A 57,671-nucleotide genomic window follows, 5' to 3' on the forward strand; every position below is an offset into this window, starting at 1 on the left:
ATATATCCATAGTATAATTACTAATCAATGAATAAAATATTGATATATTGCGGGTTAAGCTTGACATCTGGTAGGAATTTCACACCTGACAGCGAATTTCCTCCACCCCCGCAGAACCTAGGGTTTCAATAGTATTTTGGTTATGTGGGGTTGGTGGGTTTGTTCTCGATTGTGGTGGTTTGATATGGATTTATTAGGACCTCAAATGCGAGTCTTCCACTAAGGTCCTTCGTCGCTAAGTGGAATTTCATATCTGACAGCGAATTTCCTCCACCCCCGCAGAACCTAGCGTTTCAACAGTATTTTGGTTATGTGGGGTTGGTGGGTTTGTTTTCGATTATCGTAGGTTTGATGTGCGTAATTGGGATATTAAGTACTAGACTATCACTAAATGTTTTGAAATGAATTTGCAGATTTTTTTACGGAAATGTTGAAACTAGATTTTTACTTGTATTTAAATAGGCCAAGACATTGTTTTTTTGCAACTTCAATGTCTTGGCCTTTTTTATTTTTAATTTAGGATATTGTTGTTTCTGTTTTGGGTTGATTTTGTGGGGCGTTTGATTCGAAGATGGCGGAATTTCCTGCTAGGGCTAAGCCTATTGCTGTGGCTATTAAGATTGCTAGTAGGGCTCTTTGGTATAAGGGCAGTTTGTCTCTATTTTTTTTGAAATCGTCTTTGTTGAATTTTTTCATGCTTATCGCTCTCCCAATTAAAGCTCGATTTATCTCGATTATATACAGAAACTGGGACAAGTAAATAAATATGCACTAATATCGGTCAATTATTAATGGTTATGCCATGATATATTGAAAAAATATAAATATATAACTATATTGAAGTTGGATTTAAATATTTTTATGGAATTATTAAGTTAAAAGTAAAATCCATGATATATACTTGATTTTTTTGTATTCTTACATTTGGGGAAGAACGGAGGATATTATTTTGAAAAAGAGGCTACCACTTTTAGCAATATTTTTTGCCTTAGCATTATTCGTAGTTGCAGGGTGTTCTAAATCTAGTTCGGAGCAGAGTTCCAACAGTTCAAAGTTGCTTTCCACTGCCCAGATCAAGAAAAATATTGGTTCCAAATTGGTGACTACTCGTGAGAAATCACAGCAGAGTGCCACGGAGAAATATCAAGAAATTGTTGAGGAAGGTAATTATTCACTGGAAGATCCTTATGTGAAGCTTAATCCATATAAGACTACTCCATTAAGTGCCTTGGTGATTTTTTCTACCGACCAAAATGCTACAGTTTCTTACACTGTGAAAGGTAAGACTGACGATGCTGATATTACTAATAAGGTAAACGGTGATTCGTCGATCACGCACCAAGTTCCAATTGTTGGTCTTTATGCAAACAAAACTAATGAAGTGACGATCAATGTCACATACGATGATGGAACGACTGATTCCAAGACTATTAAGATCAAAACTGGGGATCTACCTAAGTATGTCAAAGGGGCTAAGGTTACTGTTTCAAAAGATGACAAGTCGAAGATGGATATCGGTGATAATAAATTAACTTTGATCAACCGGACGACTAAAGAGCCATTCGCAATCGATGCTAATGGTGATGTTCGGTGGTACATGACTGATTATTCGCAACATACTTTCGAACAAATTTCCAATGGCCACGTTTTAGTTTTGAGTAAACGTAATGTCGATTCGCCAGTTTATAACGACTTAGTTGAAATGGACTATTTAGGCCGCGTTTACAAAGAATACAATTTTAAGAATAAAACCAAGTCTTCTGACAGTGCCAACAATGCCAAAAATAACGAAACTACGGTTATTCATCACGATTTAGCTGAATTACCAAATGGCGATCTTTTAGCAACTGTTAGTGATGGTTCAGAGTACAAAGAAGATATCATGGTTCAGATCTCGCATAAAACTGGGAAGATCGTTAAGGTCATCGATCTGAAGAAGATCTTACCAAGTAAGATGTATACCAGCTTTAAGAAAGGTGCCGATGGCAAGGTCGATTGGTTCCACCAAAATTCTGTTGAATATGATCCAACCGATAAGTCGATTTTGATTTCCGGTCGTAATCAAGATATGATCATGAAATTGGATTATAAGACTACTAATATCAAGTGGATCTACAGTGGTAAGAAGAAATCATCTTGGCCTAAGAAATATCAAGATAAGATTTTAACACCTACTAAGGGAACTTCGATCACCGGTGGTCAACATGCTTTGAGACTCTTGGAAGATGTCAATGGTGACCCAGACGTTCAAAATATCTTACTTTACGATAACAACATCGATGTTACTAACGGTGATAAGAAAACTTCAGGTAAGTACTCACAGGCCGTTCAATATCATGTTGATGCAAACAAGATGACTATCGATCAGACATGGGCTTATGGTAAAGATCTAGGTAAAAAGAACTTTACTAACATCATTGGTAATGCTCAACGTCTTGAAAACGGGAATACATTGATCGACTTTGGTTTCAAGAATAGCGGAAAAGAAAGTAATATTATCGAAGTTGATCCTGATGGCAATCAAGTCTTTAATGTAACGATCGCTAATTCCGCTTCGAAAGCTTATGCTTATCGAGCTTATCGTTTAAGTTTTTATGATACAGATTATACATTCGACGTTCTAGAAGATTAGCCTTATAATTATCATTGGTACGCACCAATTTTTTAATTAGTATTTACTAATTAGTTTACTGATGTTAGAATATTTAGCGCAAACGATTTCAAAAAGGATGGAATATTATGAAAAAGACTAGAGTTATTAATTCTGACATTTCTCGTGTGATCTCAACAATGGGACACTTCGACACTATTGGTATTGGAGACGCTGGAATGCCTGTTCCTGCAGGAACAGAAAAAATCGATTTGGCTCTTGAAGCTGGAATCCCTTCATTTATGCAAGTTTTAGAAAATGTTTTGAGCGAATTACAAGTTCAAAAAGTTTATCTTGCTGAAGAAATGAAAGTTCAAAATCCAGAACAATTAGCTGCTGTTAAGAAAGTTATTGGTGACACACCAATTGAATTCATCCCTCATGAAGACATGAAGAAAGATCTTAACGATACAAAGGCATTTATCCGTACCGGAGAAGAAACACCATATTCAAACATCTTGCTTGAAAGCGGAGTTGTATTCTAAAAAATAGTTAGTTAATTGGAAGGTATAGTTTTATGAACAAGATTGTCGTATTAGGATCAACTAACGTTGATACCATTTTAAGTATTTCACATTTGCCAAAGCCTGGCGAAACCATGCATATGCAAGCCCGTTCAACTGCCGGTGGTGGAAAGGGTGCTAACCAAGCACTCGCTGCTGTGCGTGCAGGTGCCGACACCGCATTTATTTCAAAAATCGGTGACGATCACGCAGCGGACTTTATGATGGATACATTTAAAGAAGATGGCTTAAATTTAGACCACGTTACAGTTTCTGAAACTGAAGGAACTGGTAAAGCTTACATCTTACTTCAAGATGGCGGACAAAATAGTATTTTAGTTTATGGTGGTGCTAACGCTGATGTAACACCAGCAGATGTTGATGCTGCTAAAGATACTATTGCAAATGCAGACTGCATTATTGCCCAATTTGAGGTTCCGATCCCAGCAATTGTCGAAGCTTTCAAAATTGCCAAAGAAAACAACGTTTTGACATTCCTAAATCCTGCTCCAGCACCATCAAGAAGAGATATTCCTGATGAATTGTTGAATTTGACTGACATCATCGCTCCTAATGAAACAGAAGCCGAGATCATCACTGGCGTTCATGTTGAAGATGATGCATCAATGCAAAAAGCAGCCAAAGAAATGCACAAAATGGGGATCGGTACTGTCTTGATCACCGTTGGTTCTAAGGGCTCATTCTACTCATTTGAATCTGGTAAAACTGGATTTGTCAATGCCTTCAAAGTAAACGCAGTTGATACAACCGCAGCTGGTGATACCTTTGTTGGTGCTTTGATGGCTAAATTAGATCATGATATGGCAAATATCGAAGAAGCAATGACTTATGCTAATAAATCATCTTCTTTGACTGTTCAAACACAAGGTGCTCAAAATTCGATCCCTTATGCAAAGGACGTTAAATAATTAAAAAACAGCTTATTATTCTTAAAATTATTAGTGTAATTTTTGGATAATAAGCTTTTTTGATACTATATCTAATGACATATAGAAAACGTTTTATTTAGATTAATCATTAAGTGTAATTTGATAAATCAAGTAGTGTCAATGCTTTGTAATGTAAGTGCTTTATTTCACAACTAAAATAATTAAATTTATATGATAAAACAGGATAAAAGTTTAATTTTATCCTGTTTTTCGATTGTAATAATTTTGTAAGAATGTTAATATAATAGTTGTATTTTTGAATGGGCAATGGGTCGAATGGTTTTAGAAGACTATCTTCCAAACGTACCACGAGATAATGCACACAATATTAGTTATCAGGAGGAATAGTCTGATGGAACAAGGAACAGTAAAATGGTTTAACGCCGAAAAAGGCTATGGTTTTATTACACGCGAAGATGGAAGCGACGTATTCGTTCACTTCTCAGCAATCCAAGGTGAAGGTTACAAGACTTTGGAAGAAGGTCAATCTGTTACATTCGATATTGAAGACAGCGACCGTGGACCACAAGCTTCAAACGTTGTTAAAAACTAATTAAATAACAAACCAAAGTCAGTCTACCGATTCGGTAGGCTGGCTTTTTTATTACACTTTTTTCAAATATTAAACTTTAACTACAATCGTTTGGAAACTCAAAAAATAAACGCGACTAGGTTATAATAAGTACTAAATAGTAAAAGGACCTTAAATATTTGCCTCAAAAAAGAAAACCTCAACGTCGTCGTCGCCGGCGGAAGAAGAATAAGAATTTAAACATTTACATTATTATTGGCGTGATCGCAATTTTGCTGATCGGCTTTTTTGGAGTTCAGCGTTATCGCCAAAATCAACAGACTGATGCAACTAATTTGGTGGCCGAAGAGCACAATGCTTTCATCAAGAAGATTGCTCCGGAGGCTATCAAATTAGGACACCAGTATGGCGTTTTGCCTAGTATCACTATCGGGCAGGCGATTTTAGAAAGCGATTGGGGCAATAGTACTTTAGCTAGTAAATATAATAATTATTTTGGCGTGAAGGGTACTGACCCGAATAATACCGTCGTTCTGCAAACTAAGGAATATACTGATGGCCAGTGGGTGACCATCAATGGCCGCTTTCGAGCCTATACCGATTTCCGCGAATCGATGAAAGATCATGCGTTGTTGCTAGTAAATGGGACTACCTGGAATTCAGCCCAATATCAACAAGTAATCAGTTCTAAAGACTACATTGAAGCAGCTGTTTCTTTACAGACCGATGGTTATGCAACTGATCCAGGTTACACGACAAAGATAATCCACGTGATCCAAAAGTACGATTTAATGAAATATGACCGTGGAATCAAGTAACAAGTAGGTTATATGTGATAAAATCTATAGTAAAAATGACGGGAGAGTAATTTTGAAGGAATTAGAAGAAAGAATTAACAAAGATGGCCGGGTACTTGGCAAAGATGTTTTGAAAGTTGACAGCTTTTTAAATCATCAGATCGATCCAGTCTTGATGGAAAAAATGGGCGAAGAATTTTACAACCATTTCAAGGATGCTAACGTTACGAAGATTTTAACCGTTGAATCTTCAGGTATTGCTCCTGCAGTTATGACCGGATTACAGTTCCAAGTACCAGTTGTTTTTGCTAGAAAGCACAAGTCAGTAACACTTAAAGATGATCTTTACACTTCGGAAGTTTATTCTTTTACTAAGAAGACTTCTAACCACATTAGTATTTCTAAGAAATATCTTTCTTCAGATGACAATGTATTGATCATCGATGACTTTTTAGCTAATGGTCAAGCTGTGAACGGTTTGAACGAAATTGTTGACGCTGCCGGTGCTAATATTGCCGGTATCGGTATTGTAATTGAGAAATCGTTCCAAAAAGGTAGACAATTGATCGATAAAGAAAAGATCCCAGTTTATTCACTTGCACGGATCAAAGCTTTTGAAGATGGACACGTCGTTTTCGGTAAAGAGGACGAGTAACATTAGGAAGGTGGATTCATGACTTTTATTGCACCTGGGAAAACTATTGGAATTATTGGTGGAGGTTCAGAAACTTATCTTTGTGAACTTGAAGCAAAGAGAATGGGATTTCGGACTATCCTGCTGACGAATCAAGCTGACGACATCGCCACGCAGGCTGCTGATAATTTTTTAGTTGGTGAATTACAAAATCTTGATAACTTGAATGAAATAGGCCAACATTCGGATATACTTTTATACATGGATGACAATTTTGATAGTCATTTACTTGAGGACCTTAGCAAACAGTACAATGTGACCCAAGGCTCGAATTTATTAGGGATCGCACAAGATCGTTATATCGAAAGAACGTTCTTGAACGACCTCAATATTAATGTGCCACCATTTTTTTCTATCGTAACAGTTGACGACATTAATAAAGCAGTCAAGGAGATCGGTTTTCCTTGCATGATCAAGCCGATCCAAAAGAACCAAGACTTATTGAAGCGTCATATTATGTACAATCAAGATGATGTCAAGAAGATGCAAGAGCTTTTGAAGAGTGGGACTTACATTTTGGAAGCTTGGATCGACACTAAGGCGGAATACTCGATCATGGTCAGCAAGAGTAAGAATGGTAAAATCCATACTTTCCCGATGGTCCACGAGATATACGATGGAACTCATTTGATGAGTGCCTACATTTTTAAGAAGAACGACCCCGCAGTTGAAGCAGAAATGCAAAGAGTAGCTTTACAAGTTGCTCAAAATATTGACTATGTAGGAATTTTTGGTATAGGATTTATTTTGTCCCAAACTGATGTCCTCTATGTCAAAAGTATTTTCCCTGGAATCAACTATGCGGCCAATGTTTATCAAGAAGCCACTGGTATATCGCAATTTGAGCTCCACATTCGAGCAATTTGCGATTGGCCAATACCAGAGATCTATCCATTAGTTGATACCGCGATATTGAAAATTGTTGAGGGAATACTGCCACAAAGTTTGGATCTTTTACAAGAAAAAGCACAATGGAAATTTAACTACTACACTGGTTTCAAAGCAAAGAATGAACCTGCAAGGGATGTCGGATATATCTCTTTGGTCGGAGATAGCCCCGAAAGTCTCAAGCAAGACATTCAATCAACTAAAATTTGGAGAGTAGAGTAAGTATATGATTGACAGATATGTGCCCCCTAAGATGAAGCCCATTTGGACTGATCAAAACAAATTTCAAGCTTGGTTAGAAGTAGAAATAGCTTCCTGTGAAGCTTGGAGCAAGTTAGGCGAGATTCCAGCAGAAGACGTTAAAAAGATAGCTGAGAACGCAAAATTTGACGTTGCAGAAATAGCTGAGATCGAAAAGGATACTAAGCACGACGTAGTAGCCTTCACCAGAGACGTATCACGCTCCCTAGGCGAAGAAAAGAAGTGGGTCCACTTCGGATTAACATCAACAGACGTAGTTGACACAGCCTATGGTTACTTGATGAAACAAGCCAATGACATTATTCGTAAAGATTTAGATGATTTCCTAGAAGTAGTAAAGAACAAAGCTCTCGAGTATAAAGACACCGTAATGATCGGACGTACGCACGGTGTACACGCTGAACCAACAACATTTGGTCTAGTATTAGCTAACTGGTATTCAGAAATAAAACGAGACATCGAAAGATTCGATCACGCAGCAAAAGGCGTAGAAGCCGGCAAAATCAGTGGTGCAGTAGGAAGCTTTGCTAACGTACCACCAGAAGTAGAAGCCTTCGTCTGCAACAAATTAGGCATCAGAGCTCAAGAAGTATCGACCCAAGTCTTACCACGTGACTTGCATGCAGAATACATCACAGCCATGGCAATTATTGCTACATCAGTAGAAAGATTCGCCCTAGAAGTAAGACATATGCAAAGAACTGAAGTAAGAGAAGCCGAAGAATACTTCGCAGCAGGTCAAAAAGGCTCATCAGCCATGCCGCACAAACGAAACCCGATCGGTTCCGAAAACGTAACAGGATTAGCCAGAGTAATCAGAGGACATGCCCTAACAGCCATGGAAGACATACCACTATGGCACGAAAGAGACATCTCCCACAGTTCCGCCGAAAGAATCATCATCCCGGACACAACAGAATTACTAGACTACATCCTAACCAGATTCACCAAAATCACCAAAGAACTAACAGTCTTCCCAGAGAAGATGAAAGAAAACATGAACATAACACACGGCTTGATCTACTCACAAAGAGTATTACTCAAGTTAGTAGAATCAGGACTAAGCCGTGAAGCAGCCTACGACATAGTACAACCACTAACAGCCAAAGTATGGGACGAAGGAAAAGACTTCAGAACACTACTAGAAGCTGACAAGCGAGTAACCGACAACTTAACAGAAGAACAATTAAACGATGCCTTCGATTATCACTGGCATTTAAAACACGTAGACGACATCTTCAAGCGAGTAGGCTTGGAATAATGTAGAGAAGCAGTGCAGGGACAAAATGAAACCCAGCGCTGCTTTTTTTGTATCCATTCGATCAATAAATAAGCAAAAAAACGATTTGCGAATGCGATTTTTCAAGCGACAAAGGAGCGAAGAAAAGAGCAAGAAAAAGATCAAAATAAAATCGAACCGATGATATCCAGGACAATAAATCAAACAGATAGAAACCGGAGAAAAATAAGTAAGAACAACAATATTCAAGAACGACCACTAAAAAGCCAAAACAACATAGCAGGAACAAAATAAGTACCGTATCCCACCAGAAAAAGAGTCTACTGCAAACTTAGGTTATGCGAGGGTGGAGGGGATTCGCCGTCAGCCATGAAATGATGGAACGTAAGTGCTTTAGCACTTGCGCTACCGTTTTGATGGTGGCCATGCCACCAACATTAAGGTTGCCACGGCGCAATCCCCGGAACCCTCGCATAACCGGCAATGAACCACCAACAAAAATGAAACCGTCTACAATAAAAACAGCCGTTCGCTTTAGTATTATTAGAAACAATAATTTGCTACAATATAGAATAGATGTTTTAAGAAAAAACGTTGATTTAATAAGGATTTGGGAGAGTTATTAATGTCAGACGATAAATTACTAAAAGGATTAAATCCCGAGCAACAAGATGCAGTCAAAGCCACAGAAGGTCCATTGCTCATCATGGCTGGGGCGGGAAGTGGTAAAACCAGAGTATTAACTCACCGCGTTGCCTATTTGATCCAAGAAAAGAATGTCATGCCATGGCACGTCTTAGCCATCACTTTTACGAACAAGGCTGCCAAAGAAATGAAAGAACGTATCGGGAATCTTTTGGGAGAAGAAGGTCAAGATGTTTGGGTCTCGACTTTCCATTCTCTTTGTGTACGGATCTTACGTCGTGATATTGATAAATTAGGCTATTCAAGATCATTTACCATTTCTGACCCTGCTGAACAACGTACTTTGATGAAACAAATTTTGAAACGCTTGAATTTGGATCCAAAGAAAAACGACCCTCGAGCTATTTTGGGGGCCATTAGTAATGCCAAGAATGATCTACAGGATCCAGCAACTTATTCGCAAAATGCTAAATCGCCCTTTGAACAAACTGTTGCAACTTGTTACGATCGTTATGCCAAGGAAATGGAACGTAACCAGGCGTTAGATTTTGATGATTTGATCATGCAGACGAATGTGTTATTCGAACAAAATCCTGAAGTTTTAGAGAATTATCAAGATCGTTTCCAATATATTCACGTTGATGAATATCAAGACACTAACGAAGCTCAGTACAAGTTAGTTAAATTCTTAGGTGCTAAATATCGCAACGTTTGTGTTGTTGGTGATGCCGACCAAAGTATTTATGGCTGGCGTGGTGCCAACATGAAAAATATCATGGACTTCGAAGATGATTATCCTGAAGCAACTTCGATCAAGTTGGAACAAAACTATCGCTCTACGCAAACGATTTTGAGTGCTGCTAATCAAGTTATCAGTAACAACATTAACCGTAAGCCAAAGGAACTTTGGACTGACAACAAAAAGGGTGATCCAATCGATTTTTATCGGGCTCAAAATGAGTCTGATGAAGCATTGTTCGTTATCGAGCAGATCAAGAATTTATTGTTAAAGGGATTCAATTATGGCGACTATGCGATCCTTTATCGGACCAACGCTCAATCACGTATTTTTGAAGAGAAGCTCGTCCAGTCAAATATTCCATACAAGATCGTTGGTGGTCACAAGTTCTACGATCGTAAAGAAATCAAAGATATTTTGGCCTATTTACGCTTGATCGCTAATCCGGATGATTCAATGAGTTTTCAACGGATCATTAATTCTCCTAAACGTGGTATTGGACCAGGTACAATCGAGAAATTGCAAACTTTCGCTAATGAACACGATTGGTCATTGCTAGAAGCTGCTGAAAATATTGATCTTTCGCCGATCGGTGGCAAACAAAATGGAACACTGGGCAAATTTGCTCGTACGATCAAGAAATTAGCGATTCAAAGTCAGGATTCATCCATGACAGAATTAATGACTAGTTTGCTTGATGATTCTGGATACTTAGATGATCTGCACAAGCAAAAGAATCTTGAGTCTGATGCTAGGATCGAGAATATCCAAGAATTACAAACAGTAACAACGCAATTTGATCAAGGATATGAGCCTAGTGAAGAGGCCGATGAAACACGTCTGTCAGCATTTTTAACGGATCTATCACTTACTTCAGATCAAGATGAATTAGAAGAAGATCAAAAAGAAGTTACTTTGATGACGCTACACGCTGCTAAAGGTCTAGAATTTCCAGTTGTCTTCTTAGTTGGAATGGAAGAAGGGATCTTCCCTTCATCTCGTTCAATGATGAAAGAAAGCGATATGGAAGAAGAACGTCGCTTGGCTTACGTAGGTATTACGCGTGCTGAAAAGAAGCTTTTCATCACTAATGCTTATAGCAGAATGCTTTATGGTCGGATCCAGAGCAACCAAATGTCTCGTTTTGTTAACGAGATCGGCGACGAGAATTTGAACTTGGTCAATCCAACTGCTGGATCGATGACTTCACCAAGATTAAAAGAAAAAGAATTACCATTTTCCAAACGTCGGCGTGAAGCAGCTTTAAAACCTAGTTACCAAGTTAAGACCGCTAACAAACCTAGCGGTGCTCAAGGTGCTGAAAATGTCAGTTGGAATATCGGCGATAAAGTTAACCACAAGAAGTGGGGACAAGGTACGGTAGTTAAAGTTACTGGTGACGGCAAGAATGCTGAACTCGATGTGGCCTTCCAAGATGAAGGAATCAAGCGATTATTAGCTGAATTTGCACCGATCACTAAAGTGACTGAATAAGGAGGAAAAGATATGGCAGAGCAAAATGTTACGAAACAAGCGGCTAATGAAGAATTATCCGAATTACGCGACACTTTGAATAAATATCGTGAAGCATACTATACAAAAGATGCTCCTCTAGTAGAAGATAGCGAATACGATAAGCAGTACAATCGTTTGCTAGCTTTAGAGCAACAATATCCGGATTTAGTTACACCAGATTCACCTTCGCAATTAGTTGGTGATGTCGTTGATCCTGAATTTAATAAGGTCAACCACGAGATCCCTATGTTATCAATGGGGGATGTCTTTTCCGAAGAAGAGCTTGCCGAATGGAATGACCGCATTGAGAAAAATGTCGGCCAAGAAGTTGATTATAATGTCGAATTGAAGATCGATGGATTAGCAATTTCCTTAGTTTACGAGAACGGCCTTTTAGTTCAAGGTTCAACTCGTGGCGATGGTACGACTGGTGAAAATGTTACTGAGAATTTGAAGACCATCAAATCGATCCCACAAAAATTATCTAAACCACTTAGTTTTGAAGTCCGTGGAGAATGTTTTATGGACAAAAATGAATTTTTACGTTTGAATAACAATCGTGAAGCTAATGGTGAACAAGTTTTTGCTAATCCGCGAAACGCGGCAGCGGGAAGTTTACGTCAATTAAATCCTCAAATCACGGCTGATCGTAAATTGGATACTTTTATGTATACGATCGTAACCTTTGATGATTTGAATGTGACGACCCAACATCAAGCACTGCAAACGCTGGAAGAATTAGGATTTCATGTTAATCCCACAGCAAAAGTAACTACTGGTTTGAGTGGCGTCAAAGAATATATTGAACACTATGGCGAATTGCGTGATGGTTTAGACTACGGCATCGATGGCGTAGTTTTGAAAGTCGACGATTTAGCCACACAACGTCGTTTAGGAAATACTGTCAAAGTTCCTCGTTGGGAAATTGCGTACAAGTTCCCACCGGAACAAGCAGAGACAGTAGTTAATGATATCGAGTGGACTATCGGTCGGACTGGTGTGTTAACACCAACTGCCGTAATGGATCCAGTCAGTCTAGCTGGTACAACAGTTTCGCGAGCAACCTTGCACAATATCGATATGATCAAATCTAAAGACATTCGCATCGGTGATACAGTCTTACTACATAAAGCTGGCGATATCATTCCTGAAGTTTCTCAAGTTGTTTTGAGTAAGCGACCCGAAGATTCGCAACCGGCAGAGATCCCAACACATTGTCCTTACTGTGATTCGGAATTGATCCGCTTAGAAGATGAAGTGGCATTACGTTGTATTAATCCTAAGTGTCCTGCTCAAGTAAAAGAGCAATTAACTCATTTTGCTTCAAGAAATGCGATGAATATTGATGGACTTGGTCCAAAAATCATCGAACAGTTGTATACTAAACATTTGATCGAAGATGTGGCCGATTTATATACTTTAACAGCCGATGATCTAGCTACGTTAGATGGTTTTAAAGAGAAGTCGATCAATAACTTGTTAACAGCGATCGATAATTCCAAGAGTAATTCAGTTGAGCGTTTATTATTTGGTCTAGGCATTCGTCATGTCGGAGCAAAAGCTGCTCGGATCTTGAGTGAGAATTTTGGTGACCTTGATGGATTAATGAACGCCTCAAAAGAAGCAATATTATCCGTTAATACGATGGGTGAGATTATCGCTGATAGCATAATTACTTATTTTGATAATAATGATGTTCAAAAGCTTATTAATGAACTAAAATCAGTAGGAGTTAATACAAAATTTATCGGTAGTTCGAATAATAATGAAACAAATGAACATTTTACTGATAAAATAATTGTTATAACTGGAACTTTAACGAAGTATAAACGTTCAGAATTAACTAGCCTACTTGAAGATATGGGTGCCAAAGTTACGGGATCCGTAACGAAGAAGACCGATATTTTAATTGCTGGCGAAAAAGCCGGAAGTAAACTGACTAAAGCACAGCAATTAGGGACTCAAATTATTGATGAATCGACTTTATCTGATTACCTCAATGATACAGAGGATTAAGTATGGCATACCTTTGATACGAGTGAGTTTTTCCTTGCTCAATGAACGATCAATAAAGGAGATAACTTTTGAAAAAATTCATAAAGACCACCGCTCTATTGATGGCATCAATGGTGCTTTTGTCGGCGTGTGGGAATTTACAAAATTCTAGTCTATCTTCTGGTGGAGGTGACACCAACACTTCTGTCCAGACTACTAAATCTACTGACTCCAGTAGTTACGATGTTTTACTGGATAATGGTAAGTATAAGACTAGCCCAATTAGTGGTTTAACTGCAGCAAACAATACGAATGAATTTAATACTCGTAGTTTTGAGAGTGGCTTAATGAAACTCTCGAAGGACCAATTTTCAACTAATGATTACGTCTTCCAAGAAGGACAAGTCCTGACGGCAGGAACGGTCAATAAATGGTTGGCACGTAAATCTAAGAAGAACCCAACTGGTTTGAATCCCAAGTCAAATGGTTCGACTAAGGCTGACAAACGTGAGCCAATGTATTTTCAACAAATGATTGAAGAGGATTATTTAACTAAGCAAGATGGTAAATACAAATTGGCGGGGATGTCGATCGGTATTGCCTTAAACGAAGTCGATTATTATCAAAAGAAGCAATACGGTGCAACTTATCAGACTAAGATCTCAACTGAAGAACAGAAGAAACACGGTCAAGAGATTGCTGCACAAGTAGTCAAAAGACTGCGTCAAGAGAAGCAAGTCGGCAATGATATGCCAATCGTAGTCGGACTTTATTCAGTTGCGCCAGAAGATACTATTGTTGGTGGAAATTACATTTCTTATTCCGTCAGCAAGTCTGGTGAATTAGGTTCATGGAAGGATCTGTCTTATAAGAGTCAAATGCTACCAACTGTTAATAATGAAAAAGCTATCAGCAGTAGTGATGCTGATGCCTTTTCAAACTTTAAATCGCACATTCAAGATTATTTCCCTAATTTGTCTGGTGTAACAGCCCAGGCTCATTACGATGGTGATAATTTGAAGTCGCTAGACGTTACGATCAATACCCAATTTGATGGTCTAGCTCAAGTAACTAGCTTTACACAATTCGTTCAGGATAGTGCCGGCAAGTACTTACCTTCAGGTGCTGATTTAGATATCTCGATCCAAACTGTTGATCGACAACAATCATTCATTACTAGAACTGGCGGCAAATTTAGTTCGCACGTTTTTAATGCAGATTAGTAAAGGAGAAGTTATGATTTCAAAAGAAGAAGTTTTACACGTTGCTGAATTAGCAAATTTAAAATTCAAAGACGATGAAGTAGACGGATTTGTTTCACAATTAGACGACATCGTTACGATGGCTAGTCAACTATCAACCGTTGATACAGAGGGCGTTGAACCAACTTATCACATGAGTGACACTACAACGGTATTCCGTGCAGATGAAGGTAAACATACCCAAACACGTGAAGAATTGCTCGAAAATGTACCAGAAGTTCAAGATAACTTGATCAAGGTACCATCAATCGTTGATAAGGAGGATGGCGAATAGTGGATTACTTTAACGAAACAATCGATTCGTTGCACAAGAAATTAGCTGATAAAGAAATTACTGCTCAAGATCTTACAAAAGATACTTTGCAACGTATCAAGGACAAAGAAGAGAAGCTAAATGCCTATGTGACAGTCAATGATGATGCCACAGAAGATGCAAAACAGATCGATAACGACGGGATCAAGGGGAGATTATCTGGTATTCCGATCGCTATTAAAGACAATATTTTGACTAAAGGTGTTTTAACAACTGCTTCAAGTAAAATCTTGTCTAATTTCATGCCAATTTATGATGCCACAGTTACTGAAAAGCTAAAGAACGCTGGAGCTATCAATGTTGGTAAGACTAACTTAGATGAATTTGCTATGGGTTCATCAACCGAAACTTCTTATTACGGTACTTCTCATAATGCTTGGGACTACACTAAAGTTCCTGGTGGGTCATCTGGTGGTTCAGCTGCAGCTGTTGCCAGTGGTGACGTTATTGCTGCCTTAGGTACTGATACAGGTGGCTCGATCAGACAGCCAGCATCATTTAACGGTATTTTTGGTATCAAACCAACTTACGGACGTGTTTCTCGTTGGGGCGTTATTGCCTTTGCATCTAGCTTGGATCAAGTTGGTGTCATGTCAAAACGGGTCGAAGACTCAGCTGAAGTCTTAACAACCATTGCTGGACATGATGTTCAAGATTCAACTAGTTCGGAAAAAGAAGTTCCGGATTACCGTGCTAATTTAAATAAGGACATGCATGGAATTAAGATCGCTGTTCCGAAGGAATTTTGGCATGAAGGTACTGATCCAGAAGTTTTGAAGACAGTTGATGAAGCTATCGAAACATACAAGAAACTCGGTGCCACTGTTGAAGAAGTTAGTTTACCAACTTTGAAACATGCGGTTGAAGTTTACTATGTTATTGCTTCTTCTGAAGCATCATCAAACCTTCAAAGATACGATGGTGTCCGTTACGGATTCCGCGCTAAAGACGTGAAGAATATCAAAGAATTATTCGTTAATTCACGTTCAGAGGGATTCGGTGACGAAGTTAAACGTCGTATCATGTTAGGAACATTCGCTCTTTCTGCAGGTGCATATGATGCGTACTTCAAGAAAGCTGCTGAAGTAAGAACGATTTTTATCAACGAATTGAAGTCTATTTTAGACAAATATGATTTGATCGCTGGACCTGTTACAACTACACCAGCTTTTGGGATCGGTGAGAAGATCGATGACCCATTGGCTATGTATATGAATGATATTTTGACGATTCCAGCAAACTTAGCTGGATTGCCTGCTGCTTCAGTTCCTGCTGGGACTGTCAATGGCTTACCAGTTGGTTTGCAATTGATGGCTAAGTCATTTGATGAACAATCAATTTTCAATGCTGCTTATGCATTGCAAGAAGAAAATAAATTTTATGAACAGATCCCAACTGCTTTAAAGGAGGAAGACTAATGAATTTTGAAACAACGATCGGTCTAGAAGTCCACGTTGAACTTAAGACTAATTCAAAGATGTTTAGTCCTTCACCAGTAGCTTATGGTGCTGAACCTAACACAAATACAAACATTATCGACTTTGGTTTTCCTGGGGTCCTTCCTTCAGTTAATAAGGGTGGCTATCGTCTAGGTGTCATGGTTGCTCTTGCATTGAATGCAGAGATCGAAAAGCATACTCATTTTGATCGTAAGAACTATTTCTACCCAGATAACCCTAAGGCTTATCAATTAACGCAACACGAAAAGCCACTAGGGCATGATGGATGGCTAGAAGTTGAAGTCAATGGTGAAAAGAAGAAGATCGGTATTGAAGAACTTCACGTTGAAGAAGATGCTGGTAAGAATACTCACCATGGTAATAGCTCTTACGTTGACTTGAACCGTCAAGGTACACCACTTGTCGAAATCGTTTCAAAGGCTGATATGCATACACCGGATGAAGCTTATGCATACCTTGAAAAGCTTCGTCAGATCGTACAATTTACTGGTGCATCTGATGTTAAGATGGAAGAAGGTTCGATGCGTGTTGATACTAATATTTCTATCACACCGATCGGATCAGATAAATTAGGTACGAAGGTCGAATTGAAGAACTTAAACTCATTCAACTATGTCAGAATGGGCTTAGCTTATGAACAAAAACGTCAAGCTGCCATTTTGAAAAATGGTGGAACGATTGGTCAAGAAACACGTCGTTTCGATGAAAAAACTGGTGAGACAGTCTTGATGCGTGTTAAATCTGGTGCTGATGACTATCGCTATTTCCCAGAACCAGATTTACCAGCTTTCAATATTGATCCTGCTTGGATCAAAGAGATCAAAGATTCATTGCCTGAACCAGCTGAAAATCGTCGTTACCGTTACATCAATGAGTTAGGGATCCCCGAATACGATGCTGGTGTTTTGACAGATACTAAAGAAATGTCAGACTTCTTTGATGAAACAGTGTCATACAAGGCTAATCCGAAACTAGTTTCTAACTGGTTGATGGGTGAAGTTAATGGATACTTGAATGAAAAGAAAGTCGGCTTGTTAGATACAAAATTAACGCCTGAACACTTGGCTAAAATGATCAATTTGATCTCAGATGGAACTATTTCATCGAAGATCGCTAAGAAAGTTTTCCAAGAAACAATTAGTAACGGTACAGAACCTGAAGGTTGGGTCAAAGAAAAAGGCATGGTCCAAGAATCAGATCCTGCAGTCTTGAAGCCAATGATCGTTGATGTTTTGGACAATAATCAACAATCGATCGATGACTTTAAGAATGGTAAAGATCGTGCTGTTGGCTTCTTGATCGGTCAGATCATGAAGAAAACACGTGGCCAAGCCAATCCAAAAGTTGTTAACAAGATACTGATGGAAGAATTAAATAGCCGTTAGCGAGGAGTATTTTATGCGTGCTAGATTGATTTATAATCCTACGTCTGGACATGAAACACTGCCACACAGTGTAGGTGACATTTTAAATGTCTTGGAAGAGGCCGGCTATGAAGCCAGTGCCTATCGAACAACTGCTAAGAAAAAGTCAGCACTTAAAGAAGCTAGAAGAGTAGCACAAGAGGGGTTTGATTTAGTAGTTGCTGCTGGAGGAGATGGAACTATCAATGAGGTTATCAATGGGATAGCTGATTTAGATAAACGACCAGAAATGGCCATTATTCCGGCAGGGACTACCAATGATTATGCTCGAGCTTTGAAGATTACACGTGATGACGTTGTCGAAGCAGCCAAGGTAGTTCTAAAGAAACAAAAGCTTGACGTTGATATTGGCCAAGCCGGCGAACATTATTTTATTAACATTGCCGGTGGTGGTTCAATGACGGAACTGACTTATGAAGTTCCCTCTGCGTACAAGTCCATTTTGGGTTACCTTGCATACTTAGTTAAAGGTGCTGAACTGTTACCACGGATCAGTCCCATTGATATGCACATTGAATATGATGATGGTGTTTTTGATGGCAAAGCTACGATGTTTTTGATAGGATTAACTAATTCAATCGGTGGCATGGAACAAATTGCTCCAAATTCCGTTATCGGTGATGGAACTTTCTCACTGATCATCGTCAAAGAGACGAATTTGCGTGATCTCGTCCATTTGATTACTTTAGTATTGAATGGCGGACGCCATGTCGATAATCCTAAAGTTATTTATACTAAGACTAAAGAGATCTCTGTCAAAGCCAATGATGATAATCGTATCATGATCAATCTAGATGGTGAATATGGTGGAGATGCGCCAATGAAGTTTAAGAATCTACACAATCATGTTAGAATGTATGCAAATGTAGATTCGATCCCGTTGAAAGCTCTTGACACTCGTTCGGATGTGGAAAAAGACGTCGGTGAGAAAATAATAGAAGAAGAAAAACACTTAGATTAACAGTCCCTCGGGCTGTTTTTTCTATGTAAGGAGAAATATGGACAAACCTAATATTAATAAAAATGACAAACTCGAATTGTCGATCGATGATTTATCGTATGAAGGTAAAGGTGTAGCCAAGGTCAATGACTTCACCTTGTTTGTTGACAATGCGTTGCCTGGAGAAAAGGTCAATGCCGTGATCACAAAAGTGGGTAAGAGTTATGGCTTTGCCAAAGCTTTAGAGATCTTAAAGAAGTCGCCTGATCGTGTTGACAACGTAGATAACGTCTATGTTAGAACTGGTATCGCACCTTTGAGCCATTTGGCCTATCCAGAGCAATTGAAGTTTAAACAACATCAAATTGAAGTTAACTATCAGAAGAATCATTTGGATATCCCAGTAAATGAAACTTTAGGAATGGAAGATCCTTTCCACTATCGGAATAAAGCTCAAGTACCTGTTCGCGAGATCGACCACCAATTAACGACTGGATTTTATCGTCGTCATTCACACGAATTGATCCCAATGAAAGATTTCTTGATCCAAGATCCGAAGATCGATGCTGAAATTTTGCGTGTCCGTGATATTTTACGGAAGTATAAAGTTCGTGGTTTCGATGAAGAGAACCACAAAGGCCAAATCAGAACGATCATGGTCCGTCGTGCTTATTACACAGGTGAAATGATGGTCGTATTAGTATCTCGTGTCCGCGATATTTCACACTACAAAGATATTACAAATGAAATCATGGCCAACGAAGACGTGAAATCTCTTTACTTAAACATCAACGAAAAGAAGACGAATGTTATTTTAGGTAATGAGATGAAGTTACTGGCTGGTTCAGCTTACATTGATGATCAATTACTTGGTCATACATACCGTATCTCGCCACGTTCTTTCTACCAAGTTAACCCGACACAAACACAAAAGCTTTACCAATTAGCTATTGAAAAAGCTGATCTAAAGGGCAATGAAAATGTTGTCGATGCCTATTCCGGGATCGGTACTATCGGACTGTCATTAGCAGATAAAGCTAAACAAGTTACCGGTATCGAAGTAGTTGAGGATGCTGTAAAAGATGCTCAACAAAACGCTGATATCAACGGTATCAAGAACGCTGACTTTATCGTTGGTAAGACAGAGGACGTATTAAATGATTGGGCTAAAAATAAAGTTGCAGTCGACGTCTTAATGGTCGATCCTCCACGTAAAGGTTTGGCTTCATCACTGATCGACAGTATCGTCAATATTAAGCCTAAGAAGATCGTTTACGTCAGTTGCAATCCAGCAACACTAGCACGTGATATCAAGGCTCTAAGCGACGTATATCAAGCAGATTCAACTACCCCAGTTGATATGTTCCCAATGACCAATCATATTGAATCAGTTACTAGTTTGAAATTGAAATAATAACCTTAAAAGATCAAATCCCTGAAAATAATGGAGATTTGATCTTTGTTTATTCGTACAGGAAAAATGTTTGTCTAAATAGATTGACTTGAGTACTAGTATTATGTGATACTTCTTGTCGGTACCAAACCTTAGTAAGTGGAATCCGGTCGGCGCTGTTGCGTTTGGAAGATCGGTGCAACTTACAACGAAAAGAGTCCTGCAAAATTTTGCAGGACTCTTTTTTGTATGAAACGAGTTCCAGACGAAAGCAGCCTCCGGTCAACAAACTATCAGCGAGCACTGCTTTGCAGCACTCTGGTGCTGATAGTCCGTTGATCCTCAGCAGCTGACCGATCGCCTTGCACTCTCTTTTTTTTAGTATTTAGTTTTTAAATGAGTGAATTGGACTAGGGATATGTCCACCGCGATGGATGAAATCAGCGGGGCTATTTGTATTGACTGGCATTACTGGAGCTTGTCCGAAGAGACCGCCGAATTCAACAGTGTCTCCGACTTTCTTGCCAGTTGCAGGGATGATCCTTACCGCAGTGGTCTTATTATTGATAACACCAATAGCTGATTCATCAGCAATCATTCCACTGATCGTCTCAGCTGTGGTATCGCCAGGAATAGCGATCATATCGAGACCGACAGAACAAACGGCAGTCATTGCTTCGAGTTTTTCAATGTTGAGATTGCCCTTAGTTACGGCACGGATCATTTCCGCATCTTCAGATACGGGAATGAAAGCACCCGATAATCCACCGACGTGTTCACAAGCCATGACCCCACCTTTTTTAACAGCATCATTTAATAATGCTAAGGCTGCCGTCGTACCTGGAGCACCAACGCTTTCGAGACCGATTTCTTCGAGGATCTCGGCAACGGAGTCACCCTCATTTGGCGTTGGGGCAAGTGATAGGTCAACAATGCCAAAAGGAACGTTTAAAGCTTTAGAAGCAACGTTGCCGACAAATTGTCCCATGCGAGTAACTTTGAAAGCTGTCTTTTTGATGGTTTCAGAAACTTTGTCGATCGGTTGTCCCTTAACTTGTTCTAGAGCACGTTTAACGACTCCAGGACCACTAATACCAACATTGATCACGCAGTCGGCTTCACCAACTCCGTGGAAAGCTCCTGCCATAAAGGGATTATCTTCCACAGCATTAGCGAAGACTACTAAACTCATACAGTTTACCGGATCTTCTTTAGCGAGATCTTTAATGACGTGCCCCATTTGTTTGACCGCATCCAAGTTGATACCTGATCTAGTTGATCCGACGTTGACCGAACCACAGACACGTTGGGTCTCAGTTAATGCTTGCGGTATGGATTGGATCAGAGTTTCATCACCAGATTGATAGCCTTTTTGAACTAAGGCAGAGAATCCACCGATCAAGTCGACGCCGAGTTCTTTAGCCGCCTGATCCATAGTCTTGGCATAAGCGACATAGTCTTTGTCATCAGAGGCTGCAGCAATAATGGAGATCGGCGTTACTGATATCCGCTTGTTGACGATGGGGATACCGTATTCTGATTGGATCTCATTAGCTACTTTGACTAAGTCTTTGGCCTTGGTCGTCAACTTATCGTAAATTTTTTGACGCGCTTTTTTTCCATCGCTGTCGATACAGTCGATGAGCGAGATACCCATTGTGATCGTCCGGATATCGAGTTTTTCTTCGGAGATCATTTGAATTGTTTCTAAAATTGAATTAGTTTCCATGTCGACCTCCTAAAGTTTTTGCGTAGCATCGAAAATTTCTTGACGTTGAATATGGATCTCTAAAGCATTATCTTTGCCAAGTGATTCAAAGTCATTTTTAACCGTATCAAAGTCAGATGTATCAGGTACTTCGACCATCATCATCATCGTAAAGCTTCCGTGCATCAAAGTTTGCGAGATATCAATGATATTAATATCAAGTTTGGATAATTCATTGGAAACTTTTGCCACGATTCCAGTGTGGTCTTTTCCAAATACAGTGAGAATTGCTTTCATGGTGGGCCTTCTTCCTTGAAAATTGTTTAAGTCAATGATAAACGATTTAATTTATCTTAACAACAAAGATTATAGAGAAATATCGAATAGGCTATTTAGAAACTGAACGTCGGTCGGTATTATTTGGCGACGTTGCATTTTTGTCATCAATAATATATTGATGGAACAGGGAAATAAATTGTGGATTATCGATCATATCTGAATGCTGAGCGTTTTTACCAGTCAAAGTGATCAAAGTGTAGTGGTTGATCTGACCTTCAAAAATGTATTTCCCTGCTTCAACGCTACCGATTGGGACGATACCATCATCGGTATAAACTTTAGTACCGGCGATCGAGTAGTAGGTTAAATCGTTAGGCAATTTATTTTTCCGGTTGATAAAATCGGTTAGCATTTGCGTTCTTTTAGCTTGATCACGCTCTTCAAAATTGTAAGGAGTACCAACAGTCATCATCCGATTCATGTTGATGCCATCGTCTTCATAATAGTGCTCCAAGAAGTAAGTCCAGATGAGTCCGCCGTTAGAGTGCCCGAAACCGTCAAAGTTATTGAATTTATAGCGTGATTTTAGCGCATCAAAAGCGATAGAAAACCATCGAGCTTGCTGTTTGATATTGGAATAGCCATCTTTGTTATTTTCAAAACCAACAACAATGAAAGGACGAGTATCGTTATTTTTGATCGAACCTTTATAAGTGATCGAGTCATCTTTATGGACTGTCAATTCCAATAGACTGTGATGTTCATCAAATTTCTTATTGATAGTGCTAACGAGATCTTCAAAACGAGTCGCAGATGCGCTGGAACCGGGGATCATGATAATTGGTGAAAGTGGGGAGTTATAACGCCCAGCCAAAGTCTTGATGTCGTTTTTGGTGGTGAAATAAGAAGGGATGGCTACTAAAAGCAAAATGATAAACAGCCAGATGATAGCTCTAAATCCTTTTTTGGATGCAGGATATTTTCTGAAGTTATTTTTCATCATCAGCGCCTCCTTGATCGATCGAGATGTCATCTTGTAATTTCACTTGTTCGGCAATTTTGACGAAGGGAATGTAGATCAATGTTGAAATGAAGAGTGAGAATACTGTGAATACTAGTGCTTGCCAACTACCATTGGTTCCCAAAAAAGCAACTAACGGTCCTGGAGTTCCCACTGGGACCGAATAGACTGCTGGTGGCATAAGATGGAACTGCAGCGCAATTGTCGCTAGGATCATGTTGACAATTGGCGCCAAGACAAAGGGGATGAAGAAAATTACGTTGAAGAAGACCGGAATACCAGACATTAAAGCACTATTGACGTTAAAAATACTAGGGATCAATGACCAACGTGACACATTGATAAAATCATGATCACGAGAGACCCACAATATAGCAATGATCAATGCTAAAGTTGCGCCTTGGCCACCATAAGTGGCAAAAGTGTGATACAAAGTACTACTGTTGAACAGATCAGGAGCACCCCAGGCAGTGTGATGGTTTAAGGCATAGTCTAAATTTAATGCTGAAGAAGTGTCCGTTAAGTTGACTCCAGTTGAATAAGGACCAGACCAACCAAGAAAGGACATGATGATCGAATATAATCCTAGACCAAAAGTCCGCAGTAAACTAAGGAACGGCTGAGTACTAGGATTAGTACTGGATACCGCAGTAATGATAGTTTGTGGCAAATTTGAGTAAAACGTAACATTGACTAGATCACTTACGATGACTGAGATAATGATCGTGATCAAAATTGGTCGGATCGAGATCTCGGTCCTTTTTAACATATTGGTCGACATAGCAAACGAGTCAGGCTCGGTAGCTTTATGGCTAGTCCACTTGAACAAATAACCAATAAAGACACCTAATAAAATGGCAAACAGTAAGCCACGAATCCCGAGAACGGCGCTGTGGAAAGACATGGGAGTTTTTCTTGAATAAGTATATGCAACGATCAGAAGAGAAAGCGAGGCAGTTAAGCCTGCTAATTGATCATCACGCTTTAAATGTTTCGCGGTATATTTAGCAGCAGAAAAAGCCGCAATGACCGATATCCATCCTAAAGTCATTGTGGAAATAGCTGAAAAGATATCATCAATTTGGTAAAACAAATTATCACTCAAAAAGTCGGTCCAATTACTGAAAAGACCATTTTTACCCAAAAAAACTAACTGGATGGTCTTGGAAAAACTTCCTATTAAGGCAAAGGGGAAGATAGTTAAGACTGTTTTTTGAAGGACTCGATATAAGAAAATTTTTTGGATTCTTAAGTTTAGATCGATCAATTTCTTTTCGAGTGGATGAGTGAATTGTTGTTCCAAGATAATAACACCTTCTTATATGATTAATAATTTTTCTTTTCACCTTTGAGTATAGACTAAAAAAATAAAGTAGCCAGAAAAGGCTACTTTATTTTGAATAAATTGCTTGAAGTCTGTTATTCACGGAGAAATTGAGTCAGGTGGGATATTACTATGAAAAGGCAGTTGCTTAATCAGTTTTTCTTTTATGATATTCATGGATGTAATAGAGTGGTAATCCAATTAACGTGATCAGGATTCCTAGGATGGCGAGGATCGGTTGAAAAATTATCGTATTGATCACGATGTAACTACCACCGATGATGGCTATGATTGGTGGTAGTGGGTAAAGGCTGATCTTGTAGGGTCTTTCAAGCTTCGGCTCACGCTTTCTTAATATAAATACGCCAACAAACATCATGATCGAAAAAATCCACATGATGAAAACTAACATGTCGGTCAAATAGTCGAATGTTCCTAAAAAGATCATGATAATAGCGATGATCGTTTGAACTATCCCAGCGTTTAGGGGAACTTTAGTCTGGCGGTCAATTTAGCAAAGAATTTGGCAAAGACGATATTATTTTCTGAGCCTAAGGCATAACTGACTCTTGTTCCGGTCATAGTATAACCGTTGATCGAACCGAAAACAGAGATCAGGATCCCAATAGTCACGATTTTGCCACCAATTGCGCCAAAGATATTGACAGCAGCTTCAGAGGCGGCATTTTCATTGCCAGGAATGACATTGAAGGGCAATTCTTTAATGAAAATAAAACTGATCAACACGTAGACGACGGTGATCAAGAATAGACCAATGATAATTGATTTTGCGAGGTCTTTAGCAGGATTCTTCATTTCACCAGCCATGTTGCCGACATTCATCCAACCATCAAAAGCAAACATCGTTGCAACAAATCCAGTCCCTAAAGAAGTCCAAAAATCGGGATGGGCACCTGATGTAATAGGAAACAGTGAGACTTGATGAGTGGAAGGTACAAAGAGACCAACGACGATGATCAAGATTATTGGCACTAATTTCCCGATAAAAGCTGCCGACTGAATGGAGCCACCAACTTTGGCTCCGAAAAGATTGGCAACAAATAAGAAGACAGCTAAAGCAATGGCAATCGGTATTTGCGTAGAATTAGGGATGCCAAGCAAATTGATCACTTGGGTAGCGAAAACGATCGAAAGTGCTGCGATCGCCGCCGGATAATAGACGATCGATTGGGCCCAGGCTAGTAAAAATCCTGGCATTTTTCCATAAATGTATTCAATGTGTTTGTAGATCCCTCCAGCTACTGGCAGGGCCGCCGCTAGTTCAGCTATCGTCAAACCAGCATTAATCGTAATAAAACCAGCTAAGATCCAGACGAAGATAGTTAAACTTGCCGAACCGGTAGCAGCGGTGACGCTTGAAATCTTGAAAAAGACTCCACCACCGATCACTAAACCCATGACGGTCGACAACGCTGGGAAAAATCCAAGCTCGCGCTTTAATTCAGATTTTTCATTCATGAATGACCTCCGATAAATATTTTTTTAGAGCCTAATTATAATACATCGTTGACTAGTCAAGGAAGTATTTGAGTGGTAATTTATCTATGTAATCAGTAAAATTAAGGTTGAGGTGATTTTTATGTTGAAACTTGGAATAATTGGTACTAATTGGATCACGCAACAATTTGTTTCTGCTGCAGAAGAAACGAAGTCATTTGCTTTGACCGAAGTTTATTCACGGACTGAGTCAAAAGCAAAGGATTTCGCTGATAAATTTCAAGCTGATGATGTTAAGCTAACGACTAATTTGGACGATTTTTTTACTATCGACAAATTTGATGCCGTTTACATCGCTTCACCAAATAGTTTGCACTTTGCCCAAGCTAAACAAGCATTAGAGCAGGGTAAGAACGTCATCGTGGAAAAGCCAAGCACATCAAATATTCATGAATTAACAGTTTTGCAAGAAACTGCCAAGGCCAATGGTAAATTCTTGATCGAAGCTGCAAGACACATTCATGAACCTATTTTTCAACAAATTCAGTCTTACGTTGCTGACAATCGACAAGACTTGAGTGGCGCCACTTTGTCGTATATGAAGTATTCTAGCCGCTATGACGACTATCTGGCTGGGAAAAACCCAAATGTTTTCACTACTAAATTTTCTGGTGGGGCTTTGTATGACTTGGGAGTATATGCGGTTTACGATGCAGTTGTCCTCTTCGGTGAGCCCAAGACCGTCAACTACCAAGCTGAGGTCCTTGCTTCAGGAGTTGATGGAAGCGGTAGTTTAACTCTTAAATATCCTTATTTTGATGTGAACATTATAATAGGAAAAACAAAGAATTCCTTTATGCCATCAGAGATTTATTTCGGCAAGAAAACATTATTAATGGACAGTGCTGGCGATATTACTAAGTTAGAAGAAAGTTCAGCGGACAAGAATATTGCTCCGATCAAAACTACTAAGAGCGATAACCCCATGGATTCCGAAGCAGTTGAATTTGCTCGGATCATCGAACAAAATGACCAAGAAAAGTATCAACAGTTGTCAAGATATGCTAGAATAGTTAATCGCATTCTAGAACACGCAAGAGCTTCTGCAGGAATTGTATTTGAAGCGGACAAGGATAAATAAAATTGGAAATTCCAAAACTATACCAAGATTATTTTAAAGAACATAATTTTGAACAAATGACTAAGATCCAAGAAACAGTGTATCAACCTTTTAAACAAGGTCAGGATCTAGTCGCAATGGCACCAACTGGTTCCGGAAAGACTTTAGCTTTTTCCATGCCCATGATCGAAACATTGGTACCTAAAGATGGGCTTCAAGTGTTGATCTTAGAGCCATCGCAAGAATTAGCGATCCAAGTTAGGACTGTCTTACAACCACTCGCCAAAGCTGTCGGTTGTACAGTTCAAGCTGTGACTGGTGGGGCTAATCCACAACGCCAATTAAAGAAATTAAAAGAAAAGCCAGAGATATTAGTCGCTACTTTGGGCCGTCTCAAGGAATTGACTGATGCTCGCAAAGTCAAGTTAGGTAATATTCAAACTGTTATCGTCGATGAAGCTGATGAAATGTTGAATGAGACCAAATTAGAAGCAGTTAGAGCAACAATCGATGAGATGCCGGCTGATGTGCAAATGACCTTTTTCTCGGCAACAGGCAATGATATTTTTAAGAATATGTCGAAATGGTTTGGCAAAGATTTTACTGTCATTGACCAAAGATATGACCGTTCGTATACTGCTGGTATTAGTCACTATTTTATTAATACTGGTAGTGACGGCATGAAGAATATTTTGATCCGCGAAATGGCGCACAACAAGAAATTTCTTGGGATCGTCTTTTTCAACAATTCACGGTCGCTTCATAAGGCGATCAGTGACTTAGATCATGCTAAGACTAACTTCGTTGCCTTAGATAGTAAAATGTCTTCCCAACAGAGAAAAACGGCGTTACAGCTGTTTTCTAGTAAGAAAGTCACTTTGCTATTGACGACCGATGTAGCTGCTAGAGGGATGGATATTGAAGACGTGACTACGATCATCAACTACATGATCCCACGTGAAAACTCGGAATACTTACATCGAGCTGGACGGACGGGTCGAATGGGCAAAGCTGGGGATGTCGTGACTTTCGGTAATAGTCACGATTTCAGAAATTTGCAAACGTTCAATGATCTAGAAATTAAGAAAGTATTTCTTAATCATGATGGGACCTTTTCGGATAAGGATACTTACCACAAACGTAAAAAGGCCCAAGCTTCAAATCAACCGAAGCCAAAACACAAGAAACGTTTACGTGATCAAAAGAACAAAGGTAAGCGTAAGCCGAAAAAACCTTTACAATAATTTTCATTGGTGGCACGATATTAGTGTTACCTTTTTTGGTCCCTTGGCTCAGCAGGATAGAGCAACTGCCTCCTAAGCAGTAGGTCCCCGGTTCGATTCCGGGAGGGATCATATCAGCAATTTAAGAAAAGTCATTTGTGAAATGGAACTCCATGAATACTGTATTTAGCAGTGTTCATGGAGTTCTTATTTTTAATTGTATGATGGTAGAGACTGTTAGAGGTAACCCTAGTAATTGGCACACGTTTTCCACACTATTGCAATTTTAAAAGGAGAAAAATTAATATTCGATAGCTTGATCAATATGTCTGATCATATTGGAATGTCCTGGCAGTCTTTAATCTGCACAATGAAAAAACCAGTATGGATGTTTATGCTTACTGGATAAACTTATCTAGAGGTCTCCTTAGATGATTAGATAATATTGTAACTTAAAAGATTAAAAAATTATCATGAACTTATAATAGAAAGATGATAATTACCATGGGATTAATTAATTAAAATTAAAAAGTAATTGATGCTTTTTGATTGACTTTCTTTAAAAAGGGATTACAATATCACTTATACTTAATTAAGGAGGTAAATGATTATGAAATATCGTGTATTATTAAATACAGACACACAATTGTTTACCGTAGTTGACAAGAATAACAATAATTCTTTTGCAGACGGTAAGACAATTCAAGAAGCCGTTTCTAAATTACAAAAAACAGCTTAACTTTAAAATAAGATTTATTTTGAAACGCTTACAACCACGTGTTGTAGGCGTTTTTTTAATTTGGTTGGTTATTGCTTAAGTTGTACTTCATGTATTAAAATGATAATAAGGATATTTATATAGTTATTTAATTTAAAAAAAATTAGGGGGAATTGCCATGCGACAAAATATAAAAAAATATTTGCTGATTATTGTTTTAGCTTTTGTAGCATGTTTTAGTTTGCCGGGGACTAATCAGAATAGCATTTCCTCTCAAAATGTTGAAGCTGCAGAAGCGTCACCCGTACACCCACCAAGTGGCGATCCAATCGGCATTATCGGTGCCTATATCGTTGGTGGATATACTTTACAACCAACTAGTCAATATACTTATTTGGATCGACCTGTAACCTTACAGTCAAAAGCTGTAAGTACTTTGCTCGACGTGTACCCGTTACGTTCATTTACTTATCAGTGGATGATGAGTAAAGATGGTGTTAATTGGGGAGATCCGGATGATTTAGACAGTGCTAATATAACTTTGCCCGCTGACAGTGTGGGAACGAGATATTATCAATCTACTTATACTAGAGCAGCAGGAATATTAGGGAATGATAGGTATGGATATTATTCAAAAATGGTTAGCGTCACGGTATTGCCTGAACCGGTTGAGGCAAAAAATGTTAATGTAACGACCGATGACGATTATTTATACAATAACCAAGAAAACGCCTCAACTACTTATGCACACGCCCAACTCGAACCGTTTGATTCCACCGCAACAGTTACGTGGTCACTAGGGGGAAGTAGTTCAGACTTAGCAACGATCGATCCTAATACCGGATTGATCACAGCCAACAATAATGGTAAATCGGGAACGATTGAAGTTATCGCAACAGCTCAAAACTCTGATGATACGACTGTGACAGTTTCAACCAATGTCACAATTGGTGGAGGACTGGACAATCAAAAAGTGGATGAAGGAAAGACAGCAACTTTCGATATCGGAGGGAAGTTCGCAACTGAACCAGATTCCATTGTTTGGCACAAAATTGTTAACAACCAAGATACAGTCATTTCAGGTGCCGATAAAATGAGTTATACGACCCCAGCTACAATTTACGATGACAATGGAGCTCAATATTATGCCGTTATCAAGATTACTCACAACGATAGCGAAGGAAATCCTCAAACCTCAACGATCACTACTAACAAGGCCACTTTAACGGTCATCCCGGATAAAGTTCCTCGAGTATTGTTAAATAATATGGTCATCAATAACACGTACGATGATCACAATGCCGACAATTCAGAGATCAACAACGTCATTTCTGGCGACAATATCACTATTAAAGGGACTGCAACTGATGATAATAAAAATTCAGCCATGAGTGCGGCATCGATCAAGATCAAATTACCAAAAGATATTGAAAAAGATGACAATGGTCAACCTGCGATCAATGACGTTAAGCTTGATGGTCAAACGACTGATAACTATTATGTTGTCTCTAACAGCAGTGATCCAGGCACTTACATTATTAATTTTTATGAAATTGATTTTACACAAACGAAGAGTCACAGTTATGAATTCAATTTCAATACCGTAAATAAAAATACTTACGATTTTGTAACGGTACCAGCATTGACCAGTGTCGATGCGAATGAAGATCCTATCGATGGTACTTATGAGGGCAACTCCTTAACGATTCATTTCACTGACGGAAAATTGGCCGCAAATGCTAATAACTTAGACTACGGAACATTGAAGTACGGTAACATTGGTAAACCACAAACGGGAACCGTCGAGGGTGATGATAGTGCAAATGTATTAACAGTCAATGACAACCGTCGTGATAAAACATCCGCAAGTATTTACGTTGCTCAAAGTACGCCATTTACAACATCAAATGGTGAAAAAATATTACCAGCAGAATTACGTTTTTACAATGTTGATGGAAGCTACAAATTAATCGGCAACGATAATACGTTAGTGTCAAGTTCATCACAAGGCCAACCACTAACGTCAGTTAAAAATGGTGACGACTATGGAATTAAACTGTACATTCAAAAGGGAGCTAGCCAGTATGGACAGTTCAATTCAACGATCGAGTGGACCTTCCAAAACGCACCGAATTAACGTAGAAATCGCGGTAAGATTGCTCAGTCGGTAAAGAAATGTAAAGGACCGCATCCAAATTGCTGCAAGCCAAGCAAGTAACAGTTACATACTAGTTTTCACAATTAAAAAATTCTAGAAAATAAAATTATTTTTTACCGAGTATGATAAATACTCGGTATTTTTTTACGATAAAATCATAATAGAGAGCGTTTACAATTACCTAACAATAAATCAAAACATTATATTTCTTGTAATAAAAAAATAACGATATTGTGAAACATAATCATATCGTTTTAAAATAAAAGTGTGTATAATTAAGAAGAAAAAAATTATTGTTACCCATAGTATAAGATGATTGATTTGTCAGCTAGGAGGGATCTAAATGTCGAAAAAAACTATGAAACTCATCCTGATTTCTGTGCTAACTTTTTTATTATTAATTGGCCTGGGCGGAGCTAGCGAAAATTCAAATCCTGACGCAAAAGCTGAAGACATTTCCATTGTGCCGAAAGGCAAGCCCACTGGAGACTCTGTGGATCTGTTATTTTTAACTATTATCTCCGGTTACGGTTTACAACCGAAGGATCAATATACTTTTATGGGTCAACCAGTAGATTTATCAGTAAAAATAAATATGAATGCATTTGATTTGGCGGGATCGATCGTTTATCCCTTTTACGATCGGCAATGGTATAGTTCCACAAATCCAACCTCCTCTGATAATTGGCAAAAGGTCAGTGGGGGTACAAACCGAAAATTGACGGTCAATCCAACGTCAGTAGGAACCGTTTATTATCAAGATTCATATATCAAAAAAGGATTGTTGCTGGGCAAATCATTCTACTCAGACGTGGCATCGGTGACGACTTATCCAGATCCAGTGGAAGCTACTGGAGTGACGGTAACAGTTGCCCAGGACTATTTGTATAATAATCAAAAAGATCCGGCGGTAACAGTAGCCTATGCGAAACCTGAACCATTCAATTCAACAGCCAAATTAAGTTGGTCAGTCGACAACACCGAACTAGCAGCGATCGATCCAGATACTGGTGAGATCACGGCTAATAACTCAGGTAAATCTGGTACAGTTCAAGCAATTGCAACTTTGACCAACAGTAACGGAGATCAAGTTACCGGTAGTGCTCCAGTCAAAATCGGTGGTGGATTAGATGACCAAACTGTTAACGAAGGTCAAAAAGCTACGTTCAAAGTGCAAGGAAATTGGACGACGGTAAATTCAGTTACTTGGCATCGTGTCATTGATGGTAAAGATTCTGAAGTTTCGGGAGCAGATGGACTTAGCCACACGACTCCAGAAACTACTTACGATAATAACGATGACAAATACTACGCTGTGTTAAAAGTTCCTACACAAGATGCTAGTGGAAATGACACCGTTACGACCGTAACAACAAATAAGGCTAATTTAACAGTTATTGCGGATACGAATCCCAAAATAACTGGGACAAGCAACATCTACAACAACACTTATAACGACCATAACACTGAAGACACAATGATAAATGGCGTCATTGCCGGTGATAATTTAACAGTACGTGGCTCATTCACGGATACCAATAAAAATTCGATTATGAAGTCCGGAGCGATCCAAGTTAATCTTCCAGATAACTTGAAGACAAATCCTGATCCTAATGAATCAGATCTGACCGGTGTTAAAGTAGACGGCCAACCAACTAATGATTACTATATTGGTGCTGGCCCGGCTGGAGACTATCAATTCGTTTATTTATTCAACATTGATTTTTCAAAATACAAGACCCACACGTATGAATTTAGTTTTGATGTGGAAGACAACGGTAATTCGAAATTCGTTACAACTCCAACATTGTATGGCCAAAAAGAAGATGAGTCAGATATCGACGGAAACTTCCCAGCAAACGATCTGACAATTAATTTTAGCGATAACCAGTTAACTGCTCAAGCAAACGATATTGATTATGGAAAACTAAAATTTTCCAATGTTGGCAAGCCAGTAACTGGGACCATAAACGGCGATGAAACATCCGATATTTTAAACGTGTCAGATAACCGTCGATTGAAAAAACAGTCTAAGATATTATTAGAACAACCAAATGGTTTTACATCTGATACAGGAAATAAGTTGGATGCTGAACTGAGATATTATACGCCAGATGGCAATTACCAAATAATTGGCAATTCAGAAGTAGTACTATCGGATACACCTGAGGGAAGTACTGTTAATTCAATTGAAAACAACAGCACAACAGGGTTGAAACTATTCATTCACGAAAGTTTGATCAAAAATGAAGATTACAGTTCCACCCTAAATTGGACAATTCAAAGTGCGCCATAACCATCATTCAAATATGAAGATAAAAAGTCAGTAACTCGATCAAAGTTACTGGCTTTTTTGTTGCAAAAAAAGAAAAATGCCGTTGAAACAAATATAGGAAGAAAAAATTTTTTCAAAAATCATGAGCAAAGTTTTTGTAAATAACTAATGACAACGATAAGATAAGATTACAAATTTAAAGGAGATGTTGTTAATGATCGACGAAAGTAAAATGACACTGGAAAGAATTTCATTGGAAAAGGAAGCTTTAGATTTCAGTTTAGCCACAGATGCTCATCCACGTATTTATGAGATCCCATATGAAAAAGGACGCAAAGTCTTAGACCAAGTCCAAAATAGTCCTGTTCACAAAGAAAATGTAGAAATTGAAGATCGCCCAGTTTCAACAGGTCAATGGGGAGAAATCAACGTACGCATCATTCGCCCAGAAGCAAACTTTGAAAAACTACCAGTAATTTTTTACATTCATGGTGCAGGTTGGGTCTTTGGAAATGCACATACACACGACAAATTAGTTCGTGAATTATCAGTAAGAACAAACTATGCCGTAGTATTCCCAGAATACTCACTATCACCAGAAGCACAATATCCAACTGCAATCGAACAAAACTACGCTGTCCTAAATTGGATGGTAGAAAACGCCGCAGAATTAAACCTAGATCCAACTCATCTAACAGTAGCAGGTGACAGCGTGGGCGGAAACATGGCAACAGTAATGACAATCATGTCAAAAAAACGCCAAGGACCAACCATCAATCAACAACTTCTTTATTACCCAGTAACAGACGCCAACTTTGACACAGACTCATACAATCAATTTGCCGAAGGCTACTTCTTAACAAAAGAAGGCATGCAATGGTTCTGGGACAAATACACCACTGATGAACAAAAAAGAGCAGAAATAACAGCCTCACCATTAAGAGCAACAATCGAAGACTTAAAAGATTTACCAAAAGCCATGATCCTAAATGGAGAAGCCGACGTCTTAAGAGATGAAGGAGAAGCATACGCCAGAAAACTTCGCAAGGCCGGAGTAGAAGTAACACAAATGCGTTTCCAAGGAATGGTCCACGACTTCGTAATGGTAAACTCATTAGACCAAAGCAAAGCCACCAGAGCAGCAATGGACGTTTCAACTAAATGGATCAACAAGAACAATTACAAATAAGTAGAACAGACTAACATCAATCTATAAAAGAAATAAAGGACAAAATAAAGACAGGTTTCATCGCGAGCTGCGATAGAAACCTGTCTTTTTCATTGTTGTAATAAAAGTGCACTAATTGAAAAATGTGAAAATAAATAGAAATGAAAGTGATTTAAGAATGCAGAAGAGAGAGGCATAATTTAGCGAATATATAAACTGAAAATATTATCAATTCATCTCAATGCATTTTGAATGTAGAGAAAACGCCACAAGATCAAAAAGCTGTCATATCAAAGAAAAAATAAAAAAAGCGAGAGCATGAGGAACGAGTGCGCAAGCAAGAAACAAATAAATAGAGAAAAAAAGAAAACATAAGAACAAGGCAAGAGTGCGAGAACCAAGCACGCGAGCAAGAAGCGAAGGCAAGAGAAGAAAAAGTATTTTAGCTCTTATCTAACCAACAAACAAACAAAATCTGCAACAGCAATGTAAGTCAGGAAGCAAAAATGAGCGGAGCAAAGTCCCGCGAACCGAGAAAATAGTCAGTAATCCAGAGAGAATATTTCCCACAAATAATAGGAAGCACATACTCCCACCAGAATAGATAAAACCTGAGATAGACATGTGAGAAATAGGACGCGCAAACAGTGCCAATTTGCACAAAATAAATCGGTAAATCTCAATCAAGGGGGGATATTGTCTCTATCTAGACGGAGGGGCCCGGGGATACAGACCTCAGTACCCAAATTCCTCTTGGCGACGAAGGAGCTTAGAGGAAGACCGAGTTTTGAGATACCTGGTGATCTTCCAGGTAGCTCAAAATCGTGTCGGGTACGTTCCAGCGTCTGTATCCCCGGGCCCCGGAGTCGGCATTGAACGTAGCAACCAAACTACTACTGCCACACCACAACAACCAAACAAACTAACAAAACGTGTCCCAAGCAAAACTTCTCTGTCTGCCATAGCTCTCTTACATGAATAAAAGTTACTCCAACTCCCCAGTAGCAAAATAATCAGCAATCTTATTCTCATTATGAGCCAACCACCCACAAGCAGCCGCAGCAATAGCCCCAACAAGATCATCCAAAAAAACATTGATCTTACCACTAGATTTATCATTCAACTTATCCAAAACCCCATACTTCAGCTTATCAACATACCCATAATTAGTAACCGAAACAGAACCATACAAACTAGCCAAAGTAATAGCCATATTCTCATCAACACCATAAGTAGACTCATCAGTCTGCATGATCCGTTGCATAGGAGAAGACAATAAGCCCTTCTCAGCCAAAATATCCAATTCGATCCCAGTCATAATAGCATTTTGAGCCTCACGTTTATGAAGCACTTTCTTAATAGCATGGATAGCCAAAGTCTCATTCAATCCATGTACGTAATCCTTCTCTAAGAAAATCACGATATTAGCGATATCTTCCAAAGTCACATCACGTTTCTTCAAGCTTCGGATGATGTGGTTATAATATTGTTCACTTAATTCAGTACTTGATGGCATTTGATCCACTTCTTTCTAATAAAAATTTAAATATTGTTTTATACAATTGGTGTTAAATGCATTAAAATAATAATTGCATAGATAGGAGGGTACTTATGACTTTTTATTCATACAATTATTTGGTTGAACAAAACAAAACGCCAAATCTGTTATTCATCGTTGTTACGTTGATCTTAGTCTTGGCGGTAGTAATTTCTGGTTATTTGTATTACCGCAATCGAACTGATAACAAATATCGTGATCTTCTGATCATCTTCGTATTGAGTGCCGCCTTATTCGTCGGTATCAATTACAATAACTATGAAAAACAGTTAGATGTAACTAATAAGACTAACCAAAGTTTAACGCTTATGCGATCAGTTGCAAAGTCAAAAGATGTGTCCGCTAAGAAATTATACTCAAATAGTTCAGCTTTGACTGAAGGTATGCTCATAAAAAATGGTAAAAAAATTTATCGAGTAAGTTTTGACAATAATCAAAATAGTTTTACTTTGACTACCGTTCATTTGGTTGATCGTAGCAATGTAACTTATAGAAAGTAGGAATGAGAATGGATCTATCATATGCAGATTTAGCTTTGAAATTTACCGTGGGATTTATTTTCATGGTCATTCAAATCAATTTATTTGGTAAAAGCAACTTGGCACCGACAACGGCGATCGATCAGCTACAAAACTATGTTCTAGGTGGTATCGTCGGTGGTATGATCTACAATCAAGATATTAGTTTATTGCAGTTTACGATGGTCTTGCTAATTTGGACATTAATTGTCTTTATCGCTAAATTCTTAACTAATCACAATAATTTATTTAAGAAAGTCGTCCAAGGTTCACCAGTTGAGGTTATTACTAATGGGAAAATCAATGTTAACACAGCTTTGAAAATGGGACTTTCAGCCAGTGATTTAGCTTTTAAGCTTCGTCAATCAGGCGTCAACGATATTAGAAATGTCAAACGGGCAATTTTCGAGCAAAATGCCCAATTGACTGTTGTTATGAAGGATGAGCGAAATATCAGATATCCAATTGTCTTAGATGGAAAAATCAATGACGATGAACTAGATATTATCGGCAAAGATTCCAAGTGGGTCGAAGAAAAATTGGCAGAACATGATCTGAAGATTTCTGAAGTTTATTTAGCTAATTATATCAATGGTAAAGTTATCGCTTACACTTATTAATTAATATAATGCTGAAACTTCTCGAGTAATATACTATACTGTTCACTGAGGTGAAATATTATGAAAAAATCGATTAGAACTATTATTACTAGCGCAGTTGTAGCATTGGGATTGGCTTCAACTGTAGGTATATCAGCTCCAATCGTACAAGCAAGTACGACAAATGACACGAACCAAGCATATTTGGACATGCCACGCGTTGAAAAAATCGAGACAGGTAATTTTTATTATCAGATCACACAACCTATTGGCTATCAAACACTCAGTGGTATTAGTCCATTGATGTTGATCAATCCAGATGGATTTATCTACAATTCTAAGATCAAAGTTACAATGAGTGATGGAACACAATTGTTGCAATGGGGTACAGACAACGCCTATTATGTAAATGCTAGTCAAGTTAAACTTTATACACAAGTACGATAAAAAAATATTAAAAAACCGCTAACGGCGGTTTTTTTGTTTTCTAAACGAGTATCATAATCACCAAAGTGGGGGATAGTTTTGAGTAGTAAAAATGATTTAAAAAGAAGGATGGGTTATTTGATCTTTGCCATCATCTTGGATGCGGCCGCAAATGCTTTGATGATCTCAAGTAACATGGGAAGTGCCGTTTGGATGGCGTCAGGGGTCAATATTTCTACCTTGATCCACGTCCCATATGGGACGACATTGTTCGTGTATGCAATATTAGTTACCATCACTAATCAAATTTTGTTGCGGAAATTTGATGGACACATTTTCATATCCAATTTGTTGTTCTCACTACCTTTTAGTTATTTAGTGGGCTTCTTCACCTGGGCATATGGACCTTTGCATTTTCCACAGATGAATATCGTTGTGAGGTTTTTGATCGATATAATTGGACTGATCGGAGTTTCCGCTGGAACATCGATCTATCAACGCTGTAATCTGATCCAGCACCCAAATGATGAATTAGCATACTTATTAAGATTTAAATATTTGCATGGTTCAGCTGGGTGGGGACAACTATTTAGTTATACGCCGCCAGTTGTGATCATGATAATTTGTTACGCTATCAGTGGCAAAATCTTATCAGTTGGTATAGGAACGATTTTGGCTATGTTCATTCAAGGAGTCATTATTGGCTGGTCAGACAAATTGATCGTTCCATCATTAAAACATCATTTAAGAATTGGAAAAACAAATTAGGACTTGTTAGCTGATGGGCTGGCAAGTTTTTTTTACTCAAAATTTATTTTTTTGATGTCTAATTTTGCAATTATATTTCAAAGCAATGAAATTTAGTTATGAATCGGTCCTAAGTGTTTGTTTCATCTCATAACGGTGCTACAATTAATATAATAATTTTTATGAGGTGACATTAAATGAATGGTAATGATCCTGATCCGAAAAAAAAGAACGCCAATGCACTTACTTGTGACCAGCGGAAGTCGAAACTTGTCGCAAGTATTGTATGTGCACTGAGCGTTGCTTTTTTATTTGTTTGGTTTTTATTGTTTAAACAGCAGTACATTTTGATGATCATCATGTATTGCGTCGCACCATTGTTGCTATATTTATTTTTGAATTGGGCTTTTAATTACTCATACCATCGAGGCAAAAATTAAATTTCTTTTCGCATATTATGATGCAAAATACCAGCATCGAGAAATTGTGGGCCAATTACTTTGAAACCAAGCTTCTTGTAAAAACCGTTGGCTTGGTCTTGGGCACCTAAAATCACGTAGGTATAACCATCAGTTTTGGCATCTGCGATGATCCGATTTAATAATTCACTAGCTAAACCTTGTTTACGAAAGTCCTTTAAGACGGCTACTCTTTGGATGTGAATGCCGTTATCTTCAGTGGGGTAGTAACGGGCTACTGCTGCCGGAATTTGTTTGACGTATAAAGTATAATATTTGCACTTGTCCTCGCGGTCATCTACTTCTAGATCAGCGGGGACTTTTTGTTCTTCAACGAAAACTTTGGTCCTGATCTTGAGACCGTCTTGATAAATGGGGGAAGCTAAATTAGTGGTAGTTTTAATTTCGTGCATCGAGACACCTCTTCTAAATGAATGTAACTATTATACGCGAAAAAGAGCAATAAAAAAACAGACCCGAAGGTCTGTCTTTAAATATTGGAAAATATCTATTATTTAACAGATGGTGTACCGAACCATTCGATACGTTCTTTAGTTGTTTCTGTGATTGCCTTTGCACCAGGAGCAAGCAATTTACGTGGGTCATAACCCTTTTCATCGATGTCCAAGTCTTTCTTGTCTTCGATGTATTGACGTGTTGCTTTAGCGAATGCAAGTTGCAATTCAGTATTAACGTTAACCTTTGAAATACCCATTGAAACAGCTTTGATGATTTGATCCTTAGGAATACCTGAACCACCATGCAATACAAGTGGTGTGTCAATAACGTCAGCTAATTCCTTAAGACGATCAAAGCTCAAACCTTTCCAGTTGTCAGGGTAAACACCGTGGATGTTACCAATACCAACAGCAAGGTAGTCAACACCAGTAGCGTTAAGTGTCTTAGCTTCTTCAACGTCAGCTAATTCACCAAGACCAACGATACCGTCTTCTGTACCACCAATTGAACCAACTTCTGCTTCAACTGAGATGCCTTTAGCATGAGCTAATTTAACGATTTCCTTAGTCTTTTCAAGGTTTTCTTCGAAAGGTAAGTCATGGCCATCGAACATAACTGAGTTGTAACCAACTTCGATACATTCTTTAGCAGCTTCGTAGTTACCATGATCCAAGTGCATTACAACAGGAACAGTGATTCCCATTGATTTTACAGTGTCTTGTACAAGGTGTAGACATAATTCATATCCACCCATGTATTTAGCAGCACCCATTGATGTTTGAACCAATACAGGTGTCTTTGTTTCTTCAGCAGCGGCCAAGATTGAACGAGTCCACTCCAAGTCATTGATGTTAAATGCACCAACAGCATATCCGCCTTTACGGGCAGCATTGAAAATTTCATTTCCGTTTGTTAAAACCATCGATAGTCCTCCAATAAATTCATCTTTAGAATACAATTCTTATTTTAACGCATTTTTTTAACAATTTATATACGTTTTAGAAAAGTATTTAGCACGATTCACAATCAAAGTTAGTGAAAAATTAGTTTTTGAGCTAACAATTCCCCTAGCAATCGCAACTTGTGACTGCTACTTTGTGATTTAAAAATGGTGATAAGGTAGAAATGAAAACGTCACCAGTATTAGTAAAGCGACAAAAATATACCACCAATAACGTGTCCCATCAGCTTTTATGATTGTATTATAGATCGCCATAACTAGAAAAAATGAAGTCAGTGTTAATAAGATCCCCACTGCGATCAACCAAAAAATTGAAGTCATAATTAATCCTCATAAATCATTTCTTTAGAATATTACTAAGTATAACTATATTACCCTAAATCCAGCTTAAAATTGAATCCATATACTAGGCAGTAATGAACTGAAATATCTGATATAATTTGAACTAATTAGTTGAGGTGATATTTTGAAAAAAGTAAAAGTAATGACAGTTTTCGGAACACGTCCGGAAGCAATTAAAATGGCACCATTAGTGTTAAAACTAAAACAAAATTCAGATCGATTTGAAACAGTAACCGTTGTAACAGCACAACATCGTGAAATGCTCGACTCTGTACTTGAGATTTTTAAGATCAAACCAGATTATGATATGAATATCATGAAAGAGCGTCAAACTTTAAGTGGGATAACTGGCCTAGTTTTGAAAATGCTAGACGATATCATCGAAAAAGAAGAGCCGGATATCATTTTAGTCCATGGTGATACGACAACCACCTTTAGTGCTAGCTTATCAGCTTTTTATCATCAAACTACGATCGGTCATGTGGAGGCAGGATTAAGGACTTGGAATAAATATTCTCCATGGCCCGAAGAAATGAACCGTCAAATGACTGATGATTTAGCAGATCTATACTTTGCTCCAACTGACAAGAGTAAAGAGAACCTGCTCAAAGAAAACCATCACAAAGAGGGTATTTTCGTAACTGGGAATACCGCTATTGATGCTTTGAGAAGCACTGTTCATGAAGATTATCACCATGACGTCCTCGATATCATCGATCCGAACAAGAAGATGATCTTAGTAACGATGCATCGAAGAGAAAACCAAGGCGAACCCATGAAACAAGTTTTCCGTGCGATGAAGAAGGTCGTTGAAAAGCACGATGATATTGAATTGATTTATCCCGTTCACTTAAATCCAGTAGTTCAAGAGACTGCTAAAGAGATCTTAGGAAATGTTCAAAGAGTTCATTTGATCGAGCCTCTAGACGTCCTCGACTTTCACAATATGGCTTCCAGAAGCTATTTCATCATGACTGATTCCGGCGGTGTTCAAGAAGAAGCACCTTCACTAGGGAAGCCAGTTTTAGTTCTTCGAGACACAACGGAGAGACCAGAGGGCGTTGATGCAGGAACACTCAAATTGGTCGGCACTGATGAAGCAGTGGTTGAAAAAGAAATGAGTAACTTGATCGAGAATAAAGCCGAATACGAGAAAATGGCTAATGCTAAGAATCCATATGGTGATGGAAAGGCTTCAGACCGTATCCTTGATGCAATCAGTTATTACTTCAAGCAAACTGATCAAAAACCAAACGAATTTAAATAATAAAAGAGAGTGCAAGAAGATGTTGCTTTTAAATACTATCTTCACCAACTCGTTTCAAATAAAAAAGGCTGCGCAAGCAGCCTTTTTTGGTATGGAGAAGCATGTCTAGGAAACAAAAATTCACTCGATATAAAGAGTCTGACTCCGAGGAAATTCTACCTTTGCAAGTTTTAAAGCGAGTTTGACCAACTCCTTAGCCGAATTGGGAGCAAAATTTCGTTGGTAAAATCCGTGTTCTTCAATCGAATAAGTGTCATCTTGACAAGTTAAAGTCAGCCAACGATCCTTTTTAAAAGATAAGATTTTCAACGTGTCGTCAGAATTATTTTTGAAACGTCCTTTTAAAAATCCTTTGAGTTGAGTCTTCTTGATCCTTTTCGTAATACCCGTTGAACCTCCTTGTCAAACACTTGCTTCTCCAGATGCGTGCTCAAATAAATTACCACAGCTGAATGATCAGCTAATCGAAACGCCATACGATAGTTCTTGCCACCCAGATGGATCCGCATTTCGTAAATGGATTCATCTTTAATCCCCCGAACTGGCTTGATCCGAAAAAAATCATTTTCCAAATTATTGCTTAACTTATCAGAAATAGTGGCAATATCATTATCAAAGCGCTTTTTGGGCAAAGTGTCTAAAACGTCTTGTGAAATTGAAACGTCAAACAAAAGCAATTCCCCCCCATTGTGATGGAATAATAAATATAAGAATCGAAAAAATCCTACTATTAAACAACTAACCACAAAATCAACACTTCTTCAAATAAGAGAGCGCAGCGAGGTGTCCAGCTGGTGAGGATTAACGCGTATAGTCGCACAAGGTGCAGCGAAGCAGTGCCGCGACTATATGTGTTAACCGGAGGCCGCTACCTCGCGGAGCTCGTTTCAAATCAGAGAGCGCATTGAGGTGTCCAGCTGGAGCGCCTTTTGCAATACTAAAAAAAAGATCAAGAAACTTAAAGCTTCTCAATCTCTTTTCTTTTTGATCGCTGTTTGAATCTCTCCAATAAATGACGATTTGAATAACCGAAGATCCATTTTGAAGAAAAATAATTAAACAAGCCGACAACAACTTGGTCGATCGCCTTGATAATTAAGTTATTCCAAGGCAAGATAAGTACAGCTATTATCATAAATAAATTATCGATCACCAAGGAAAGAATCCGCGATAATAAGAAATACGAACCCTCGTGGAGCATTTTTTTGAAGTTCTTCATTTCAGTGCGGAAAACATACATCTTGGTCACAAAAAATGAGAACGTATTAGAAATGAACCAGGCAATCGTGTTAGCTAGTCCTAGTTGTACTTGCATATTGTTATGAACGATATTGAAAATCGCAATGTTTAACAATGATGCTAAAAAGCCAAATATGCAATACATCCAAAAATCACGATATTTCTTAATATATTTCATGATTAAGCATCCATTTCTTGAGCCTTTTGGTAGAGCTGTTCGGCAAATTTGTCCAATTTGTCGATATCATCTTGTTCAGGTTCCAATTCAATTTTAACAGGTTCAGCACCTTTAATTGCACCAGTTTCCTCAAAGACCTTGGCAAACTCATCAACAGCACTGCAGAAATCTTCGTAGAAAGTGTCTCCAGAACCACAAGTTCCGTATACTTTTCCGGAAAGATCAAGGTCTTGCATATCATCGTAGAAATCCAGTGCTTCATCAGGTACGATACCTTGATCGTATGTGTAGCTAGCGATAATGCAGATATCAGCGTCTTCAAAATCGGATGGATCAGTTTGTGAAATCTCACTCATCTCAACATCGGCATGTAATTCTTCGAATTTTTCTGTTAGGACATATGCAATATCTTCGTCGTTACCTGTGATACTTGCATAAACGATTTTTACATTAGTCATTATCTCGCCTCATTTTAAAATATCTTCAATATTATAGCAAAAATTATATCTAGCTACCATCTAAATAGAATTATCCAGAAGAAATTAAAGAAAATGTTATACTATTCGTATCATTTACTTTGAGAGGCAATTATCTATGATCACATTGAAATCACCACGTGAAATCGAGGGTATGAGAAAATCCGGCGAACTGCTCGCTAATACCCACATCGGTTTAAGAGACATCATCAAACCGGGAATTTCTTCCTGGGAAATTGAAGAATTTGCGGATAAATTTATCACGGATCACGGTGGGACTCCTTCAGAAAAAGGCTTTGAAGGCTACAAGTATGCTACTTGTGTTTGCGTTAACGATGAGGTAGCACATGGAATTCCTAGAAAGAACTTGATCTTGAAAAAAGGTGATGTTGTTAAAGTCGATATGACTGTCAACTTGGATGGCTATGAAAGTGATTCATGCTGGACTTATGCCGTTGGCGAATTGAAACCTGAAGACCAACGTTTGATGGAAGTTACCCACAAGGCATTATATTTAGGAATCGACCAAGCTGTCATTGGCAATCGAATTGGTGATATCGGCCATGCGATCCAAGAGTACGTTGAAACAGAAAACCACATGGGGGATGTTCGTGATCTGATCGGTCATGGGATCCAACCAACAATGCATGAACTACCAAATGTTCCTCACTATGGTGAACCAGGAACAGGTTTAAGGTTGCGTGAAGGTATGACTATTACAATTGAACCAATGGTAAATTTAGGAACTTGGGAGATCAAAGACAAGTTCGTTAAAGAAGACGGTTGGGAATATTTCGTATCGGCAGATGGCACTAATTCTGCTCAATACGAACATACAATTGCTATTACTAAAGATGGTCCCAAGATTTTAACTTCACAAGACCCTGAATATGATGCAAAATATCTTTTGAAATAATGGACAAGGTCAATGGAACAAAACGAACAGCAGAACATTCCGGTTTTTAAACAAAATATTTCCAAAACTCAAAAAGCACTCGGTTTTTTTAAGATGATCGGTGATGCCGTTGGCAAATCAAATATACCCATGGCCTCTAAGGCGGTAACGTACTATATCTTATTGGCGTTATTTCCAGCAATTATTATCGTTGGTAATTTGATCCCACTGTTGCATCTAAATAAACCAACAGTTCTAGAGTATATTGAGTTTATTTTGCCTGCCGATCTGCATCACTATTTGATGCCAACGATCAACCGTGTCTTATCAGATTCTAATAGTGGCATCTTGTCGATCGGTATTATTTTAGCCGTTTGGGCGATCTCGAGAGGTACTAATGTCGCTCAGATGGCCATGAATGAAGGCTATGGCATCGACGTTAATAGTTTGTTTGCGGATACGACATTTTTTAATTTTATTATTCGCCGTGGCTTGGCTTTTGTCATTACATTAGTCATGATCAGTGCCGGAGTGGCAGTTATTGTGATGTTCACTTTTGGGCAAGCAATTTTGAATTGGTTGCTGCCAACTTTTGGGTTGGACCCGTCATTTTTGAATGAATTTTCCCGTTGGAAATGGCCAATTGCTATTGTTATAATGTTATTGATCGTCTTTACTTTATTCTATTTTTTACCTAATGTACGTTTAAAAATTCATTACGTATTGCTTGGAACGGTCGTTACTTCGATCGGAATCTTATTATTGTCGCAATTATTCTCCTTTTATTTAGATTATTTCGGTACAGCTTGGAATAACTACGGGACGATTGGTGCGATCATTATTTTCCTGTTATGGATGAATATGACTGTGACAATTTTTTTGTTCGGAAATGCCATTAATGTAGGATATGCTGAAGGGTGCCAAGGTCCATTCCTACATCAAAAGACAAGCAAGCTAACTAATATGTTAAAAACACATGAAAAGGAAGAAGAATAACAATGAAAGTAAGAAAAGCTATTATCCCTGCTGCAGGTTTAGGAACCAGATTTTTGCCCGCTACTAAGGCTTTAGCTAAGGAAATGTTACCAATCGTTGATAAGCCAACGATCCAATTTATCGTGGAAGAAGCTAAGGCATCAGGGATCGAAGATATTTTGATCATTACTGGTAAGAACAAGCGCTCGATCGAAGATCACTTTGACTCTGTTCCAGAATTGGAACAAAATCTCGAGTCTAAGAAGAAGACTGAGTTGCTGAAAGTCGTGCAAGAAACGACTGATTTAGGGGTCAACTTGTATTACAGTCGTCAAGCCCATCCAAATGGTTTGGGTGATGCGGTAGTTCAAGCTCGTTCATTTATAGCGGACGAACCCTTCGTCGTTATGCTAGGTGATGACTTGATGGTCGACAAAGTTCCTTTGACGAAACAATTGATTGAAGACTATGAAGCAACGCACGCTTCAACTTTGGCAGTTATGCAAGTACCAAAGCAAGAAGTTTCAAAATACGGTGTCATCGATCCTGAAGGTCAACAACGTCCAGGACTATATAACGTCAAGACTTTTGTTGAAAAGCCAAAAGTCGAAGATGCACCTAGCAATTTAGCTATTATCGGCCGTTATTTATTGACGCCAGAAATTTTTGACTTATTAGATACGCAAAAACCAGGTGCGGGCAATGAAATTCAATTAACCGATGCAATCGACCGGATGAATAAAACGCAAAGAGTATTTGCTCATGAATTTAAGGGTGAACGTTTCGATGTTGGTAACAAATTTGGTTACGTCAAGACAAATATTGAATACGGCTTGACTCATCCTGAAGTAAAAGATGAATTAAAACCTTATTTGATCGAGTTGGCAAAGAGACTTCAAGCAGAAGACAAACAACCAGCTAAGAAATAATTAACCTAACAAAATACAATCATCAGCAATTCGAAAGCCAAAGAGTTGCTGATGTTTTTTTGTGTCGTCATAAAAAACGGGAAAGTTGTAATATGGCTTCTTATTGAGCAATAATAAAAATTCCCAATTTTTAAGTCCACGCAATTTGGAAGAAGTCTTTAAATAAACCGCATCGTCAACAATTTCCAGATCAACCACAGCCAAACGTCCTTCAGCAGTTTCAACTATAACGCGATTATTTTTATTGAAATCATTCAGCATCAAAATTAAATCAATTGTTCTCATACAAACACCATCGTTGTTTTTATTTCTTATTTAAATTATTATTTAAGCTTAGGGTAATACTAACAAAAAAACACAGAGAGCGGAGGCACACGGGTAGCTGCTGAGGATTAACGCTGGTGGTCGAACAAGGTGCGGCGAAGCCGTGCCTCGACCACCGGTGTTAACCGGAGGCCGCTGTGTGCCGGAGCTCGTTTCAACATCCTTGAGGATAAAACTTAAGGGATCTATCCAAATTGCAGCAAGTTTAGCCTATATGAATAGAGAGCACTATTTAACGCAAAAAAAATCGTGCCTGCTGACAGTTTCTAAACCGGAGGCCGCTATCTCCCGGAGCTCGTTTCAACATCCTTGAGGATAAAACTTAAGGGATCTATCCAAATTGCAGCAAGTTTAGCTAATATGAATAGAAAGCACTATTTAACGCAAAAAAACTGTCTGCTGAGGATTAACGCTGGTGGTCGAACAAGATATGGCTTCGCCACACCTGCTGACAGTTTAAAAACCAGAGACAAACGTCCCCAGAAGTTAGTTTCAATCAAAAATAAAGTGCTAAAGGTGTGAATCCACACCTTCAGCTCATTTCAAATAAAGAGGTAATGAATTTATGGATTCAGTTGTCATTATTGATGCCAAAAGAACTGCTATCGGCAAATTTCGAGGTCAATTTGCCGATCTTTCGTCAGTTGAACTAGGTACGCAACTAGTTAAGCAGTTATTGACCAATAACAAAATCGATCCCAAGCAAGTAGATCAGTTCATTTTTGGAAATGTTTACCAAGCCGGAATGGGTCAAAACATTGCCCGTCAGATCAGTCTAAATGTCGGTGGCAGCGTTGAGTCAACTGCCATGACCGTAAATCAAGTTTGTGGATCAGGGATGAAAGCTGTCCATGAAGCTACTAATGCCTTATTGCTCAATGATGCGGACATCATTGTTTGCGGAGGGGTAGAAAGCATGTCGAACGCGCCATTTTACGCTAAAAGAGTGGGCAAATTAGAAGCTTCAGATGAACAAGGCGATACTTTGTTCCGTGATGGCTTAGTTGATGCCTTTGGCAATTACCCCATGGGTATCACTGCTGAAAATGTGGCAGAACAATATCACGTTAGTAGAGAGCAACAAGATGAATTTGCTTTAAATTCTCAAAAAAGAGCTGCTGCAGCTTCTGAGAAAATGTCTGATGAGATCTTACCGATCACAGTAAATAACGATCAGATCGCACAGGATCAGTCGATCCGTCCGGAATCGCCCCTTGAGACCATGGGAAACTTGAAACCAGCATTTAAAGAAGATGGAACTGTCACTGCCGGAAATTCCTCACCACTAAATGATGGCGCAGCAGCAATGATCTTGATGCGAAAAGAGACTGCCGTAAAACTAAACTTGTCATACATTGCAGAACTGACTGGTTATGTTGAAGCTGGGATCGATCCTAGCATCATGGGATATGCTCCTTATTACGCTATTAAAAAATATTATGATAAATATCAGATCGACCAAGATCAAGTCGACTTTTTTGAGATCAACGAAGCTTTCGCTTCACAGTCAGTTGCGGTGGCTCGAGATTTGCAGATTCCTGACGATAAATTAAACGTCTACGGTGGAGCGATTGCTTTAGGACATCCTCTAGGTGCTACCGGAGCAAGATTGATCGTCTCCTTGATCAATATTTTACAACACGAAAATAAGCAGACCGGGATCGCTTCACTTTGCATCGGTGGCGGTATGGGCATGGCTTTGGGACTTAAATTATCATGAAAATATACGAAATGAGCAATCAGCAACGGATCGATTATTTAGTCGCACAAGATATTATTGATCAAGAACAAGCTGATTTTTTAGCAAAAAAGCAACCCTTGTCAGAAGACTTAGCTAACAGCTTGAGTGAGAATCAGCTCGGTATTTTTGGATTGCCATACGGTATTGCGACTGATTTTTTGATCAATGGCAAAGAGTATGTCGTTCCGATGTCGATCGAAGAGCCTTCGGTCATTGCTGCAGCTTCTAATGGAGCTAAACGGATCAAGGCAAATGGTGGCTTTCACGTTACAACGAGTCAACACATCATGTATGGTCAAATCGTTTTGGAAGAAACTAGTTCTGAAATACTCCAAAAGTTAGAAGCAAGTCAGGCAGACATTATCGATGCTGCTGATCAAAGTCGGCAGAGTTTACTTAAACGTGGCGGTGGGGTAACATCATTAACTTTTGAAAAAGTTGGCGACGTTACTGAGATTTTATTAGGAGTTAATACCGTTGACGCCATGGGAGCTAATATCGTCAACTCGATGCTCGAGACGATCGCACCACAAATTTCAACTTTGACTGGTCAAAATGTTTTGTGTGCGATTTTATCTAATAGTGGAAAATCGCAACTAGTTCAAGCTGAGGCAAGAGTTAAATTTGCTGATCTACAAACTAAACAAATGAGTGGTCAAGAAGTTGCTGAGAGAATCGTTCGATTAACGAATTTTGCTAAGCATTCGGTCATGCGATCAATAACGCACAATAAAGGAATCATGAATGGGATCGATGCCGTTTTGTTAGCAACTGGTAATGATTTTCGGGCTGAAGAAGCGGCTGCCCACAGTTTTTATGCTCAAGATGGTTATCAACCATTTAGCAATTGGCAGATCAAAGATGGTCAATTAGTCGGGACCTTAGAATTACCGATCGAGATCGGTAGTGTCGGAGGTGCGATCAAAGCTTTACCGATGGCGCAACTTAGCTTGGCAATAATGAACATCAATAACAGCCAAGAATTACAAGCAGTGATTGGGTCAGTTGGATTAGCCAACAATTTATCAGCTTTAAGAGCATTAGTTACGACCGGCATCCAAGCGGGTCATATGAGTCTACAAAGTAAATCTTTGGCCGTGTCAGCCGGTGCTAAAGGTGATGAGATCACTGAAATATCGAAGCAACTCAACCAAAGCAAAGAATATACTTTAGAAAAAGCTTCAGAACTCTTAGAAAAATTGAGGAAACAGTAAATTGGATATAGGAATTGAAAAAATAGGGTTTTATACACCAAAGAATTATATCGATATCGTCGAATTAGCTAAGGCAAGAAATCAAGAACCAGATAAGTTTACCATCGGTATTGGTCAGTCAAAGCAAGCCGTTCCAGCAGTCTATGAAGATGCTGTCACCATGGCTGCAGAAGCAGCTGAACAAATTTTGACTGACGATAGAACTAATATCGGGTTGGTAATTGTCGGTACTGAAAGTAGTGTCGATGAATCTAAAGCATCAGCGTTATTTTTGATGGATCTATTAAACTTACCCGAATATGCTCGTGCTTTTGAGATTAAGGAAGCTTGTTACGGAGCAACAGCTGGCGTCCAAATGGCTTACAACTTTATTGCTACTAATCCGGATAAGAAAGCTTTAGTCATAGCTAGTGATATTGCCAGATACGGAATCAATACACCAGGCGAGGTAACGCAAGGTGCTGGCTCAGTAGCCATGCTGATCAGTTCTCAGCCTAAGATTTTGAAATTAGAAAATAAATCAGTCTACATGAGTAAAAATGTCGGTGACTTCTGGCGACCAACTTTTTCCAAAACAGCTTTTGCAAGAGGCAAATTCAGCAATCAGATCTATATTGAATTTTTCCAAACGCTTTGGGCAAAATATCAACAAAAGTATCAAGCAACCGCTGAAGATTTCAAAGCCATGCTCTTCCACATTCCATACACAAAAATGGGTGCTAAGGCAATGAAAACGTTAGAGGGAAACGTTTCTGATGAGACCTATGCTAGATTAAAAGACCAATATCAAGATAGTATTAAATTTGGTCGTGAAGTCGGCAATCTATACACTGGCTCCCTTTACCTAGGGTTATTATCGTACTTGATCAACTCAGACGTCCAAGCAGGGGAGGAGCTACTACTCTTCAGTTATGGATCGGGAGCGGTCGGTGAATTGTACAGTGGAGTTGTAGCTGAAAACTTCGCTGAGAATGTCAACAGCGAAAACGTCAAGCAAACACTAGCACAACGTCACCAGATCAGTATTTCTGAATACGAGGAAATTTTCTCCAAATCGATCAGCGATGGCGAAAAAATTGATCCAGACGAAGTAACGGGCAAGTTTTATCTAAGTGAAATTAAAGAGAACGAAAGATTGTACAGTAAAAAATAAACCAGCGGGAGCTGGTTTTTTTGTTGAAATTTATTTATCGATTGATAAATAATCAAATTTTAAAAATCATTCTAAGTTAATACGAACAAATAAAAACAATTTGTAAAAATATGTTGGAAAAAGTGTATCTAAAAAATGTAGCCATAGAGGCGTTTTATGGTGGGTAATAGGTGACAAATCCCGTCAGATCAGGCCTAAAACAAGTACTTGCAAACGCTTACAACTGATGTTATAGTAAAAGCGTGGTAAAGGTGAATTGCCAAAACTGTAGACCTATAAAAATAGTTTAAAGTTTTACTTTTCGTTTGGAGATGGTAGGATTTTAGATCAAATTAACAGTAGAGTATTACAGCAAAGAGGCACGATTGGAACTAGCCAAAAACGTTAACATAAAATCGACTATTAATATAATTAGTCGCCTAAACTCAATACATGATGTGCTAGGATCCATTTTGAATTATGACAATAAACAAGTAGTAAGATTTGTTTTCAGTAGTAAGAATCATTTTGATGAAACTACAGTGTGATTTCATCTTGCCACTTCAAATGTTTAGAGACCGCGTCGTGAGACGTGGTCTTTTTGTCTGCAAAAAAAGGAAAAGTGGCCTATTTTCACAATAGGCCACTTTTGCGATAAAGACTTTATTTTTTTTAAACAATGCTGAACTAATTTCACTAAACGAAATAGAAACCGATTATAGCAACTTAATAAAATTAACAAGATGGGAATTAGTAACAAATATACTATGAGGCAATAAATCTTGATAGAAGAATATAAATCAAAACTCCGACTACGATAAAGATAAGTAACGTGCCCCTACACAAAAAAAACTCAGACATAATAATGTCTGAGCCACTTCCAACGGTATTCATTCTAATTTATCAATAATATTTCTCTACCCAACAACTTGAACAGTAATTGATTGACGTCCAAATTGTAAAGCTTGAGAGTTAGGCATAGCAATATCCAATTGGTTAGGATTGCTGTAAGCAAATGTACCTGTATCGTTAACAGTTCTGTTAAGGACAGTTCCATCGCCTAAAGTGATCTTAAGTTGAGTACCCTTAGGGTATTTTGAAAGGTTGGCAGCAACGCCACCGTAACCCATGTTTGAACCTAAGACAGCTGGATCATAAGCAGTTGCACTCATAGTGATCTTTTCAGCAGGCTTTTCGTCTGACATATACTTACCATTGATCCATGAGTTCTGGCCTACGTTATACCAAACTTGGCCACTAGCATCTGTAGTTGATTCATAAACAGTGTACCCCACGCCACCTTCAACAGTTGTTCCTAAGAAATAACCGTTGTTAGCTGAACTATAAAGGTTCACTGAGCCATCAGCGTTAACGTACATTGTTTTGTTTAAGCTGATAGTTGGAGCAGTGAATGAAATATCATTACTGCTGAGCCATTGGCCATCACCAACTTGGTAATAAGTGATGTCGCCGACTTTAATAGCCTTAGTTGTTGCCCAAGCAGAATCTTTAGCTAAAGTATTTGATGAAGCACCAACTTGGCCAGTTGCTGAAGGTGTTGTATAGATTGGGGCACCTGAAGCAGTTTTAACGTAAAGAGTTGTTAATGGTAAATCAACAGTTGAAGTCGTTGCGGCTTGTACAGTATTGTCAGAAGCATTGATTGAGTTAGTTGCAGTAACTCCAACAAATGCAAGTGATGAAGCTGTGATCATAGTTGTAACGATTTTTTTGAATCTCATTATATAAATATTCTCCTAATTGTTCACTGATTTATCTTTTAAAAAATAAGCGAAATTATCTAACGAGAAATACTATATAACGTATATCGAAAAAAATCTTGATTATAACTTAACTGTAAAGCCGATGTAATCTTATTGAAAAATTAATAATTCAAAATATCCAAAATATTTTTATAAATATTTTTTAATTTCATTTAAAAGAGCATCAACTGTGTTGATAACACAACCATTAAGTTTGATCAAACCTATGGTGTAAGTGTTGACGTATTGGAAAGGATTTTCGCCGATGACTTTAACGGCATCAAGCTTTTCTGGATTGTCAGCACCGTGTTGTCTTAAGTCTGTGTAAAGTCCAACGACAGGGATCTCTTTACCAAAAGCAAGACCGATTTCAGAAGCAACGCCGATATCGATGATCTCGCCATCTAAAACAGCTACGACTAAGTCAGAGGAAAGCAATTCTTTATTATCTTCTTCTGCGATCTTGATCGAGTCAGCAAACTTAGTTTTATCATTAATATCACCATTTTCTTGAGGTAAATAAACTTCAATGTCAGATGACATCTTTCTGATCTTGTCAACGACGTAAGCATTGAACATCCGGTCAGCTTCTGAAAAGAGACCATTGGCAAAATAAATTTTCATAGTAAAAAGCTCCTTTTTAATTGTTGCTCTTATTTTAGCATTTAATTTGTAGTTAGATTTATGAATACGATACAATGAAAGAAATTATATGCTATGAGGGATGCAATTATGAAAAAAGGATGGTATGCGATTTTTGCCGTAATTGTCGTTGCAATTTTGGCAATCGTTTTTATTCCACGAACGATCCGTGGAAATAATACGTCATCAAATCAAGATGGCATGGGAATGATGGGCGGATAACATCATACAAATTCAAACAATGATCGAAATGCCGATCGTGGAGATTCAAACTCAGGGTCGATGCAAATGATGTCTGAACCTAACGTTGATCTGGAAGATCCTGGTACACCACTGAAGGAATTGAATTTACCACCGATCCTCAAACCAGATAAAAAGACTAAATCTGATGTTTATTACACAGTCACTGCCCAAAAAGGACAGATGTCTTTTAAGGACGGTACCACGACTAATACATTAGGATACAATGGCAATTATTTGGGTCCAGTCATCAAAATGACTCGTGGGCAAAAAGTCCACATTAAAGAAGTGAACGATTTAGACTCAGAGACGACGTTTCACTGGCATGGGGCCATTATTCCCGGAAAAGCTGACGGCGGTCCTCACGACCCATTAAAGCCCCATTCTAGCCGTAATATTTCATTTACAGTCGAACAACCAGCGGCGACGCTTTGGTTCCATCCACATCCAAGTGGAAAAACTGGTGAACAAGTTTATGAAGGTCTTGCTGGGTTGATCTACATTAATGATAAACAAAGTAAGAAAATAGCCTTACCAAAGAAGTACGGTGTCGACGACTTTCCACTCGTCGTTCAAGATCGGACTTTTGATAATGATGATCAATTTAACTATCAAGCTGATTACAACGCTGACGGGACGCAAGGTCAAAATATTTTAGTCAATGGTACTTTAAATCCATACATCAATGTCACAACGCGATTTGTTAGATTGCGTATTCTTGATGGTTCCAATGCACGTAACTTTACATTCAAACTTTCAAATGGCCAGAAGATGTATCAAGTCGCAGGTGACGGTAGCTTTTTGGACAAACCAGTCGCAATGTCCAAGTTGAAACTTTCTGCCGCGCAAAGGGCTGAGATCGTGATCGATACGAATGATCTTAAAGATGGCGAAACATTAAAATTAACTGCTGGCGGTCAAAATGTGTTAACAATGAAAATGGGAGAACGAACTGAGAATTACTCGAAATTACCCAAGAATTTGAAACACATGAAGGCAGCAAAAACACCTACTGGAGATGTTGCCAAGCAGAAATTAGTTTTGAGTGGAATGAGTAAAATGGTGCGGATCAATGGTAAGCAATTCAATCCTGATCGTATCGATATCCATTCCAAAGTAGGCCAGCAACAAGTTTGGACGATCGAAAATAAAAATGAAATGATGATGAATATGATCCATCCATTCCATTTGCACGGAGTTCAATTCAGAGTATTGTCGATCAACGGCAAAAAGCCCCCAATGAACTTACGAGGCAATCTAGACACGATCCGGTTAAACCCAGGAGATGTGTATAAGATAACATTCAAATTCGAAAAACGCGGACTTTACAGGTATCACTGCCACATTTTGGAACATGAAGAAAATGGAATGATGGGGCAAGTATTAGCAGAGTAGCAAGTGCAGAGAGCGCAGCGAGGTTGTTCAGCTGCTGAGGATTAACGCAGGTAGTCGCACAAGGTGCTGCGAAGCAGCGCCGCGACTACCTGTGTTAACCGGAGGCCGCTACCTCGCGGAGCTCGTTTTCAGATCCTTGAGGATAAAAGTAGAAACCACTATCCAAATGACCGCAAGTTTGAGCAGTAGAGCTACAAAGCCGTGCCTGCTGACAGTTTCTAAACCGGAGGCCGCTGAGAACCGGAACTCATTTTCAAATCCTTGAGGATAAAAGTAAAGAGCACTATCCCAATGGTAGCAAGTATTAGCAGTATAGCTACAAATCCAGGCTCACAAACATTTTCCATACAAAGCCAACTATCTTCAGAAATAAGTTGTAACAAAAAATACCTTACGAGAGAAAATCTCATAAGGTATTTTTTTTATAGAATTTTGGCCCATCTAAAAAAACATCAACGAGTACTTCGACGGGCAACAAGCTTAGTATCTAACTCGATTCGAGCTGGGGTATGCTCTTTGTTGGTTATTTGATCGATCAATAAATCGACGGCAGTTCCCCCCATCATTTTGGTCGATACGGCGACGGAACTTAATTCAGGATTAACGAAGCTGGCTAGAGATGAATTATTGAAACTGAAAATGCTGACGCGTTCTGGCACTTTAATATTGGCTTCTTGCAATGCTTGTAATGCTCCGGCAGCCATTGGATCACTGGAGATGAAGAAAGCATGGGGGAGTCTGTCTCCCAGCTGCTGAATAGCTTGTTTCATTTGGTCATAACCGGAATCTTTAGTGAAGTCGCCTTTAAAACAGTAGGCAGGATTGAAAGTATTATTTTCAGTCATGATCTGTTTAAATGCGTCAAATCTAGGATCTGCGATTTTTCTTTTTTCGTCAGTCGTTTTTTCTTCGCCGTACAAAATTCCAATATCAGAAATGTGTTGCTGGTTGAAAAAGTCGATCACACGTTTGACACCTAGTGCGAAGTCAGTCAGAACACAGTCGTAACCGGCTTGGAATTGATCATCATCGATGAAGACGATTTTATTAGTGATATTTGTTAAAGATTTGACTTGCTTTTCGCTAAATTTACCGACAGCGATGATACCATTGATGTAATTTTTAATATCATCGATATTGTTATGAAAAATCCGGACTACATCAAATTTTTGCTGTTGGCTGCGTTGTTCGATACCTTCACGGATCATCATGTAGTACAAGTCGTCTTGTTCTTTTTCCTCGGAATACCATTGGACTAGAGCTAGACGTCTTTGGAAATTGTTGCTAGCTTTTTTGTTAGTCTTTTTGTAGTTTAATTGTTTAGCAATCAAGATGATCGTGTCACGGGTGTTTTTAGTTACGGATAGACTCATATCGTGATTCAAGACTCGAGAAACGGTTGCGGTCGAAACGCCCGCTTTTTCGGCGATGTCTTTTAAAGTTGCTGCCATTAAGCTACTCCTCCTTTAATTTGTTTACGAAGCGGTCAAAAGCTTCGTCCCCCGTTGAATTACGTTTGAAGACGCCACAATCTTCAAGGATCCTAGCAAAAACATTTCCTAGGTCGTTTGTGACAACTTCTTGGATGTTCTCAGTAGTACAGTGATGATTTGCTTTGATTTGATCAGCCCAAGCTTGATGGTATTCAGCAATTTGGTTGGGCTGGTCTAGAATGTATTTTTCGACTTCTTTTAATTCGTCACCTAAACGCCCAGGTAATACGGCCCGTCCCATAACTTCGATCAAGCCAATTCCTTCTCTTTTAATGTGTTGAACGTCTTTATGAGGATGAAAAATTCCATCAGGATATTTTTCAGAAGTTTGATTGTCTCTTAAAACAAGATCTAAGAAGTACTCGCCTTCATTTTGATAGGCGATCGGTGTGACGGTATGATGTTGTATACCGTTAGTTTCTGCTCTTAGATCAACTGATTCATCAGAATAGCCTTTCCAAAAGTTTAATAACTTAGTAGCAACAGGTACGATTTTTCGTGGATCATGACTTTGGATTCGTAAAGTAGTCATAGGCCAATCGACTCGCCCTAACTTGACTCCAGGAGTTTCTAGATCAATATTTTGCAGGATCTTTGCATCCATCATTGGGAAATGGTGTCGTCCACCTTGGTAATGCATGTGAGCGGTGATCGTTCCACCAACGATCGGCAATCCGGCATTACTTCCGACAAAATATTCAGGGAAGTCCTCAACGATACTGAGCAAGTTGGCAAAAGTTCGCTGGTTCATTTCCATTGGTTTGTGGATCGCCGGGGTAAAAAGGACATGTTCATTAAAATATTGAAATGGTGAGAATTGGAAACACCACGTTTCACCACTAAGCTGCATCCGAATGATCCGCAAATTAGCTTTGGTGAAGAGACCAACTTGTCCGGTATATCCTTCATTTTCGATACAGAGAGGGCATTTAGGATAACCATCATTGAATTTTTTCTGAGTGTGCATCAACATCTTGGGCTCAACTTCTGGCTTGAGAAAATTAATATTGATCTCTAAATCACCGTACTTTGACGGCGTATCGAAAT

Annotated in this window: 54 protein-coding genes, 1 tRNA gene and 1 pseudogene (1 of these 56 running past the window's edge); 37 read left to right on the forward strand and 19 right to left on the reverse strand. The window is 38.7% G+C overall.

Translation table 11 applies throughout. The features are described 5' to 3' along the window. Positions 1–516: 516 nt before the first annotated feature. Positions 517–696 (reverse strand): hypothetical protein, encoded by a 180-nt coding sequence (locus EKM78_RS05025; RefSeq protein ID WP_125770011.1) that lies wholly within the window; start codon positions 694–696, stop codon positions 517–519. A gap of 253 nt (positions 697–949) precedes the next feature. Between EKM78_RS05025 and EKM78_RS05030 the strand changes: the two genes are divergently transcribed. The 16 genes from EKM78_RS05030 (at position 950) to rlmD (ending at position 20,222) form a co-directional block, all read left to right on the forward strand. Further along, positions 950–2,632: an aryl-sulfate sulfotransferase gene (locus EKM78_RS05030; protein ID WP_164507208.1), complete on the forward strand. Its 1,683-nt coding sequence runs from the start codon at positions 950–952 to the stop codon at positions 2,630–2,632. 107 nt (positions 2,633–2,739) lie between these two features. Continuing rightward, positions 2,740–3,135, forward strand: a complete 396-nt coding sequence (rbsD, locus tag EKM78_RS05035) for a D-ribose pyranase (RefSeq protein WP_125770013.1) — start codon at positions 2,740–2,742, stop codon at positions 3,133–3,135. Positions 3,136–3,167: 32 nt separating this feature from the next. Beyond that, positions 3,168–4,082, forward strand: a complete 915-nt coding sequence (gene rbsK, locus EKM78_RS05040; protein WP_125770015.1) for a ribokinase — start codon at positions 3,168–3,170, stop codon at positions 4,080–4,082. A gap of 373 nt (positions 4,083–4,455) precedes the next feature. Beyond that, on the forward strand, positions 4,456–4,656 hold the full coding sequence (locus tag EKM78_RS05045) for a cold-shock protein (RefSeq protein ID WP_010624397.1): 201 nt from the start codon (positions 4,456–4,458) through the stop codon (positions 4,654–4,656). Between the two features lie 158 nt (positions 4,657–4,814). Next, positions 4,815–5,453 carry a glycoside hydrolase family 73 protein gene (locus tag EKM78_RS05050; protein ID WP_125770017.1) on the forward strand — a complete coding sequence of 213 codons (639 nt, stop codon included), beginning with the start codon at positions 4,815–4,817 and terminating at the stop codon, positions 5,451–5,453. 52 nt (positions 5,454–5,505) lie between these two features. Next, a complete protein-coding gene (locus tag EKM78_RS05055; protein ID WP_125770019.1) occupies positions 5,506–6,087 on the forward strand; it encodes a xanthine phosphoribosyltransferase in 582 nt (193 codons plus the stop codon). An 18-nt stretch (positions 6,088–6,105) separates the two neighbouring features. Beyond that, positions 6,106–7,236, forward strand: coding sequence for an ATP-grasp domain-containing protein (locus EKM78_RS05060; RefSeq protein WP_125770021.1), 1,131 nt, complete (start codon positions 6,106–6,108; stop codon positions 7,234–7,236). 4 nt (positions 7,237–7,240) lie between these two features. After that, positions 7,241–8,536 carry an adenylosuccinate lyase gene (gene purB, locus EKM78_RS05065; RefSeq protein WP_125770023.1) on the forward strand — a complete coding sequence of 432 codons (1,296 nt, stop codon included), beginning with the start codon at positions 7,241–7,243 and terminating at the stop codon, positions 8,534–8,536. Between the two features lie 604 nt (positions 8,537–9,140). Then, positions 9,141–11,393 (forward strand): DNA helicase PcrA, encoded by a 2,253-nt coding sequence (gene pcrA / locus EKM78_RS05070; protein ID WP_125770025.1) that lies wholly within the window; start codon positions 9,141–9,143, stop codon positions 11,391–11,393. 12 nt (positions 11,394–11,405) lie between these two features. Next, a complete protein-coding gene (gene ligA / locus EKM78_RS05075) occupies positions 11,406–13,430 on the forward strand; it encodes an NAD-dependent DNA ligase LigA (RefSeq protein ID WP_125770027.1) in 2,025 nt (674 codons plus the stop codon). Positions 13,431–13,498: 68 nt separating this feature from the next. Continuing rightward, entirely contained in the window at positions 13,499–14,632 is a 1,134-nt protein-coding gene (locus tag EKM78_RS05080) for a CamS family sex pheromone protein (protein ID WP_125770029.1), read from the forward strand. After that, positions 14,622–14,945, forward strand: coding sequence for an Asp-tRNA(Asn)/Glu-tRNA(Gln) amidotransferase subunit GatC (gene gatC, locus EKM78_RS05085; protein WP_245994784.1), 324 nt, complete (start codon positions 14,622–14,624; stop codon positions 14,943–14,945). Before EKM78_RS05080 ends, gatC begins: the two co-directional genes overlap by 11 nt. Then, positions 14,945–16,402 (forward strand): Asp-tRNA(Asn)/Glu-tRNA(Gln) amidotransferase subunit GatA, encoded by a 1,458-nt coding sequence (gene gatA, locus EKM78_RS05090; RefSeq protein ID WP_125770033.1) that lies wholly within the window; start codon positions 14,945–14,947, stop codon positions 16,400–16,402. The genes gatC and gatA overlap by 1 nt, the downstream gene beginning before the upstream one ends. Next, a complete protein-coding gene (gatB, locus tag EKM78_RS05095) occupies positions 16,402–17,829 on the forward strand; it encodes an Asp-tRNA(Asn)/Glu-tRNA(Gln) amidotransferase subunit GatB (RefSeq protein WP_125770035.1) in 1,428 nt (475 codons plus the stop codon). Before gatA ends, gatB begins: the two co-directional genes overlap by 1 nt. Positions 17,830–17,842: 13 nt before the next feature. Further along, a complete protein-coding gene (locus tag EKM78_RS05100) occupies positions 17,843–18,829 on the forward strand; it encodes a diacylglycerol kinase (RefSeq protein WP_125770037.1) in 987 nt (328 codons plus the stop codon). Positions 18,830–18,866: 37 nt separating this feature from the next. Further along, on the forward strand, positions 18,867–20,222 hold the full coding sequence (gene rlmD / locus EKM78_RS05105; protein WP_125770039.1) for a 23S rRNA (uracil(1939)-C(5))-methyltransferase RlmD: 1,356 nt from the start codon (positions 18,867–18,869) through the stop codon (positions 20,220–20,222). Positions 20,223–20,586: 364 nt separating this feature from the next. Here rlmD and EKM78_RS05110 read toward each other — a convergent pair whose 3' ends face one another. The 5 genes and pseudogenes from EKM78_RS05110 to EKM78_RS05130 form a co-directional block, all read right to left on the reverse strand. After that, positions 20,587–21,930: a PFL family protein gene (locus EKM78_RS05110; protein ID WP_125770041.1), complete on the reverse strand. Its 1,344-nt coding sequence runs from the start codon at positions 21,928–21,930 to the stop codon at positions 20,587–20,589. Positions 21,931–21,939: 9 nt separating this feature from the next. Beyond that, entirely contained in the window at positions 21,940–22,206 is a 267-nt protein-coding gene (locus EKM78_RS05115) for an ACT domain-containing protein (RefSeq protein WP_125770043.1), read from the reverse strand. Positions 22,207–22,297: 91 nt separating this feature from the next. Continuing rightward, a complete protein-coding gene (locus EKM78_RS05120; RefSeq protein ID WP_245994785.1) occupies positions 22,298–23,191 on the reverse strand; it encodes an alpha/beta hydrolase in 894 nt (297 codons plus the stop codon). Then, positions 23,178–24,512 (reverse strand): PTS transporter subunit EIIC, encoded by a 1,335-nt coding sequence (locus EKM78_RS05125; RefSeq protein WP_125770045.1) that lies wholly within the window; start codon positions 24,510–24,512, stop codon positions 23,178–23,180. The genes EKM78_RS05120 and EKM78_RS05125 overlap by 14 nt, the downstream gene beginning before the upstream one ends. 169 nt (positions 24,513–24,681) lie before the next feature. Further along, positions 24,682–26,012: pseudogene (locus EKM78_RS05130) on the reverse strand (APC family permease). Between the two features lie 121 nt (positions 26,013–26,133). Here EKM78_RS05130 and EKM78_RS05135 point away from each other — a divergent pair. The 7 genes from EKM78_RS05135 to EKM78_RS05160 all read left to right on the forward strand — a co-directional run bounded on the left by EKM78_RS05135 (position 26,134) and on the right by EKM78_RS05160 (position 34,674). After that, on the forward strand, positions 26,134–27,132 hold the full coding sequence (locus tag EKM78_RS05135) for a Gfo/Idh/MocA family protein (protein ID WP_125770047.1): 999 nt from the start codon (positions 26,134–26,136) through the stop codon (positions 27,130–27,132). A 2-nt stretch (positions 27,133–27,134) separates the two neighbouring features. Then, positions 27,135–28,355 carry a DEAD/DEAH box helicase gene (locus EKM78_RS05140; RefSeq protein WP_245994786.1) on the forward strand — a complete coding sequence of 407 codons (1,221 nt, stop codon included), beginning with the start codon at positions 27,135–27,137 and terminating at the stop codon, positions 28,353–28,355. A 37-nt stretch (positions 28,356–28,392) separates the two neighbouring features. Beyond that, a tRNA-Arg gene (locus tag EKM78_RS05145) sits at positions 28,393–28,466 on the forward strand. A 478-nt stretch (positions 28,467–28,944) separates the two neighbouring features. Next, positions 28,945–29,073, forward strand: a complete 129-nt coding sequence (locus EKM78_RS13250) for a hypothetical protein (RefSeq protein ID WP_281273592.1) — start codon at positions 28,945–28,947, stop codon at positions 29,071–29,073. A gap of 157 nt (positions 29,074–29,230) precedes the next feature. Beyond that, entirely contained in the window at positions 29,231–31,189 is a 1,959-nt protein-coding gene (locus tag EKM78_RS05150; RefSeq protein ID WP_125770049.1) for a hypothetical protein, read from the forward strand. Between the two features lie 364 nt (positions 31,190–31,553). Continuing rightward, positions 31,554–33,506 (forward strand): hypothetical protein, encoded by a 1,953-nt coding sequence (locus tag EKM78_RS05155; RefSeq protein ID WP_125770051.1) that lies wholly within the window; start codon positions 31,554–31,556, stop codon positions 33,504–33,506. 193 nt (positions 33,507–33,699) lie between these two features. Then, positions 33,700–34,674 carry an alpha/beta hydrolase gene (locus tag EKM78_RS05160; RefSeq protein WP_425453532.1) on the forward strand — a complete coding sequence of 325 codons (975 nt, stop codon included), beginning with the start codon at positions 33,700–33,702 and terminating at the stop codon, positions 34,672–34,674. Between the two features lie 795 nt (positions 34,675–35,469). On the opposite strand, the gene EKM78_RS12570 is transcribed toward EKM78_RS05160, so the two are convergent. Beyond that, on the reverse strand, positions 35,470–35,616 hold the full coding sequence (locus EKM78_RS12570) for a hypothetical protein (protein WP_164507209.1): 147 nt from the start codon (positions 35,614–35,616) through the stop codon (positions 35,470–35,472). Positions 35,617–35,638: 22 nt separating this feature from the next. Further along, the gene (locus EKM78_RS05165) at positions 35,639–36,169 is read right to left on the reverse strand and encodes a phosphatidylglycerophosphatase A family protein (protein ID WP_125770053.1); all 531 of its coding nucleotides are present in this window, start codon (positions 36,167–36,169) and stop codon (positions 35,639–35,641) included. A gap of 95 nt (positions 36,170–36,264) precedes the next feature. Here EKM78_RS05165 and EKM78_RS05170 point away from each other — a divergent pair, with 95 nt between their 5' ends. From EKM78_RS05170 to EKM78_RS05190, 5 genes are all read left to right on the forward strand, one after another. Then, positions 36,265–36,711, forward strand: coding sequence for a DUF3290 domain-containing protein (locus tag EKM78_RS05170; RefSeq protein ID WP_125770055.1), 447 nt, complete (start codon positions 36,265–36,267; stop codon positions 36,709–36,711). An 8-nt stretch (positions 36,712–36,719) separates the two neighbouring features. After that, complete coding sequence (locus EKM78_RS05175) at positions 36,720–37,349, forward strand: DUF421 domain-containing protein (protein ID WP_125770057.1); 630 nt, start codon at positions 36,720–36,722, stop codon at positions 37,347–37,349. A gap of 60 nt (positions 37,350–37,409) precedes the next feature. Next, the gene (locus EKM78_RS05180) at positions 37,410–37,775 is read left to right on the forward strand and encodes a hypothetical protein (RefSeq protein ID WP_125770059.1); all 366 of its coding nucleotides are present in this window, start codon (positions 37,410–37,412) and stop codon (positions 37,773–37,775) included. 78 nt (positions 37,776–37,853) lie between these two features. Continuing rightward, the gene (locus EKM78_RS05185) at positions 37,854–38,522 is read left to right on the forward strand and encodes a DUF6198 family protein (protein WP_164507210.1); all 669 of its coding nucleotides are present in this window, start codon (positions 37,854–37,856) and stop codon (positions 38,520–38,522) included. Positions 38,523–38,698: 176 nt separating this feature from the next. After that, a complete protein-coding gene (locus EKM78_RS05190; protein WP_125770061.1) occupies positions 38,699–38,941 on the forward strand; it encodes a hypothetical protein in 243 nt (80 codons plus the stop codon). On the opposite strand, the gene EKM78_RS05195 is transcribed toward EKM78_RS05190, so the two are convergent. The 3 genes from EKM78_RS05195 to EKM78_RS05205 form a co-directional block, all read right to left on the reverse strand. Further along, complete coding sequence (locus tag EKM78_RS05195) at positions 38,938–39,372, reverse strand: GNAT family N-acetyltransferase (RefSeq protein ID WP_125770063.1); 435 nt, start codon at positions 39,370–39,372, stop codon at positions 38,938–38,940. The genes EKM78_RS05190 and EKM78_RS05195 overlap by 4 nt on opposite strands. Positions 39,373–39,470: 98 nt before the next feature. Further along, positions 39,471–40,340, reverse strand: coding sequence for a class II fructose-1,6-bisphosphate aldolase (fba, locus tag EKM78_RS05200; protein ID WP_125770065.1), 870 nt, complete (start codon positions 40,338–40,340; stop codon positions 39,471–39,473). A gap of 180 nt (positions 40,341–40,520) precedes the next feature. Next, on the reverse strand, positions 40,521–40,700 hold the full coding sequence (locus tag EKM78_RS05205) for a hypothetical protein (RefSeq protein WP_125770067.1): 180 nt from the start codon (positions 40,698–40,700) through the stop codon (positions 40,521–40,523). Between the two features lie 145 nt (positions 40,701–40,845). On the opposite strand from EKM78_RS05205, the gene wecB reads away from it, so the two are divergent. After that, positions 40,846–41,988 carry a non-hydrolyzing UDP-N-acetylglucosamine 2-epimerase gene (wecB, locus tag EKM78_RS05210; protein WP_125770069.1) on the forward strand — a complete coding sequence of 381 codons (1,143 nt, stop codon included), beginning with the start codon at positions 40,846–40,848 and terminating at the stop codon, positions 41,986–41,988. 341 nt (positions 41,989–42,329) lie between these two features. Here the strand turns inward: wecB and EKM78_RS05215 are convergent, their stop codons facing one another. The 3 genes from EKM78_RS05215 to EKM78_RS05225 all read right to left on the reverse strand — a co-directional run bounded on the left by EKM78_RS05215 (position 42,330) and on the right by EKM78_RS05225 (position 43,863). Continuing rightward, the gene (locus tag EKM78_RS05215) at positions 42,330–42,659 is read right to left on the reverse strand and encodes a hypothetical protein (protein ID WP_125770071.1); all 330 of its coding nucleotides are present in this window, start codon (positions 42,657–42,659) and stop codon (positions 42,330–42,332) included. 287 nt (positions 42,660–42,946) lie between these two features. After that, positions 42,947–43,405, reverse strand: coding sequence for a GtrA family protein (locus EKM78_RS05220; protein ID WP_125770073.1), 459 nt, complete (start codon positions 43,403–43,405; stop codon positions 42,947–42,949). 2 nt (positions 43,406–43,407) lie between these two features. Then, complete coding sequence (locus EKM78_RS05225) at positions 43,408–43,863, reverse strand: flavodoxin (RefSeq protein ID WP_125770075.1); 456 nt, start codon at positions 43,861–43,863, stop codon at positions 43,408–43,410. A 136-nt stretch (positions 43,864–43,999) separates the two neighbouring features. Between EKM78_RS05225 and map the strand changes: the two genes are divergently transcribed. From map to galU, 3 genes are read left to right on the forward strand one after another with little or no spacing between them, the layout of a single operon-like run. Beyond that, complete coding sequence (gene map, locus EKM78_RS05230) at positions 44,000–44,797, forward strand: type I methionyl aminopeptidase (protein ID WP_125770077.1); 798 nt, start codon at positions 44,000–44,002, stop codon at positions 44,795–44,797. Between the two features lie 12 nt (positions 44,798–44,809). Beyond that, positions 44,810–45,772, forward strand: coding sequence for a YihY/virulence factor BrkB family protein (locus tag EKM78_RS05235; RefSeq protein ID WP_125770079.1), 963 nt, complete (start codon positions 44,810–44,812; stop codon positions 45,770–45,772). Between the two features lie 2 nt (positions 45,773–45,774). Next, the gene (galU, locus tag EKM78_RS05240) at positions 45,775–46,680 is read left to right on the forward strand and encodes a UTP--glucose-1-phosphate uridylyltransferase GalU (RefSeq protein ID WP_125770081.1); all 906 of its coding nucleotides are present in this window, start codon (positions 45,775–45,777) and stop codon (positions 46,678–46,680) included. Here the strand turns inward: galU and EKM78_RS05245 are convergent, their stop codons facing one another. Then, positions 46,681–46,965, reverse strand: a complete 285-nt coding sequence (locus EKM78_RS05245) for a hypothetical protein (protein WP_125770083.1) — start codon at positions 46,963–46,965, stop codon at positions 46,681–46,683. A 604-nt stretch (positions 46,966–47,569) separates the two neighbouring features. Between EKM78_RS05245 and EKM78_RS05250 the strand changes: the two genes are divergently transcribed. Genes EKM78_RS05250 through EKM78_RS05260 form a run of 3 tightly spaced genes read left to right on the forward strand, consistent with a single transcriptional unit; the run spans position 47,570 to position 51,112 of the window. Next, positions 47,570–48,724, forward strand: coding sequence for a thiolase family protein (locus EKM78_RS05250; protein WP_125770085.1), 1,155 nt, complete (start codon positions 47,570–47,572; stop codon positions 48,722–48,724). Next, positions 48,721–49,959 carry a hydroxymethylglutaryl-CoA reductase, degradative gene (locus tag EKM78_RS05255; RefSeq protein ID WP_125770087.1) on the forward strand — a complete coding sequence of 413 codons (1,239 nt, stop codon included), beginning with the start codon at positions 48,721–48,723 and terminating at the stop codon, positions 49,957–49,959. Before EKM78_RS05250 ends, EKM78_RS05255 begins: the two co-directional genes overlap by 4 nt. 1 nt (position 49,960) lies before the next feature. Continuing rightward, positions 49,961–51,112, forward strand: coding sequence for a hydroxymethylglutaryl-CoA synthase (locus tag EKM78_RS05260; RefSeq protein ID WP_125770089.1), 1,152 nt, complete (start codon positions 49,961–49,963; stop codon positions 51,110–51,112). Positions 51,113–52,008: 896 nt separating this feature from the next. Here the strand turns inward: EKM78_RS05260 and EKM78_RS05265 are convergent. Together EKM78_RS05265 and EKM78_RS05270 are read right to left on the reverse strand one after the other, a co-directional pair. Continuing rightward, positions 52,009–52,833 (reverse strand): hypothetical protein, encoded by an 825-nt coding sequence (locus EKM78_RS05265; protein WP_125770091.1) that lies wholly within the window; start codon positions 52,831–52,833, stop codon positions 52,009–52,011. A 171-nt stretch (positions 52,834–53,004) separates the two neighbouring features. Continuing rightward, positions 53,005–53,478 carry a nucleoside 2-deoxyribosyltransferase gene (locus EKM78_RS05270; protein ID WP_125770093.1) on the reverse strand — a complete coding sequence of 158 codons (474 nt, stop codon included), beginning with the start codon at positions 53,476–53,478 and terminating at the stop codon, positions 53,005–53,007. 108 nt (positions 53,479–53,586) lie between these two features. Here EKM78_RS05270 and EKM78_RS13255 point away from each other — a divergent pair, with 108 nt between their 5' ends. Both EKM78_RS13255 and EKM78_RS05275 read left to right on the forward strand, forming a co-directional pair. Beyond that, on the forward strand, positions 53,587–53,718 hold the full coding sequence (locus EKM78_RS13255) for a hypothetical protein (protein ID WP_281273595.1): 132 nt from the start codon (positions 53,587–53,589) through the stop codon (positions 53,716–53,718). A 69-nt stretch (positions 53,719–53,787) separates the two neighbouring features. Beyond that, the gene (locus EKM78_RS05275; RefSeq protein WP_245994787.1) at positions 53,788–55,131 is read left to right on the forward strand and encodes a multicopper oxidase family protein; all 1,344 of its coding nucleotides are present in this window, start codon (positions 53,788–53,790) and stop codon (positions 55,129–55,131) included. A gap of 452 nt (positions 55,132–55,583) precedes the next feature. On the opposite strand, the gene EKM78_RS05280 is transcribed toward EKM78_RS05275, so the two are convergent. Together EKM78_RS05280 and EKM78_RS05285 are read right to left on the reverse strand one after the other, a co-directional pair. Then, positions 55,584–56,582: a LacI family DNA-binding transcriptional regulator gene (locus EKM78_RS05280; RefSeq protein WP_125770097.1), complete on the reverse strand. Its 999-nt coding sequence runs from the start codon at positions 56,580–56,582 to the stop codon at positions 55,584–55,586. 4 nt (positions 56,583–56,586) lie between these two features. Further along, positions 56,587–57,671, reverse strand: the 3' portion of a protein-coding gene (locus tag EKM78_RS05285; RefSeq protein ID WP_125770099.1) for a UDP-glucose--hexose-1-phosphate uridylyltransferase. It continues 382 nt past the right edge of the window; 1,085 of the gene's 1,467 nt are visible here — the last part of the coding sequence; its start codon lies beyond the right edge, outside the window — the gene reads right to left on this strand; it ends in the stop codon at positions 56,587–56,589.

The organism is Companilactobacillus furfuricola, from assembly GCF_003946325.1.
Lineage (GTDB): Bacteria > Bacillota > Bacilli > Lactobacillales > Lactobacillaceae > Companilactobacillus > Companilactobacillus furfuricola.

Coding starts and splice junctions, on each gene's coding strand:
- EKM78_RS05025 (WP_125770011.1), bottom strand. CDS start 696: ATGAAAAAATTCAACAAAGACGATTTCAAAAAAAATAGAGACAAACTG.
- rbsD (WP_125770013.1), top strand. CDS start 2,740: ATGAAAAAGACTAGAGTTATTAATTCTGACATTTCTCGTGTGATCTCA.
- rbsK (WP_125770015.1), top strand. CDS start 3,168: ATGAACAAGATTGTCGTATTAGGATCAACTAACGTTGATACCATTTTA.
- EKM78_RS05045 (WP_010624397.1), top strand. CDS start 4,456: ATGGAACAAGGAACAGTAAAATGGTTTAACGCCGAAAAAGGCTATGGT.
- EKM78_RS05060 (WP_125770021.1), top strand. CDS start 6,106: ATGACTTTTATTGCACCTGGGAAAACTATTGGAATTATTGGTGGAGGT.
- purB (WP_125770023.1), top strand. CDS start 7,241: ATGATTGACAGATATGTGCCCCCTAAGATGAAGCCCATTTGGACTGAT.
- pcrA (WP_125770025.1), top strand. CDS start 9,141: ATGTCAGACGATAAATTACTAAAAGGATTAAATCCCGAGCAACAAGAT.
- ligA (WP_125770027.1), top strand. CDS start 11,406: ATGGCAGAGCAAAATGTTACGAAACAAGCGGCTAATGAAGAATTATCC.
- gatC (WP_245994784.1), top strand. CDS start 14,622: ATGCAGATTAGTAAAGGAGAAGTTATGATTTCAAAAGAAGAAGTTTTA.
- gatB (WP_125770035.1), top strand. CDS start 16,402: ATGAATTTTGAAACAACGATCGGTCTAGAAGTCCACGTTGAACTTAAG.
- EKM78_RS05100 (WP_125770037.1), top strand. CDS start 17,843: ATGCGTGCTAGATTGATTTATAATCCTACGTCTGGACATGAAACACTG.
- rlmD (WP_125770039.1), top strand. CDS start 18,867: ATGGACAAACCTAATATTAATAAAAATGACAAACTCGAATTGTCGATC.
- EKM78_RS05110 (WP_125770041.1), bottom strand. CDS start 21,930: ATGGAAACTAATTCAATTTTAGAAACAATTCAAATGATCTCCGAAGAA.
- EKM78_RS05115 (WP_125770043.1), bottom strand. CDS start 22,206: ATGAAAGCAATTCTCACTGTATTTGGAAAAGACCACACTGGAATCGTG.
- EKM78_RS05120 (WP_245994785.1), bottom strand. CDS start 23,191: ATGATGAAAAATAACTTCAGAAAATATCCTGCATCCAAAAAAGGATTT.
- EKM78_RS05135 (WP_125770047.1), top strand. CDS start 26,134: ATGTTGAAACTTGGAATAATTGGTACTAATTGGATCACGCAACAATTT.
- EKM78_RS13250 (WP_281273592.1), top strand. CDS start 28,945: ATGAAATATCGTGTATTATTAAATACAGACACACAATTGTTTACCGTA.
- EKM78_RS05150 (WP_125770049.1), top strand. CDS start 29,231: ATGCGACAAAATATAAAAAAATATTTGCTGATTATTGTTTTAGCTTTT.
- EKM78_RS05155 (WP_125770051.1), top strand. CDS start 31,554: ATGTCGAAAAAAACTATGAAACTCATCCTGATTTCTGTGCTAACTTTT.
- EKM78_RS05160 (WP_425453532.1), top strand. CDS start 33,700: ATGATCGACGAAAGTAAAATGACACTGGAAAGAATTTCATTGGAAAAG.
- EKM78_RS12570 (WP_164507209.1), bottom strand. CDS start 35,616: ATGGCAGACAGAGAAGTTTTGCTTGGGACACGTTTTGTTAGTTTGTTT.
- EKM78_RS05165 (WP_125770053.1), bottom strand. CDS start 36,169: ATGCCATCAAGTACTGAATTAAGTGAACAATATTATAACCACATCATC.
- EKM78_RS05170 (WP_125770055.1), top strand. CDS start 36,265: ATGACTTTTTATTCATACAATTATTTGGTTGAACAAAACAAAACGCCA.
- EKM78_RS05175 (WP_125770057.1), top strand. CDS start 36,720: ATGGATCTATCATATGCAGATTTAGCTTTGAAATTTACCGTGGGATTT.
- EKM78_RS05180 (WP_125770059.1), top strand. CDS start 37,410: ATGAAAAAATCGATTAGAACTATTATTACTAGCGCAGTTGTAGCATTG.
- EKM78_RS05190 (WP_125770061.1), top strand. CDS start 38,699: ATGAATGGTAATGATCCTGATCCGAAAAAAAAGAACGCCAATGCACTT.
- EKM78_RS05195 (WP_125770063.1), bottom strand. CDS start 39,372: ATGCACGAAATTAAAACTACCACTAATTTAGCTTCCCCCATTTATCAA.
- fba (WP_125770065.1), bottom strand. CDS start 40,340: ATGGTTTTAACAAACGGAAATGAAATTTTCAATGCTGCCCGTAAAGGC.
- EKM78_RS05205 (WP_125770067.1), bottom strand. CDS start 40,700: ATGACTTCAATTTTTTGGTTGATCGCAGTGGGGATCTTATTAACACTG.
- EKM78_RS05220 (WP_125770073.1), bottom strand. CDS start 43,405: ATGAAATATATTAAGAAATATCGTGATTTTTGGATGTATTGCATATTT.
- EKM78_RS05225 (WP_125770075.1), bottom strand. CDS start 43,863: ATGACTAATGTAAAAATCGTTTATGCAAGTATCACAGGTAACGACGAA.
- map (WP_125770077.1), top strand. CDS start 44,000: ATGATCACATTGAAATCACCACGTGAAATCGAGGGTATGAGAAAATCC.
- EKM78_RS05235 (WP_125770079.1), top strand. CDS start 44,810: ATGGAACAAAACGAACAGCAGAACATTCCGGTTTTTAAACAAAATATT.
- galU (WP_125770081.1), top strand. CDS start 45,775: ATGAAAGTAAGAAAAGCTATTATCCCTGCTGCAGGTTTAGGAACCAGA.
- EKM78_RS05245 (WP_125770083.1), bottom strand. CDS start 46,965: ATGAGAACAATTGATTTAATTTTGATGCTGAATGATTTCAATAAAAAT.
- EKM78_RS05250 (WP_125770085.1), top strand. CDS start 47,570: ATGGATTCAGTTGTCATTATTGATGCCAAAAGAACTGCTATCGGCAAA.
- EKM78_RS05255 (WP_125770087.1), top strand. CDS start 48,721: ATGAAAATATACGAAATGAGCAATCAGCAACGGATCGATTATTTAGTC.
- EKM78_RS05265 (WP_125770091.1), bottom strand. CDS start 52,833: ATGAGATTCAAAAAAATCGTTACAACTATGATCACAGCTTCATCACTT.
- EKM78_RS05270 (WP_125770093.1), bottom strand. CDS start 53,478: ATGAAAATTTATTTTGCCAATGGTCTCTTTTCAGAAGCTGACCGGATG.
- EKM78_RS13255 (WP_281273595.1), top strand. CDS start 53,587: ATGAAAAAAGGATGGTATGCGATTTTTGCCGTAATTGTCGTTGCAATT.
- EKM78_RS05275 (WP_245994787.1), top strand. CDS start 53,788: ATGTCTGAACCTAACGTTGATCTGGAAGATCCTGGTACACCACTGAAG.
- EKM78_RS05280 (WP_125770097.1), bottom strand. CDS start 56,582: ATGGCAGCAACTTTAAAAGACATCGCCGAAAAAGCGGGCGTTTCGACC.